Annotated in this window: 53 protein-coding genes and 1 pseudogene (1 of these 54 cut by a window edge); 31 read left to right on the top strand and 23 right to left on the bottom strand. The window is 60.4% G+C overall.

Going from position 1 to position 57,259, the window contains the following annotated elements:
• From AC0L3K_RS00270 to AC0L3K_RS00225, 10 genes are all read left to right on the top strand, one after another.
• Nucleotides 1-554 carry the 3' portion of an ABC transporter permease subunit gene (locus AC0L3K_RS00270; RefSeq protein WP_473365432.1) on the top strand. Its footprint begins 196 nt before the window's first position, so 554 of the gene's 750 nt are visible here — the last part of the coding sequence; its start codon lies off the left edge, out of view; it ends in the stop codon at nt 552-554.
• A complete protein-coding gene (locus AC0L3K_RS00265; protein ID WP_473365324.1) occupies nt 551-1,279 on the top strand; it encodes an ABC transporter ATP-binding protein in 729 nt (242 codons plus the stop codon). Before AC0L3K_RS00270 ends, AC0L3K_RS00265 begins: the two co-directional genes overlap by 4 nt.
• 18 nt (nt 1,280-1,297) lie before the next feature.
• On the top strand, nt 1,298-2,302 hold the full coding sequence (locus tag AC0L3K_RS00260; RefSeq protein ID WP_473365323.1) for an NrtA/SsuA/CpmA family ABC transporter substrate-binding protein: 1,005 nt from the start codon (nt 1,298-1,300) through the stop codon (nt 2,300-2,302).
• 24 nt (nt 2,303-2,326) lie between these two features.
• Nucleotides 2,327-3,559, top strand: coding sequence for an acyl-CoA dehydrogenase family protein (locus AC0L3K_RS00255; protein WP_473365322.1), 1,233 nt, complete (start codon nt 2,327-2,329; stop codon nt 3,557-3,559).
• Between the two features lie 44 nt (nt 3,560-3,603).
• Nucleotides 3,604-4,176, top strand: a complete 573-nt coding sequence (locus AC0L3K_RS00250) for a flavin reductase family protein (RefSeq protein ID WP_473365321.1) — start codon at nt 3,604-3,606, stop codon at nt 4,174-4,176.
• Complete coding sequence (gene epsC / locus AC0L3K_RS00245) at nt 4,166-5,083, top strand: serine O-acetyltransferase EpsC (RefSeq protein ID WP_473365320.1); 918 nt, start codon at nt 4,166-4,168, stop codon at nt 5,081-5,083. The genes AC0L3K_RS00250 and epsC overlap by 11 nt, the downstream gene beginning before the upstream one ends.
• Nucleotides 5,084-5,313: 230 nt before the next feature.
• Complete coding sequence (locus tag AC0L3K_RS00240) at nt 5,314-5,970, top strand: hypothetical protein (protein WP_473365319.1); 657 nt, start codon at nt 5,314-5,316, stop codon at nt 5,968-5,970.
• A gap of 296 nt (nt 5,971-6,266) precedes the next feature.
• On the top strand, nt 6,267-7,778 hold the full coding sequence (locus AC0L3K_RS00235; RefSeq protein ID WP_473365318.1) for a serine hydrolase domain-containing protein: 1,512 nt from the start codon (nt 6,267-6,269) through the stop codon (nt 7,776-7,778).
• A gap of 227 nt (nt 7,779-8,005) precedes the next feature.
• Nucleotides 8,006-8,983 (top strand): alpha/beta hydrolase family protein, encoded by a 978-nt coding sequence (locus tag AC0L3K_RS00230; RefSeq protein WP_473365317.1) that lies wholly within the window; start codon nt 8,006-8,008, stop codon nt 8,981-8,983.
• A 257-nt stretch (nt 8,984-9,240) separates the two neighbouring features.
• On the top strand, nt 9,241-10,500 hold the full coding sequence (locus AC0L3K_RS00225) for a lipoprotein-releasing ABC transporter permease subunit (protein WP_473365316.1): 1,260 nt from the start codon (nt 9,241-9,243) through the stop codon (nt 10,498-10,500).
• 179 nt (nt 10,501-10,679) lie between these two features.
• Here AC0L3K_RS00225 and AC0L3K_RS00220 read toward each other — a convergent pair whose 3' ends face one another.
• Nucleotides 10,680-11,273: a hypothetical protein gene (locus tag AC0L3K_RS00220; RefSeq protein WP_473365315.1), complete on the bottom strand. Its 594-nt coding sequence runs from the start codon at nt 11,271-11,273 to the stop codon at nt 10,680-10,682.
• 408 nt (nt 11,274-11,681) lie between these two features.
• On the opposite strand from AC0L3K_RS00220, the gene AC0L3K_RS00215 reads away from it, so the two are divergent.
• The 9 genes from AC0L3K_RS00215 (at nt 11,682) to AC0L3K_RS00175 (ending at nt 20,626) form a co-directional block, all read left to right on the top strand.
• Nucleotides 11,682-12,428, top strand: coding sequence for a metallophosphoesterase family protein (locus AC0L3K_RS00215; protein WP_473365314.1), 747 nt, complete (start codon nt 11,682-11,684; stop codon nt 12,426-12,428).
• 143 nt (nt 12,429-12,571) lie between these two features.
• On the top strand, nt 12,572-12,877 hold the full coding sequence (locus AC0L3K_RS00210; protein WP_473365313.1) for a hypothetical protein: 306 nt from the start codon (nt 12,572-12,574) through the stop codon (nt 12,875-12,877).
• Nucleotides 12,878-13,092: 215 nt separating this feature from the next.
• Nucleotides 13,093-14,076, top strand: coding sequence for an ABC transporter substrate-binding protein (locus tag AC0L3K_RS00205; protein ID WP_473365312.1), 984 nt, complete (start codon nt 13,093-13,095; stop codon nt 14,074-14,076).
• 822 nt (nt 14,077-14,898) lie between these two features.
• On the top strand, nt 14,899-15,387 hold the full coding sequence (locus tag AC0L3K_RS00200; RefSeq protein ID WP_473365311.1) for a cupin domain-containing protein: 489 nt from the start codon (nt 14,899-14,901) through the stop codon (nt 15,385-15,387).
• Nucleotides 15,388-15,912: 525 nt separating this feature from the next.
• Nucleotides 15,913-16,710 (top strand): alpha/beta fold hydrolase, encoded by a 798-nt coding sequence (locus AC0L3K_RS00195; RefSeq protein WP_473365310.1) that lies wholly within the window; start codon nt 15,913-15,915, stop codon nt 16,708-16,710.
• A 351-nt stretch (nt 16,711-17,061) separates the two neighbouring features.
• On the top strand, nt 17,062-18,804 hold the full coding sequence (locus AC0L3K_RS00190) for a peptidoglycan D,D-transpeptidase FtsI family protein (RefSeq protein WP_473365309.1): 1,743 nt from the start codon (nt 17,062-17,064) through the stop codon (nt 18,802-18,804).
• A gap of 263 nt (nt 18,805-19,067) precedes the next feature.
• Nucleotides 19,068-19,433 (top strand): bleomycin resistance protein, encoded by a 366-nt coding sequence (locus tag AC0L3K_RS00185; protein ID WP_473365431.1) that lies wholly within the window; start codon nt 19,068-19,070, stop codon nt 19,431-19,433.
• 107 nt (nt 19,434-19,540) lie between these two features.
• Nucleotides 19,541-20,020 carry an NUDIX hydrolase gene (locus AC0L3K_RS00180; protein WP_473365308.1) on the top strand — a complete coding sequence of 160 codons (480 nt, stop codon included), beginning with the start codon at nt 19,541-19,543 and terminating at the stop codon, nt 20,018-20,020.
• Between the two features lie 168 nt (nt 20,021-20,188).
• Nucleotides 20,189-20,626, top strand: coding sequence for a GNAT family N-acetyltransferase (locus AC0L3K_RS00175; RefSeq protein ID WP_473365307.1), 438 nt, complete (start codon nt 20,189-20,191; stop codon nt 20,624-20,626).
• Nucleotides 20,627-20,933: 307 nt separating this feature from the next.
• Here AC0L3K_RS00175 and AC0L3K_RS00170 read toward each other — a convergent pair whose 3' ends face one another.
• From AC0L3K_RS00170 to AC0L3K_RS00145, 6 genes are all read right to left on the bottom strand, one after another.
• Nucleotides 20,934-21,836 (bottom strand): DapH/DapD/GlmU-related protein, encoded by a 903-nt coding sequence (locus AC0L3K_RS00170; protein ID WP_473365306.1) that lies wholly within the window; start codon nt 21,834-21,836, stop codon nt 20,934-20,936.
• Between the two features lie 1,038 nt (nt 21,837-22,874).
• The gene (locus AC0L3K_RS00165) at nt 22,875-23,741 is read right to left on the bottom strand and encodes an ABC transporter permease (RefSeq protein WP_473365305.1); all 867 of its coding nucleotides are present in this window, start codon (nt 23,739-23,741) and stop codon (nt 22,875-22,877) included.
• Entirely contained in the window at nt 23,734-24,594 is an 861-nt protein-coding gene (locus AC0L3K_RS00160; protein ID WP_473365304.1) for an ABC transporter ATP-binding protein, read from the bottom strand. Before AC0L3K_RS00160 ends, AC0L3K_RS00165 begins: the two co-directional genes overlap by 8 nt.
• Nucleotides 24,591-25,649: an ABC transporter substrate-binding protein gene (locus AC0L3K_RS00155; protein ID WP_473365303.1), complete on the bottom strand. Its 1,059-nt coding sequence runs from the start codon at nt 25,647-25,649 to the stop codon at nt 24,591-24,593. Before AC0L3K_RS00155 ends, AC0L3K_RS00160 begins: the two co-directional genes overlap by 4 nt.
• Nucleotides 25,650-25,671: 22 nt before the next feature.
• Nucleotides 25,672-26,598, bottom strand: a complete 927-nt coding sequence (locus AC0L3K_RS00150; protein ID WP_473365302.1) for a TauD/TfdA dioxygenase family protein — start codon at nt 26,596-26,598, stop codon at nt 25,672-25,674.
• Nucleotides 26,599-26,895: 297 nt separating this feature from the next.
• Nucleotides 26,896-28,335, bottom strand: a complete 1,440-nt coding sequence (locus AC0L3K_RS00145; RefSeq protein WP_473365301.1) for an FAD-dependent oxidoreductase — start codon at nt 28,333-28,335, stop codon at nt 26,896-26,898.
• 373 nt (nt 28,336-28,708) lie between these two features.
• On the opposite strand from AC0L3K_RS00145, the gene AC0L3K_RS00140 reads away from it, so the two are divergent.
• The 6 genes from AC0L3K_RS00140 to AC0L3K_RS00115 all read left to right on the top strand — a co-directional run bounded on the left by AC0L3K_RS00140 (nt 28,709) and on the right by AC0L3K_RS00115 (nt 33,057).
• The gene (locus AC0L3K_RS00140) at nt 28,709-29,545 is read left to right on the top strand and encodes a class I SAM-dependent methyltransferase (RefSeq protein ID WP_473365300.1); all 837 of its coding nucleotides are present in this window, start codon (nt 28,709-28,711) and stop codon (nt 29,543-29,545) included.
• Between the two features lie 32 nt (nt 29,546-29,577).
• Nucleotides 29,578-30,921, top strand: coding sequence for an LLM class flavin-dependent oxidoreductase (locus AC0L3K_RS00135; protein ID WP_473365299.1), 1,344 nt, complete (start codon nt 29,578-29,580; stop codon nt 30,919-30,921).
• 37 nt (nt 30,922-30,958) lie between these two features.
• Nucleotides 30,959-31,774, top strand: coding sequence for a MetQ/NlpA family ABC transporter substrate-binding protein (locus tag AC0L3K_RS00130; protein WP_473365298.1), 816 nt, complete (start codon nt 30,959-30,961; stop codon nt 31,772-31,774).
• A 138-nt stretch (nt 31,775-31,912) separates the two neighbouring features.
• Nucleotides 31,913-32,140 (top strand): hypothetical protein, encoded by a 228-nt coding sequence (locus tag AC0L3K_RS00125; RefSeq protein ID WP_473365297.1) that lies wholly within the window; start codon nt 31,913-31,915, stop codon nt 32,138-32,140.
• 199 nt (nt 32,141-32,339) lie between these two features.
• Complete coding sequence (locus AC0L3K_RS00120; protein ID WP_473365296.1) at nt 32,340-32,492, top strand: hypothetical protein; 153 nt, start codon at nt 32,340-32,342, stop codon at nt 32,490-32,492.
• Between the two features lie 55 nt (nt 32,493-32,547).
• Nucleotides 32,548-33,057, top strand: coding sequence for an Lrp/AsnC family transcriptional regulator (locus AC0L3K_RS00115; protein WP_473365295.1), 510 nt, complete (start codon nt 32,548-32,550; stop codon nt 33,055-33,057).
• Nucleotides 33,058-33,485: 428 nt separating this feature from the next.
• Here AC0L3K_RS00115 and AC0L3K_RS00110 read toward each other — a convergent pair whose 3' ends face one another.
• The 14 genes from AC0L3K_RS00110 to AC0L3K_RS00045 form a co-directional block, all read right to left on the bottom strand.
• Nucleotides 33,486-34,646 carry an LPD7 domain-containing protein gene (locus tag AC0L3K_RS00110; protein WP_473365294.1) on the bottom strand — a complete coding sequence of 387 codons (1,161 nt, stop codon included), beginning with the start codon at nt 34,644-34,646 and terminating at the stop codon, nt 33,486-33,488.
• Nucleotides 34,630-36,576 (bottom strand): type IV secretory system conjugative DNA transfer family protein, encoded by a 1,947-nt coding sequence (locus AC0L3K_RS00105; RefSeq protein ID WP_473365293.1) that lies wholly within the window; start codon nt 36,574-36,576, stop codon nt 34,630-34,632. Before AC0L3K_RS00105 ends, AC0L3K_RS00110 begins: the two co-directional genes overlap by 17 nt.
• Nucleotides 36,542-37,573, bottom strand: coding sequence for a P-type DNA transfer ATPase VirB11 (gene virB11, locus AC0L3K_RS00100; protein ID WP_473365292.1), 1,032 nt, complete (start codon nt 37,571-37,573; stop codon nt 36,542-36,544). Before virB11 ends, AC0L3K_RS00105 begins: the two co-directional genes overlap by 35 nt.
• Nucleotides 37,570-38,715: a type IV secretion system protein VirB10 gene (virB10, locus tag AC0L3K_RS00095; protein WP_473365291.1), complete on the bottom strand. Its 1,146-nt coding sequence runs from the start codon at nt 38,713-38,715 to the stop codon at nt 37,570-37,572. The genes virB11 and virB10 overlap by 4 nt, the downstream gene beginning before the upstream one ends.
• 11 nt (nt 38,716-38,726) lie before the next feature.
• A complete protein-coding gene (virB9, locus tag AC0L3K_RS00090; protein ID WP_473365290.1) occupies nt 38,727-39,578 on the bottom strand; it encodes a P-type conjugative transfer protein VirB9 in 852 nt (283 codons plus the stop codon).
• Nucleotides 39,575-40,246 (bottom strand): VirB8 family type IV secretion system protein, encoded by a 672-nt coding sequence (locus AC0L3K_RS00085; RefSeq protein WP_279689107.1) that lies wholly within the window; start codon nt 40,244-40,246, stop codon nt 39,575-39,577. The genes virB9 and AC0L3K_RS00085 overlap by 4 nt, the downstream gene beginning before the upstream one ends.
• Before the next feature lie 350 nt (nt 40,247-40,596).
• Nucleotides 40,597-41,583 (bottom strand): TrbL/VirB6 family protein, encoded by a 987-nt coding sequence (locus tag AC0L3K_RS00080; RefSeq protein WP_473365289.1) that lies wholly within the window; start codon nt 41,581-41,583, stop codon nt 40,597-40,599.
• Nucleotides 41,584-41,594: 11 nt separating this feature from the next.
• The gene (locus AC0L3K_RS00075; RefSeq protein WP_473365288.1) at nt 41,595-41,840 is read right to left on the bottom strand and encodes an EexN family lipoprotein; all 246 of its coding nucleotides are present in this window, start codon (nt 41,838-41,840) and stop codon (nt 41,595-41,597) included.
• Nucleotides 41,837-42,475: a TrbJ/VirB5 family protein gene (locus AC0L3K_RS00070; RefSeq protein ID WP_473365287.1), complete on the bottom strand. Its 639-nt coding sequence runs from the start codon at nt 42,473-42,475 to the stop codon at nt 41,837-41,839. Before AC0L3K_RS00070 ends, AC0L3K_RS00075 begins: the two co-directional genes overlap by 4 nt.
• A gap of 80 nt (nt 42,476-42,555) precedes the next feature.
• The gene (locus AC0L3K_RS00065; RefSeq protein WP_473365286.1) at nt 42,556-44,922 is read right to left on the bottom strand and encodes a VirB4 family type IV secretion/conjugal transfer ATPase; all 2,367 of its coding nucleotides are present in this window, start codon (nt 44,920-44,922) and stop codon (nt 42,556-42,558) included.
• Nucleotides 44,915-45,253: a VirB3 family type IV secretion system protein gene (locus tag AC0L3K_RS00060; RefSeq protein WP_473365285.1), complete on the bottom strand. Its 339-nt coding sequence runs from the start codon at nt 45,251-45,253 to the stop codon at nt 44,915-44,917. The genes AC0L3K_RS00065 and AC0L3K_RS00060 overlap by 8 nt, the downstream gene beginning before the upstream one ends.
• Nucleotides 45,253-45,549, bottom strand: coding sequence for a TrbC/VirB2 family protein (locus AC0L3K_RS00055; RefSeq protein WP_473365284.1), 297 nt, complete (start codon nt 45,547-45,549; stop codon nt 45,253-45,255). Before AC0L3K_RS00055 ends, AC0L3K_RS00060 begins: the two co-directional genes overlap by 1 nt.
• Nucleotides 45,550-45,624: 75 nt before the next feature.
• Nucleotides 45,625-46,194 carry a lysozyme family protein gene (locus AC0L3K_RS00050; RefSeq protein ID WP_473365283.1) on the bottom strand — a complete coding sequence of 190 codons (570 nt, stop codon included), beginning with the start codon at nt 46,192-46,194 and terminating at the stop codon, nt 45,625-45,627.
• Nucleotides 46,195-46,231: 37 nt separating this feature from the next.
• Nucleotides 46,232-46,867 carry an acyl-homoserine-lactone synthase gene (locus tag AC0L3K_RS00045; RefSeq protein ID WP_473365282.1) on the bottom strand — a complete coding sequence of 212 codons (636 nt, stop codon included), beginning with the start codon at nt 46,865-46,867 and terminating at the stop codon, nt 46,232-46,234.
• 423 nt (nt 46,868-47,290) lie between these two features.
• On the opposite strand from AC0L3K_RS00045, the gene AC0L3K_RS00040 reads away from it, so the two are divergent.
• Entirely contained in the window at nt 47,291-48,022 is a 732-nt protein-coding gene (locus tag AC0L3K_RS00040) for an autoinducer binding domain-containing protein (protein ID WP_473365281.1), read from the top strand.
• Between the two features lie 80 nt (nt 48,023-48,102).
• On the opposite strand, the gene AC0L3K_RS00035 is transcribed toward AC0L3K_RS00040, so the two are convergent.
• Nucleotides 48,103-48,360: a WGR domain-containing protein gene (locus tag AC0L3K_RS00035; RefSeq protein WP_009859433.1), complete on the bottom strand. Its 258-nt coding sequence runs from the start codon at nt 48,358-48,360 to the stop codon at nt 48,103-48,105.
• A 1,078-nt stretch (nt 48,361-49,438) separates the two neighbouring features.
• Between AC0L3K_RS00035 and AC0L3K_RS00030 the strand changes: the two genes are divergently transcribed.
• From AC0L3K_RS00030 to AC0L3K_RS00020, 3 genes and pseudogenes are all read left to right on the top strand, one after another.
• Complete coding sequence (locus AC0L3K_RS00030; protein WP_473365280.1) at nt 49,439-50,323, top strand: DUF3991 and toprim domain-containing protein; 885 nt, start codon at nt 49,439-49,441, stop codon at nt 50,321-50,323.
• 328 nt (nt 50,324-50,651) lie between these two features.
• Nucleotides 50,652-51,258, top strand: a pseudogene (locus AC0L3K_RS00025) (DUF1419 domain-containing protein).
• Between the two features lie 685 nt (nt 51,259-51,943).
• On the top strand, nt 51,944-53,545 hold the full coding sequence (locus AC0L3K_RS00020) for a recombinase family protein (RefSeq protein ID WP_473365279.1): 1,602 nt from the start codon (nt 51,944-51,946) through the stop codon (nt 53,543-53,545).
• A gap of 225 nt (nt 53,546-53,770) precedes the next feature.
• Here AC0L3K_RS00020 and AC0L3K_RS00015 read toward each other — a convergent pair whose 3' ends face one another.
• Nucleotides 53,771-55,027, bottom strand: coding sequence for a serine hydrolase domain-containing protein (locus tag AC0L3K_RS00015; RefSeq protein WP_473365278.1), 1,257 nt, complete (start codon nt 55,025-55,027; stop codon nt 53,771-53,773).
• Between the two features lie 408 nt (nt 55,028-55,435).
• On the opposite strand from AC0L3K_RS00015, the gene AC0L3K_RS00010 reads away from it, so the two are divergent.
• Nucleotides 55,436-55,945: a GNAT family N-acetyltransferase gene (locus tag AC0L3K_RS00010; protein ID WP_473365277.1), complete on the top strand. Its 510-nt coding sequence runs from the start codon at nt 55,436-55,438 to the stop codon at nt 55,943-55,945.
• Nucleotides 55,946-56,093: 148 nt separating this feature from the next.
• Complete coding sequence (locus AC0L3K_RS00005) at nt 56,094-57,098, top strand: phosphotransferase (RefSeq protein WP_473365276.1); 1,005 nt, start codon at nt 56,094-56,096, stop codon at nt 57,096-57,098.
• Nucleotides 57,099-57,259: the final 161 nt, after the last annotated feature.

Below are 57,259 nucleotides of genomic sequence, written 5' to 3'. Positions count from 1 at the left end.
CGGTGGTTGGCGCTACGCTTGGCATTCTCGTCGGATTCTCGAAGATCGCTGAAGCCGCAATCGACCGCAGCGTGCAGATGATCAGGGCCATCCCTTTCCTCGCGGTCCTGCCCTTGGTCATCGTCTGGCTCGGCGTCGGCGAGACGCAGAAGATCTTCCTTGTTGCGCTCGGCGTCACTTTTCCGATCTACATCAACACCGTGCTTGGCATCCGACAGGTCGATCCCAAACTGCTCGAGCTCGGCCGCGTCCAGGGCTTGGGCCCGATTCAGCTGATCCGCCGGATTATCCTTCCCGGCGCATTGCCGTCAATCCTGACCGGGGTCCGTTATGCCCTGGCGACAGCGTGGCTCGCGCTGGTGGTGGCCGAGACCATCGGCGCGCAGTCTGGCATCGGCTTTCTCGCCATGGACGCGCGTGAATTCCTGCGCACCGATGTGATCGTGCTGACGATCGTGATCTACGCACTGATCGGCGTCGCCGCCGACGGCATCGCACGCTTACTCGAACGGCGCTTGCTCGCCTGGCATCCGAATTACGGGGCAGCACGATGAACGCTCATGTCGCGCCGCTGTCTGCTGCCTCATTCGAAACAGGTCCGGCTGTCGTCGTCAGCAACCTCATGCGCAGCTACGGCAGCCGCGTGGTCATCGAAAAGCTGAGCCTGCGCATTGAGCGGGGCGAGTTTGTTGCCCTGCTGGGCGAGAGCGGCTGCGGCAAGACCACGCTGCTGCGCGCACTCGCCGGGCTGGATTCCGTTCAGGGTGGACGCATCGTGGCGCCGCGCCGCCCGGCCGTGGTGTTCCAGGAACACCGGCTTCTGCCGTGGGACAGCCTCTGGCGCAACGTCTCGCTTGGCCTGCAAGGGCCGGATGCGCGCGAGCGCGCCGCCGAAGCGCTGACCGAGGTCGGTCTCGGCGATCGTCTCGACGACTGGCCGCGCAACCTCTCCGGCGGACAGGCCCAGCGTGTTGCGCTCGCCCGTGCGCTGGTGCAGCAGCCCGAGCTTCTGCTGTTCGACGAGCCCTTTGCCGCGCTCGATGCGCTCACGCGTATCCGCATGCACGAGCTCGTCCGAGAGCTCGTCGCCAATCATCAGCCGGGCGTCCTGCTCGTCACCCACGACGTCGATGAAGCCATCGCGCTTGCCGATCGCATCCTGGTGATGCGTCACGGCGCGATCGCCTACGAGCACCGCGCGGCACGCGACGGCTCTACGCCCATCTCTCGGACCGAACTTCTCGGCGAGCTCGGTGTGATCTCCCATTCGCCTAACTAGTTTATCCGGAAGGCCAATATGTCCGACTCCTCAATCGCCAAACCATCCCGACGCAACTTCCTCGGCTCCGCAGCCTTCGGCATTGGCGCGCTCGCCGGCCTGAACATCAGTGAGTTTGCCGAGGCGGCGCCGAGCCGCACCACGGACACGGTCCGCCTGACCTGGGGCCTGGGCGGCCTCAATCTGATCGCCAAGGAACGCGGCGAATTCGAGAAGCTGCTGGCCAGGGACGGCATCAAGGTCGAGTGGCTCGGCCCGTTTCCGAACCACGCCCCCACCCTGCAGGCCGTTACCGGCGGCAGCGCCGATTTCAGCTTTGGCGGCAGCACAACGCCGGCGCTGGCCGCGATCATCGCCGGCTCGCCCCTGGTGTTCACTCAGTTCGTGGTCTACGAGCCGCGCACCACCGCGATCATTGCCAAGGACGGTTCCGGCATCGACAGGATCGAGGATCTCGTCGGCAAGTCGGTCGCGGTCAATCGCTCGGGCCTCGGCGAATTCCTGCTGGTCGCAGCTCTCGAGAAGCACAAGGTGGACCGCTCCGCGGTAAAGGTCGTCTATCTCAATCCGCCCGATGCCGCGCCGGCGCTTGCTTCGGGCAAGGTCGACGCGTGGTCGATGTGGAGCCCCGGCGTCGACATCGCCCGGCGCGAATACAACGCGCACGACATCTTCCTGGAAGGCCGCGACCTCGAGTTCCAGATCGATTTCACCTCCTATCTCACCACCCGCAAATTCGCGACCGACAATCCCGCGCTGGTGCGCGCCGTGAACGACGCGTTCCGCGCCGAAGGCAAGTGGATTTCGGAGAACAGCAAGGACGCCGAGTACATCGCCCAGAAGGCGGGCAAGTACAGCGACGAAGTCCGTGACCAGTTCATTGCGCTGAAGCGCCAGTACCGCTACTTCGCCGTGAACGACGAGCGATTCATCAGTGAGCTGCAAAAGGCCGCCGACTGGCTCGTCGCCCGCAAGGTTTTGCCCGAGCCGGTCAAGGTGACCGAGCATCTCGCCCAGCTCTAAGAACGCCACCTACAGGCCAAGACAATGAACAAGACCGTATCCACACCCTCCCTGACGCCATCCGAACCGCTCAAGACCGGCTCGCCGGAACTGGAGGCTATGCTCAACCAGATCTCCGAGGGGGCCAGTGACCGCGAGCGCGACCGCGTCCTGCCTTTCGAAGTCATCGATCTCATCCGCCGCGCCCGCCTCGGCGCGCTGCGGTTGCCTGTGAACGCCGGCGGCGCCGGGAGCACGATCCGCGATCTCTTCGCCTTCGTGATCCGGCTCGGCGAGGCCGACGCCAATGTGGCGCATATCCTGCGCAACCATTTCAGCGTGGTCGAGCGCTTGGTTCGTACACCCAAGGACGAGCAGAGCCGGCAATGGCAAAAGGCGGTCGCTGAGGGCGCCATCATTGGACTTGCGACCACCGAGCTCGAAAGCTCGCGGGTCGGCAATGTCACGCCCGGGACGACGTTCACGCCGGACGGCAACGGCGACTACCTGCTGAACGGCACCAAGTATTACAGCACAGGCACTCTGTATTCGGACTACGTCCTTGTACGCGCGGCCGATCCATCCGGCGCGACCGGTGCCACGATCGTGCCGATCAAGCGCGAGGGCATCGAGCTGGTCGACGACTGGGACGGGCTCGGGCAGCGGCTCACGGCGACCGGCACCACGCACTTCCGCAACGTCAACGTCAAGCGAGCGGAGATCGTGTTCGATACCCCGGACGGCGGGTATGGCGTGCCCTATTCCAATACGTTTGCGCAGCTGTTTCTGACTGCGATCGTTGCGGGTATTGCGCGTGCGACGCTGCGGGATGCGACAGCCCTGGTCCGCTCGCGCAAGCGTACGTTCTACTATGCGCCGACCGAGATCCCGACCGACGATCCCCTCCTGCAACAGACGGTCGGCCAGATCGCCGGCGGCGCCTTTGCGGCCGAAACCGTCGTGCTGGCGGCAGCCGAAGCGCTGGACATCGCGACCGACGCATTCGATGCCGGCGCTGCGAACGCGGCAGACGCCGCGCACACGGCCGCCCTGCTCTCGGCCAAGGCAAAGATCATCGCCGATGATTTCGCCATCCGGGGTGGCAGCCTGTTGTTCGATGTCGGCGGCGCATCGGCGACCAAAAAGGTCACCAACTTCGACCGTCACTGGCGCAATGCGCGGACGCTGTCGTCGCACAACCCGACGACCTACAAGGCGCGCTCGATCGGCGAACACGAAATCAACGGCACTCCATTGCCCGCGAAGGGCTTTTTCTAAGAGCGAACAGGCCTATCCACGGCGTCCGATGCGAGGAGCGACAGATGGGAAAGTCCGACATTCATCTGGTCAGCGGCGATGGCGAGGTCGAGAACCAGTTTCGCGCCGTGATGCGGCGCCTGGCCGGCGGCGTCACCATTATCACGGCCGGTCGCGACCAGGACATCACCGGCATGACGGTGTCGTCCCTGACATCACTTAGCGCCAGTCCGCCCCGGCTGCTGGTCAGCGTCAACCGGCAGGCCTCGTCCTTCGCCCGAATCGCCCGTTACAGGGTATTCGGTGTCAACATTCTGGGATCGGACCAGCAGGCTCTCGCCGGGCGTTTCAGCGACGGCAGCTTGAAGGGCCACGAGCGCTTCAATGGCATCCGATGGTCCGCGGGGGCGGCCGCCGTGCCGCTGCTTGGAGACACCCTCGCGACCATCGAATGCAAGGTCGAGGAGATCATTGAACGGCACTCGCACGGCATCATTATCGGCAGCCTGTTGAGCTTCGAACTGTCGCACGAGCTCTCGGGCCTGGTGTACTGGAACGGCCAGTACATCCCGATCACGCACGACTTCGACCTCGACCTCCTCGCCGAGATCAGCATTCCGTTGGCTCATGTCAGGTAACCCGCCGGAATCGCCCAGCGGCGGGCGCTGGCAGCTTGACAGGATCGTCGCCGAGCTTCGCCTCTCGCGCGAGGAAACACACAGCATTAGGCGCGACGGAGAGGCGCGACGCGCCCCCTCCCGCGAGGCGCTTCGGGCCATTCTAGATGGCCTCACCGAGGCGCTGTTTCCCAGGCATTATGGTCAGTTCGATCTCGACGGCGAGAATATCGACTATTTCGTCGGCAATCGCCTGAGCATCGCCCTCGAGGGCCTTTGCGACCAGATCCACCGCGGTGCGCGATTTGTCGGGGACGAGCTGATTCCAGGCTACCGGCGCGAGGACGCGGTCGAGCTGACGCGGCAGTTCGGCGCATGCCTGCCGGCGGTGCGTGGGCTCCTGATCTCCGATCTGAGAGCGGCCTTCGTCGGAGATCCCGCAGCCAGGAATTTTCCGGAGATCCTGATCGGATATCCGGGAATGACGGCGATCATCCATCACCGGCTGGCACATATCCTTGATAAGCTCAATGCGCGCTTGATCGCCCGGCTTGTCGCGGAGATTGCTCATACGAGAACCGGCATCGACATTCACCCCGGCGCCAGCATCGGATCCGGTTTCTTCATTGATCACGGGACCGGCGTGGTGATCGGCGAGACGGCGATCATCGGTGACAATGTCCGTATCTATCAGGCCGTGACGCTCGGCGCGCGCCACTTTCCGACCGACGACGATGGTCAGCTGATCAAGGGCGATGCGCGGCATCCGACCGTTGAGGACGACGTCGTGATCTATTCCGGCGCAACCATCCTGGGGCGGATCACGATCGGCCGGGGCGCGACCATCGGCGGCAACGTCTGGGTTACCCAGGACGTGCCGCCGAACAGCGTCGTGACGCAGGCCACCGCCCGCAACAAGCAGGGTTAGGGCGCGTACCGATAAAAGTCGGCTTACCAATCCAAAGCGGAAGTCTCCCACTTTGCGTGTGATCGGCGGCTTGTGACCCGTACCGGAAGTCGCACCTGCTTCATCCAAAATTGAGCATTTGGCGTGGTAGAGGTTGACGTAGCCAGCTCTTGCAACCTATCGCTCTAATAATCGCAATCGCCAGGTTTGCTCGTTTGAAAAAAAGGTTGTTTATCGCGCTTGGAATACTCGTGGGCTTGGTGATCCTTGTGGTCGCGTTTTTCAGGCTCAATTTTTACGATGTTCATGTGCGCTATCGTCTGACCGTCGAAGTGCAGGATGGCGATCAGGTCAAGACCGGATCGAGCGTCATTGACGTATCTTACAATATTGAGCCGGCTTGGTCTCCGAGCCACTTCAACTCGTTTCCAACACCTGTCGGATATGCGCCGACCGTTGACCTCGGCGAGAAAGGCATGCTCTTCCTGACCTTCTCGAATGCGACGAGAACCCCTGCGCAGCGGATCGAGCGCCACAAGAAGTCTTTTTGCCTCTTTGACGATATCGGGTGTTTGCCTTTTGCGGCCTATCGCAGAGCCGGCGGGGGCGCAGACTTCAATCAGAAGAAAGCCGCGCTTCATGAGTTGCTTCGTCAGAGCGGGCCGCGGGACGTGCCCTTTATTGCTTTGCCTCAACTAATTCGCTTCGTCGATATCGATGATGAGCACCGGTACGTGGAGCTCCCGCCTGATGACTTGGCCATCAGCTTTGGACCGGGCGTCGAACTCAAACGTGTCGTCCTTCAATTGACCGATGATCCGGTTACGCAGCTGCCGGATATTTGGCCGCAATGGCTGAAGGAAAAAGGCCAGATGTCCGCCGTGCTGAAGGGATATCAAAACGACTAACGCAACTATGCCACTGTCAATGCTGCGCCGCGTGAGTCCGGAATTGGCCCAACTCGGAACTTCCGGTCCGCGGCGGAGGCTTCCGCAATCAGTGGGCAACCGGAAGCAAGCTGCCGGTGTACCGAAGGCCGCGTTTGACCCAAGCGCTCATACCAGAGCACGATGACTTGCTCCCACTCGCGGAGATTGATAGCTTACTCTCATTCTCGGAGATCCATCTCTGTTCGCCTGCACTGTCTGGAAAACCTATGCTCCACAAGAGACCTGCTCTTGCCGATCTCGTACGCGGCGCCGTCATGCTGTTGATGGTCGCCTGCTTCGGCGGCAGGGAGTTGCGCGCCGCCGAGGCGCCGGTCTGGCCGATTCCGGACTGGCAAGCGTCGACCCCCGAAGAAGAAGGCATGGATTCCGGCGAGCTCGCAAACATCATCGCCTATGGCAAAACCAAAAGTTTCGACAGCCTTTTGATCACGCGCCATGGGCGCATCGTGCTCGACGCTTACTACGCACCTTACACCGGGGACATCCCCCACAACCTCAACTCTGCCACTAAGTCGGTGGTAAGCAGCCTCGTCGCCATGCTGCGCAAGGACGGCGTGCTCGATAGTTTTGAACACCCGGTGCTCGACCTCTTCGCCGACCGCGATCCGGCCAATGTCGACGAGCGCAAGAAGGCGATCACGGTGCAGCATCTCCTGGACATGACCTCGGGTCTCGAATGGGATGAGGGTTTCGAAGGCGGCCGGGAGCAGTCCATGATCGACATGCGACGCAGCCCCGATTGGGTCAAGTTCATCCTCGATCGTTCGATGTCGTCCCATGCGCCGGGAGAACTGTTCTACTACAACAGCGGCAATTCACACCTGCTCTCGGCGTTAGTAACGAAGCTCTCTGGGACGCCTACGCGTAGTTATGCCAATGCGAAGCTACTGGGTCCCCTCGGCATCGCACCACCGTTCTGGCGAAAGGATCCGCAGGGTATCGCTATCGGAGGCTTCGGCCTGTCGTTGCGGCCGCACGACATGGCGAAGTTGGGGTATCTTTATCTGAGACACGGCGAGTGGGCTGGCCAACAACTCCTCCCCGCGGAATGGGTCGACGCCGTTAATCACGCCACCATCCCCATGAACGCCAGAGTCGATCCGGGCTTGACCTATCATGATCAGTTCTGGGCGCTGCCTGATCGGCATGTCTTCATGGCGGTTGGCTATCACTGCCAAGTGATTATGGTGTTTCCAGATCTCGACGTCGTGGCGGCGATGACGGCTAGGGATTTCTGCTCGTTCCGCAGGATGGCTGAGGGTATCTCCGCCGCGGTCAAGTCTGAAGCGCCACTCCCAACCAACCCCGAAGCCGCGCGCCTGCTTGCCGACGTCGTCAGCGACGTCTCGACCGAGAAGCCGACAGAGGTCGGCCCGGCGCCCCGGATCGCGTCAGTAGTTTCAGGCAAGACCTACCGGTTCGTCGACAACGCGCTCGATATCAGATCTGTCTCTCTGTCGTTCGCCGATAGGCCAGGGTACGACGTGGAGCTGGTTACGCACAATCCCGCTAATCCCGTGATCCGCATGCGCGGACCGATCGGTCTGGACGGCCTCTATCGCAAGAGCGAGCCGACGCCCTTCGGATTGCGCGCGGTAAAGGGAGCTTGGGTGAGCGGCGATACGTTCGATGTTGACGTGCAATATGTCGGCATGGGCGAGCAGCAGAAGTTCTCGCTCTCATTCAGCGAGGACAAAAAGGTCCTGTTGCGCGGGAAGGGCAGGAATGGTCGCGAGGTTGCGGTGACTGGCGAGGGCGGCGGTTGAAAGAAGCTTCGCGCGGTCGCTTCTGCGACGGTGTGCGCACCATTTCACGCCAGCCCGACTGCAAGCCGTGCGTTGAGGTGTCATTCATTTTTGCTTGGGGAATGTCGCCTGTTGGCCGTAGCTGACTTGCCGCCCGCTGCCGGTGGAGGACGCTTGTGACCAAAAGGCGATATAATCCTCGGGTTCGCCTGTTCATTGTGCCGGTCCTCTGACGACAGGAGCCAAGAATGCCTCGTGCTTTTTTGTTGTTTGCTTTCTGCTTCTTTTTTGATCTGAGAGCGGCGAACGCTGCGGGGGTCACAAATTTTGACATTCCTGCTGACGGAGCGGGACCGGGGATTAGGCTGCTGGTTTGGACACCTTGCGCAGAGCCCCCACGAGAAATGGATGCTCGTGGCGCCATTTTCTTTGCAGTGCCCGGATGCGCGGTGACCGGCGAAAAGCTTCCTCTCATCGTGATATCGCACGGGCGACGGGAATGGTTCGGCGGCCACCATGACACTGCGACGGCGCTGGCCGACGGGGGCTTTGTCGTTGCTGCACTCAATCATCCTGGTGACACTTGGCGCGACGCTAGTCGCACCGACAGCCTTTCGGTGCTGGTGGAGCGCCCTGCGGATATTAAGCGGGTGATTGATTACATGCTCGATCGCTGGCCCGACGCGGCGCGCATCGACGGTAGGCGTATTGGTCTCTACGGATTCTCCTTTGGCGGCTATACCGGTCTTGCTGTCATCGGTGGTAATCCCGATTTGCGAAAGGGCCTGGCCAACTGCGCGACGTCCAGCCTGTTAGCCTGTAAGCAGCTTGAAAGCGATGCTGCCCCCAGTCAGTCAGTCACGTCCGATCCGCGCGTGAGGGCCGCTGTCATTGTTGATCCGTATCCGGCATTTGTGTTCCCGGAGAAGAACCTGAAGGAAGTAGCGGTTCCGGTTCAGTTGTGGAGTTCCGATCCTGCACAAAACGCTGATCGACTGTCAGGATGCTGTGCAGCAGCGGTCAAACAAGGGCTTCCCACGCCGGATTATCACTTCGTGTCAGACGCCAAACACTTCTCTTTCCTTGCAACCTGCACCCCGACGGAAGCGCAGGGTAATCCGTCGGCTTGCACCGATGCGCCGGGCTTCGATCGTAACGATTTTCATCGACACCTTCACGCTGAGATGATCGCGTTTCTCCGTAAGCATCTCGCTGAAAGCCAGTAGCATCTGCCCGTGGCTGCGCCGCTGGCAATGTTGCTGATTGGCCATCGCTGTCCTTCGAGAGGCGGATCGTCATGCCGGCTCTCAAGGAGGACCCGGAAGTTTGGCGCCGAGCGCCGGATCGGCACTTCTGAAATTAAGCGGTCATGTGCCATCCGAGACCACCTTTTGACCCAATTGCGACATTGCAAGCACGCCCGGCATAGCCAAGCGGATCACGATAGGACAGAATGGCAGTCCTTTGGGGAATAAGCCGAGTTATGACTGAGCCGCTGACGGCGCCCTTCGCGCCCTTCGAGTGGATGCTGTCGGCGCGCTATTTGCGGGCGCGCCGTAAGGAGGGCTTCATTTCGGTCATCGCCGGGTTCTCCTTCCTCGGCATCATGCTTGGCGTCGCCACGCTGATCATCGTCATGGCCGTGATGAATGGCTTTCGGAAAGATCTGCTCGACAAAATTCTGGGGCTGAACGGCCATATTCTGGTGCAGCCGCTGGAATCGCCGCTGACCGACTGGAAGGACCTGGCCGATCGCATTAGCCAGGTCGAGGGCATCCGGCTCGCCGCGCCTGTCGTCGACGGCACAGCGCTGGCATCGTCCTCCGGCGCTTCCGGCGTTCTGGTGCGCGGCATCCGCTCTGACGACCTCAACAATCTCACCTCGATTGCGAAGAACATCAAGCAGGGCTCGCTCGAAGGCTTTGACGAGAGCCAGGGGGTCGCCATTGGTCAGCGTATGGCCGATCAACTGTCGCTGCACGCCGGTGATGCCATCACGCTCGTCGCGCAGCATGGCGCGGTTACCCCGATGGGCATCATGCCGCGCGTCAAGAAGTACAGGGTCGCAGCCATCTTCGAGATTGGTATGTCTGAATATGATGCGAGCATGGTCTTCATGCCGCTCGTAGAGGCTCAAACCTACTTCAACCGCGACAAGGACGTGACCGCGATCGAAATCTTCACAAACAATCCCGGTCGCATGGACCAATTTCGTAAAGCGGTGATGGAGGCAGCCGGGCGCCCGGTCTTTCTTGTGGACTGGCGGCAGCGCAACTCGACCTTCTTTAGCGCGCTTCAGGTCGAGCGCAATGTGATGTTTCTAATCCTGACAATGATTGTGCTTGTTGCTGCGTTGAACATCGTATCTGGGCTAATCATGTTAGTGAAGGACAAGGGCGGCGATATAGCGATCCTCAGGACCATGGGCGCGTCGCGAGGCTCAATCATGCGGATCTTCCTGATCACAGGTGCTTTCATCGGCGTCGTGGGGACACTGGTCGGCTTCGCCGTCGGGCTCCTCGTCTGCCTTAATATCGCGTCGATCCAGCAATTCCTGTCCTGGCTGACCAGCACTGACTTGTTTCCACGAGAGCTCTATTTTCTATCGAAGCTACCAGCCGAAATCGATGCCGGAGAGACCGCCGCGGTCGTTATCATGGCGCTCACGCTGTCGCTTCTTGCTACCCTCTACCCATCCTGGCGCGCCGCCCGGCTCGATCCCGTCGAAGCGTTGCGGCGATGAACGATAGTTGCCAGCAGTGGCTGGCGCCATACGCTGTCAACCGTTTCATGGGATGTCGCATCTTGGCCCGAAGGCGAAGATCGCCATCCTGTCCGCACGTCGGCAGTCGGGGCCAGAGCGGACGTCGAGAAGACGCTGGCAAGTCGACGCGAATGACCCGAAGGCGACTTCGCCGCGCTTCAATCCTTCCTCATTCGATTGAGAAGAGACAAGGTCTTCTGGTGAATTTCACGCCAGTCACTTAAAAACGGAGAACTGAAACTCACGTTGACCATGAGATCGAGGTATTCGAAATAGTAATTGCAGGAATAGTACAGCTTTGGCGTCGTTACGGTCTGAGGTTGGGTGCAGTGGATCAGATAGTCACGACTACCATCCGGCGACGCAATATATTCCCGAAACTCTTTCGATATGCCGCTTCGCAACTCCCGCAGGCCATACGGAGCGTCGGTAATTTCCGGCGAGTAGTTAAGCTCGTTCAATCTCTCAACGCCTCGGGCAACGGTCATGACCGTCCCCTCAAGCATCGACACGTTGATTTTCCGTCTCGCTCTCTCTTGCGGATCCCTGATCGTAGGCGCAGTAAATTCCGGCCACTGCAACCCGAGGCGTACCACCGGATCACGCGACCAGTTTGGATTTGGATTGGTGACGCCGCTGTAATCCGGCTTGTAAATTATCTCAATCAGGTCGCGAGGAATCACGTACGTGTGCGAAGCAAGCGTCTGAGTTACGAAATTGGGACTATCGTCTGCCTGGAGAGGCGTCGTCATCCCTAGAGCTATGAAACCCGCCCTGAGGCTGCTCCCCCCCACAAGCAGCGCCACGCGAAGCCGTCTGACTCTTCGCTGCCCGGAAGAATTTACATCTCTCGATAATTGCTGAGTCACCCCAAACTCCGGCTCTACCGAAGTATACTTAGTTCGCGATGATTAAACGGTCAATTTCCGGTTGTGGCCCCGTAGCTGACCTGCCGTGCGCAGCTGGTGCAGGACCGCTTGTGACCCAAACCGGACTTCGTCGCCATTGCTTGATTACGCCGTCTTGATTGTGTAATTCTTCTGTCAGCGCCGATTTGATACTCAGCTTGCGGGCGCTTCTAAAAATGCAGCTAAAGAGAACCATTCCCTGCATCGTCCCGCATTGCGCGAATCGTCGGCCATCTCGAATGGGAGGGCGAAATGAAGTTTGCTGCAATCGCGGATGTGCACGGGAATCGTCCCGCGCTCGAAGCCGTACTTGCGGACATTGCCGCGCTCGGCATCAGCGAGATCGTAAACCTCGGTGATCACGTGAGCGGTCCGTTGGAGGCGGCAAGCACTGCGGACCTGCTGATTGAGCGAGGCTTTCCGTCAGTGCAGGGCGATCAGGATCGGATCCTCATCGAACTCTGGCAGACGGGCACCTCGGCTCGCTGCGATTTCCGACAGCTTGAACGCAAGCACTTCGATTGGCTGGCGAGCATGCCATCCACGCTGGTGTACAGGGAACATGTGTTCTTATGCCATGCGTCGCCAAGGAACGACGCTGCCTTTTGGCTGGACTACATAACTAGCGACGGTGATGTGCGCCCCAGTCCAATCGAGGCCATCGAGCCCGAAGCCGAGGGGATCGACTCCCAGGTCATCCTGTGTGGACACACTCACATTCCAAGAGTTGTTAGTCTGAGAGATGGACGACTGGTCGTTAATCCCGGCAGCGTTGGATTGCCTGGTTACGACGGGAGGACCCCCGTTCCTTACGTGGTTGAGGTCGGCACGCCTCATGCGTGCTACGCAATTTTGGAGCGCGCCGGAGGAGGCTGGCTCGCGACCCTCCGGCACGTGCCGTACGACAGCGCTGCTATGGCTGAACTGGCGCGCAGCAAGGGCATGCGCACTTGGGCGGACGCGATTGCAACTGGTTGGGTCCAACGGGAGAACAAGTAGGTCCGCATGTGGCCCTTCGCCGACCTGTAGTGCGCCTCTGGTCAAGGGCTGCTTGTGACCCAAACCGGACGGATGAGCTTACCCGCATTTGGGCCCCATTGTGGGAGTTCACTTGCGCGGTTCTCCTATCAATGGATGCGCAAATGAGAATTGCGGTAACGCTGTTGCTTGCAATCGTGCCTTGGTCGGCTTCGGCAGAGATAGGGCAAAACGAGAAGCTGCGTGAGATCATTACCAATCTCAAAGCTTGTGTCCGAACGCACGCACCTGAGGTTCAGGAGCCCGCCGACAAGGTAAGCGGCAATGCCGTCGACTACTTCATCAAAGTGTGTAGTCCTCCCCTAGCTGATCTTGACCCAGCAAAAGTGGGCGCTGCCCCTCCTGGCGTACTTCGAGTCACGATTACAGAAGAGTGGAACACCATCGCGGGAGAGACACGCACACGCTGAGGGTCAACGGCTTCGCTCTTGAATGTCGCCTTTTGGTCCATAGCCGATCTGTGGCGCGCAGTTGGTCGAGGACCGCTTGTGACCCATAGCTGCCTCGACTTAAGAGCAGCATTGCGCTGCAGCATTTTCGGGCGTGCGACAATCTGCATCGAGCGGGACGAACAGCATACCTGTATTTCATCAGTCGTCTGCTCTCACAATCGTTGAGGGTTCCAATGAAGCGGCGAGATTTGATTGCGCTTTTCATAATCGCAACAATGGTCTCGCCTTGTGCGGCATACGCGGAAACGGGCACGCTTCCAACAATTGGTTATCTCGGCTTCGACTCGGCCGACAAGAGCAAGGAACTGCTCGTCGCCTTTCGGGATGGTCTCCGCGCCCATGGCTTTGTAGAAGGCCAGAACGTCACGATCGAGTACCGCTTCGCTGAGGGAAAGTATGATCGCTTTCCGGAATTGATCGCAGGTCTCATTCGGGATCGCGTTCAAGTAATCGTCGCCGCGACTGGTACAAACGGAGTTTTGGCGACAACGGCAGCGACTAAGACGATTCCGATCGTGTTTGCGATTGCCATGGACCCGGTACATCTTGGCGTTGTTTCCAGTTTGAACAGGCCAGGAGGAAATGCGACTGGCGTGAGCATGTACACCCCGCAACTCACCGCCAAGCGACTTGAGTTATTGGCAGAGTTGACGCCGCCAGGCGCAACAATCGCAATGCTGGTAAATCCAACGAATCCAAATTCGAATGTAGTGGTCTCGGATGCCGAAGCTGCGGCTAAGTCGCTTGACCGAGAAATTCACGTTCTGAAGGCGAGTACGGACGAGCAAATTGCTGCTGCCTTCGGCGAAGTCAGAAACCGGAAGCATTCCGCGCTGCTTGTCAGTCCAGATGCATTTTATATTGCACGTCGAGATCAACTCGCAGCGTTGTGCGAGCAGTACCGGATCCCGGCGACTTATGAATGGTCGTTTTTCGTCAAATCCGGCGGACTTATGAGTTATTCGCCTCGCATTACGGATGTTCAGCGTCAGCTTGCCGACTATACAGGAAAAATTCTAAAGGGCGCTCGCCCCGCCGACCTTCCGGTCGAACAACCGACCAGATTCGAGTTGGCCATCAATCTCAAAACAGCAAAGCGCATCGGCCTCACTATCCCGCCCTATCTCCTCGCTCGCGCCGACGAGGTAATAGAATAGATTAGGGTTGCTGCGATGCATGAGTCCGGAAGTGGCCCAAAGCCGACCTGCCGCGCGCATCCGGTCAAGGACCGCTTGTGACCCGAAGCCGACTTTGCGCTGAAGGTCTCGGTAGCTATGATGCCAACCGGTGAAGATGATATCTGACACGGTAACGAGGGTCTGTCGTCGATGAGGTTAATGTGTGTGCTTCTGTTGCTTGCCTTGATGCAGTCCGCAGGTGCGCAGCAGCAAAGCTCGAAGATGACTTTGCGTTGCCAAGGAACGAGTAGGTTAGCGGTTACATCCGGAGCAGAGTTGGAATTCGCGCCCGTCACCAATCTCAGCATCATTGTGAGCGGGGACGATCAAACGGTGTCGTTCCTCGATAACGTCGTACCCATCACGAAGGTCACCCCCTTGCTAGTCGGATTCAGCAAGCCAGTACGCGAATGGGAGGCCGAACGTTTCCGGCCGATTGAGCGGCTTACCAAGAGCGTCGAAATCGATTGGATTTTGCGAGAACGTCGGCGATAACACCCATTGGGAGCTTACGTGTCGTCCCGCCGGTCCCTTTTCTGATTGGCCCCAACCCCAACTTTGATCGCGCACGTGCGGGATGATGCTCCAACGCAGCGTAAATGCCACCGGCCAAGTCGCCTGTTGGCCCGAAGGTGAAGGTAGCGATCGTGTCCGTGACGCCGGCAGTCGAAGCCAAACCGGACATCGGTAAGGCGCGGGCAAATTGACGCGAATGCCCCGCAGCCGCCCTTGGCCGGCCGTCGCTCGTGGCGCAGCGTTCTGCTATTGTAACGTTTTCATCGTTGGCGAATGGAGCGCGCGATGCCAAACAGCAAGGAGATCGAGGCGAAGTCGCACAAGCCGCCGCGAGGCTATATGCTTGGTGCCGATGAGGGTGAACACCTGATCCATTTTCGCGATGGCGGCAACATCTTCATCAAGCTCGACCCCGTAACGGGATCTCCTAGTCTTGGCCTGGGCACGCAGCAGCTACCCAAGGGCTCGGGCATTCCGGTTCACCGGCACCTCGAAAGGGATGAAGCCTTCTACGTTCTGGAAGGGAGCGGCACGGTCACCCTCAACGAGGTGCGTCATCGTTGCGAAAGAGGCGGAACGATTTTCATACCCAGGGACACGTGGCATGGTTTCAGCAGTCCAGATCAGGAACTGGTTCTGCTGTGGATCATGGTGCCCCCGGGTCTCGACGGTTTCTTCCGCGAAACCTGCAGCCGACCGGGCGAACCTCGAAAGGAATTGACGCGGGAGCAGATCAACGCGATCGGTCTCAAATATGGTGCAGAATACCGATAGGCATGCTCAAGCATTTGCCCGGAGGCTGAGACGCTAGCTCGGGAGATTGGCCGTCGCTCGCCGGGCTACAAAATCGACGGACAACAGCTTTCTACCGCGCGACTCAGAGGCGGCCCGGTCGCCGTCCGTAAGCCGGTGCCGGGCCTAACCAACCGCGGGGAAGTACTTGCGCGGCGGCTAGCCGAAAATATGGTTCGGGTTGGAGGCAGAGAAAAGGTCAAGCCTTCGCTCCCATCCCGCTCGCGCCTGATTACACTGCAGCGACTTCCGCTTCTGACCCTGGCTGACCTGCCGTGCGCAGCCGGTGGAGGACCGCTTTTGACCCGCGGCGGACCTCAACCTTCCGGCATGACGGCCGAAAGAGTGTTTCGCGATGAGCCTGCACGTGTTAGGTGTACGACGACCGCCGCCCTAATTTTCGTAGTCGGCTGGTTCGGACATTGGAATGTTTAGTTTGCTGCGCGTCACGAACTGAACTGACGACGCCCGTTCCACTAGCGAAAATTCATTGCAAGGACGAAGACGATGAAACGTCGAGAATTCTTGGAAGCCGCCGTCGCAAGCATCGCCGTTGTTTCAACGGCCGCGCCGGCCATCGCGCAGACTTCTGGAACAACATTTTTAGTCTGTACGGGTGCGTGGTCTGCGGGATGGTCGTGGAAGAAGATGCACCCGCTAATGGCCTCCGGCGGACATCGCTTGGTCACTCCGACCTATACAGGTCTTGGCGAGAGGGAGCACCTAGCCAGTCCGTCAAACGATCTTGAGACCCATATTCAGGATATTCTGGCGGTCATCAAATACGAAGACTTGCGCGACATTGTGCTAGTCGGCCACAGCTACGGTGGCATGGTCGCGACGGGGGTCGCCGACCGGGCGCGAGACCGTATCACCCGATTGGTTTATCTCGACGCATTTGTGCCAACGGATGGACAATCTCTGGTGGATGCGGGGCCCCCGACGGCACGGCAGCGCATGCAGGATCTCGCAAAGGCGGGCGATGGCTGGCGAGTGCCATCGAACCCCATTCCGCCTGATACTTCGGATGCCGACGTGAAGTGGATTTCTGAACGCCGGCTCCCCCAATCCATCAAGTGCTTCGAGCAGCCGCTGAAGATGCACGGTGGGGATCTGTCCTTGCCGCGTAGCTATATCTATTTGACACGCGTAGCTCCTGCGGACCCTTTCCGACCCTTTGCCGCGCGCGCGAAAAACGACCGTCATTGGCGTTACTACGAACTGGACGCCAGCCATTCAGCGCACATAACCGCGCCTGCAGCTCTTGCTCAGCTGCTGCAAACAATCGTGTCGCAGCCCACGTAAGTTCGCGTGCTGTGAGGCCGTCACGTCGGGAGCCTTCCCGACCTGCTGTGCGCCGCCCGTCGAGGACCGCTGTGACCCACTGCAGACGTTAACGCTGCACTGCCATGGGCGGCCACCTGATGGGGGCGAACCGGAAGTTTGACGCTGAGCGCCAACCCGACGCGATTGACCCATTGCGGACTTCAGCCCGGCTTCCCGGAGGAAGGCGCAAAAGCGAACATCAAAAAAGATGTGCGGCGCAATATTTCTATCAAAGGTTTGTTAATCGTACGTCCATTACTGAGTCAGGCGGCCTCCCCACAGAAGCCTGCGATGCGTGGCAGACCAGCAATTTCCAGCAAGCAAGCGGTAATGAGCGCCATACCCCGGCCAAAGCAACCTGAACGGTGGCGGCACAGTCTCATCCGCAATCTGCTCTACGGACGCAATGTCGATCGCGCCGCGAAGGCACGCGCACGCGTTGGTCTCGCCATGCTCGCCTTCGCCTCAGTCTATGCCCTGATCGGCGTCCGTATCGTGATGTTCGCGATAGGCTCCGATGCCCACAGTGCGCATCGCGCGACCTCGCAGGAAGTGGTTGCGACTGCGCGGCCCGACATCGTCGACTGCAACGGTGAGATCCTCGCCACCGACGTCAAGGCCGCCAGCTTATTCGGCGAGCCGCGCCGCATCATCGATAAGGATGAGGCGATCGAGCTTTTGACCGGCACCGTGCCCGACCTCGACGAAGCCGAGGTGCGCGAGCACCTGTCATCGCGCAAGGGCTTCGTCTGGCTGAAGCGCGAGATCACGGCGAAGCAGCAGCAGGACATCCACAAGCTCGGCATTCCCGGCATCGGCTTCCTGCGCGAGAACAAGCGGGTCTATCCCACCGGCAACGAGGTCGCCCACCTCATCGGTCTGGTCAACATCGACAACCAGGGCATCGCCGGCATGGAGGAGTGGCTCGACAATCAGGGCCTCGCCGATCTCCACCGCGCCGGCTTTGCCACCGACCGGCTGCAGAAGCCGATCGAATTGTCCATCGATCTGCGCGTCGAGCACGCGCTGCGCGACGAGTTGCTCAAAGCCAAGGAGAAGTTTCATACCAAGGCGGCTTCCGGCCTCGTCACCAATGTGAACACCGGCGAGATCATTGCGATGGTCTCGGTGCCGGATTTCGACCCTAACAATCCGAAGGAAGCGCACGATCCCGACCGCATCAATCGCCTGACCACCGGCGTCTACGAGATGGGTTCGACGTTTAAGGCGTTCACTCTCGCGATGGCGCTCGACACCGGCAAATACGGCCTCGACTCGCTGTGGGATGCACGCGGTCCGCTGCACCACGGCAAGTTCGCGATCCATGATGACGAGCCGAAGGGCCGCTTCCTGACCATGAAGGAGGTCTTCACATTCTCCTCCAACGTCGGCGCGGGAAGGATCGCGCTGTCGCAGGGCGTGGAGGCGCACAAGGCGTTCCTGCGCAAGATGGGTCAGCTCGATCGACTGCGTACGGAATTGCCGGAGAGCGCGTCGCCGATCCTGCCGCGACGTTGGAGCGAATTGAACACCATTACCATTGCGTTCGGCCACGGTATGGCGGTGGCGCCGCTACAGGCGGTGATGGGCGTCAGTGCGCTGGCGAACGGCGGCCTTCTGATTCCCCCGACCTTCCTTAAGCGCTCCGAGGAGATGGCGCGCGCGATCGCAAAGCGAGTTATCAAGCCCGAGACCTCGGAAAAGATGCGGTTCCTGATGCGGCTCAACGCAGAGATCGGCACCGCCAAGAGGGCGAATGTTCCCGGCTACTACGTTGGCGGCAAGACCGGTACTGCGGAAAAGGTGGTCAACGGCCGCTATGCCAAGAAGCGGGTGCTGACGGCGTTCACTGCCATCCTGCCGGCAGACAAGCCGAAATATCAACTCCTGATCATGCTCGACGAGCCGCAGCCGCTGAAGGAGACCTACGGCCAGATCGCGTCGGGCTGGAACGCCGTTCCGACCGCGGGCAATGTCATCGCCCGTATCGGACCGCTTCTCGGCATCGAGCCCCGCTACGATTTGCCGCCTGCCGACCGTCTTATTCTTGCAGCTTCAACAGCGCGCCAGTAGGAAAAGAACTCGGCAGCGGCGCATCATTTATGCCTAACCAACACGACACTCGCTTTCAGGCGATCACTAATACTTCGCGTTGCAGAGTGAAGGATTGGACCAAACGGCGACTTCCGCAATTAGCGCGGAGGCTACACGCGCGTGGACGTTACCAACCGACGAAAGTCAAGAGCGGCAAAAACCTCGGACCGAACACGTCCGCCATGGATGGCCAGACCACCGCCAACCCATTGCGACCAGCCGCAGTTCCGATAATGTGCTCAGTGATGGATCACGCAACCCCAAACCTTCCCTCGCGAGACTTCGAAATAACTGCGAAGTTCTACGAGGTGCTCGGCTTCACGGAAGGCTTTCGTGATGAGGGATGGATGATCCTCAAGTGCAACAGCCTTGTTATGGAGTTCTTCCCCGATCCCACCGTCGATCCAGCGAGCAACGGCTTTTGCTGCTGTCTGCGACTCGACGACTTGGATGCATTTTATACAAGCTGTACTGCGGCAGGAATCCCTCAGACCCACACAGGTGCACCACGCCTGCATCGGCCGGTAGTGGAGGATAGTGGCCTCCGGATCGGAGCTCTGATCGATCCGGACGGCACGTTGCTTCGCCTCATCCAGAATCCGAAGTAAACGGCGGATGAGGTCGGCTTGTGGCCCTTAGCTGGGTTGACGCGAGCAGCCGGTCCAGGATCGCTTGTGACCCGTTGCTGACTTCGCAAAAGAAGTTACGATAAGTCATGACCCAATGGCGGCCGCAGTCCATCATTCGAGTTGTCGCCCTTGGCTTGCATTGGCGCGCCGGACGCTTGTTGGCAGCCGAAGTCCGAGATGACGCAGGCCAACTCGAAGGTGTCCGCCCGATCGGCGGAGGGGTGCATTTTGGTGAGCGTTGGCAAGCCGCGCTCGTCCGAGAGTTCGCCGAAGAACTTGGCGTAGGCATCGTTGTTAAGGGCACGCCGTTCGTGATGGAAAATATCTTCATTCACGAGGAAGCGCCCGGTCACGAAGTGGTATTCATCAGTGAGGTCGAGTTTGTCGTCGACGTATATGAGGGAAAGGACACTATTGATTTCCGGGAAGAAAGCGGAGTGCTGGGGGTGGCACGCTGGTTTGACCTCACGGCGCTCGATCTTGATGGCGCCCCCAAGCTCTATCCTTCGGGCCTGAAAGACCTGCTGGTGGAACGCGGAACGGCCAACCCGGTACGAGCATCCTAGTTGGGCCGACACCCGGTTATGGCCCATCAGCGAAGTGGCGGCGGCGTTCCACGAGGTCCGCTCACCGAGGCATGGCGGACCAGATTTGCTCACGTTGAGTTCTTCGCATTGTGACCCACTGCAGTCATAAAGATTGCCGCCACACCAAGGAAATGGCAGTGTTCGCGAGTGACTAAAAAAGGCGAGCACTCAGTGATGCAGGCTATAGAATACAGATCAAGCCGCGACATTTCACTCAACGCTTTACTCTTGCTCTACAAGGCGAACGGTTGGTCCGCCGCTGATAAACCAGATCTGTTGCGCAAGGCCCTCCTCAACTCAGAGACACTAATCTCTGCGTGGGAAGTCGAGACTTTGGTTGGGTTGGGAAATGCCATCTCCGACGGGCACCTGGTCGTCTATTATCCCCATTTGCTAGTCCTGCCAGAGTACCATGGGCGAGGCATCGGTAAAGAAATCATGCAGCGGCTCAAGCAACATTACTCAGGGTTTCACCAGCACATGCTGGTGGCTGAGGCAGCCGCAGTAGAATTCTACGAACGGACGGGGTTCGTCCGAGCAGGGAAGACCGTACCGATGTGGATTTACTCTGGAGATGATCACTGAGCGCCAGACGCGCCAACGTCTGAATCTGGCCCCGTTGCTGACCCCCGCTCGGAGAGCTGCAACATCCGCTTCCGGTAGGTGAGTCGACCAAGGTGAAGCAGTCTGCCAAAAGCAGCTTGTGTGACCCATAGCAGATGGCGGGATCGCCCCTACGGCTTGGCGACAATAGGTGCGGTTTCGGCCGGCCGCTACCGCTGACGACTAGCTGCTCGCGTTCCTCGAAGCGCTCTGATTATGCTGAACAGCATGGCTGAACGGTGCTACCCCAGCACTTCTCTCGCCATCCGGGTAGCTCGTACGATGGATATTAGCAGTTGCCATGCAGTTCGGTGTTGAGGCCGCCCCAGCGTTCGCCGTTTGTGTAGACGCATTCGATGGCGCCGCTCTGGCTATTGCGGCGAAAGAGCAAGCCTGACCGACCTGACAGTTCCTTTGCCTTCACGATCTTGCCCTCGGGGGTACGTACCTTGCTGCCTGCGGTGACATATAGCCCGGCCTCCACGATGCATTCGTCACCCAACGAGATGCCAATCCCAGCATTGGCGCCAATCAGGCTCCTTTCGCCCACCGAGTTGACCTGTTTGCCACCACCAGACAGCGTACCCATAATGGACGCGCCCGCACCTACATCGCTATTGCGGCCGACGATCACGCCTGGTGTGACACGCCCCTCAACCATGGACTCTCCCAGTGTGCCGGCGTTGAAGTTGACGAAGCCCTCATGCATCACTGTGGTGCCAGGCGACAGGTGTGCGCCCAACCTAACCCGGTCGGCATCCGCAATGCGTACGCCCTCGGGAATCACATAGTCGGTCATGCGCGGAAACTTGTCGATGGAAGAAACCTGCAGGTGGTGCGCCTCGCTTTGCAACCTCGCGCGTAGCTCCAGCACGCGCCCAGGCAGCACGGGACCTGCCGAGGTCCAGGCCACATTGTTGAGCAAACCGAAGGCGTGTTCGAGGTTCAGTGTATTCGGCCGGAAGACGAGTTCGGATAGCAGGTGAAGCCGCAGGTACACCTCCTCCGTGCTGGCCGGCGACGCTTCCGGCGGCAACATGGTGATTGTAACGAAATCCCCTTCGATCAGCCCCAGCTTCTCGGCCGGGCAGTGGCGCGCAATGCGCTCACCGTTGCGCGGGTACCAGACGTCTAGCGTCTTGCCCGAAACTGTGTCGCGGTAGCGGTGCCCCGTTCTAGTAAAAATGGTCATGTCACGCTGATCTCGGGAAGTTGGATTTCATCGCTTTTAACAGCTTTGTCTCTGCCACCATGACACGACGTTGGCAATCCAAAGCAGCTTAATGGGTGTCCTCGGCCTGCCCCTGATCGGCAAATCTGACGATGCGGTGCAACACGCTCCGCAGTGCGAGGTCATTCGGATGGGACGCTGCTATCCCTTACCGCACGAGAGTCCGGTTCTGGCCCATCGGCGAAGTGGCGGCACCCCTCCACGAGGTCCGCTCAGCGAGGCATGGCGGACTAAATTTGCTCAGGTTGAGTTCTTCGCCTTGTGACCCTGAACGGACATTTGTGGTCGATTGATCCATCTCGACCTCAACAATAATCCTTAGACATTTACGCCCTAAAGTGGAGCCGCTATATGACGTAAAGCTTTCTGCGAGGTCCGATCATGGCGAGTTGGGTTCGAGCAATGATGCATGCGGCGTGGTCAGCGTCAGCGGCCGGCGCGGCATCGTTCGCTACCCTGTTCACGCTCGCTAACTTGGCGTTTGGGTTATACGAGGTCGGCGAAGGGCACACAAAGGTTGCGGACCTGCCGGGCGTCGTGGTGGGCGGTGCTACGACCTTTGTGCTCGCGCTACTTTTCAGTTTCGCTATTACCGTTCCTGTAAGCTTGGGCATAGGAGCCTGCGCATATCCATTCCGCAGTACAATTCGAGCTATTGATCATCGGGCGTTCGGTGTCGTTGGTTTCGTGGTTGGTACGCTAATCTGGCTCGGGCTGTCGTCGACCGGACCTGCCAGCAACTTGTACTTCGGATCATGGATTTCCGTCTTTGTCATAGGGGGCCTTGCGGGGTGCACCGGCGGGCTTTCATTTTCGCGACAGCTTCGCCGCGGTCAGGCTGAACGAGAGGCGCTTTCTGAGCTTGCTTGATAAGCCAAGCGATTAGTACGACTTCCGCTGTTGGCCCAACTCGGACCTAGGGTGAGGTGCGCAAATACAGCCGGTATCGGCGGCAGAGCGGACCTCACAGAAGTGCAGCGCGAGTTATGAGCAAATGTCCTAAGCGGCCGGCGCCTTCCAGCGCATCAGGCGGCGTTCCAGCGCCTCGAGGACCGCGTTGAAGGCGAGGCCGATCACGGTGATGGCCAGAATTCCAAAATACATCTGTGGGATCAGGAAGCTGTATTGGCTGTTAATGATGAGATAGCCGAGCCCGGATTTCGCGCCGACCATTTCTGACGCCACCAGAACCAGCATCGCGGAGGCACTCGCGAGGCGAATGCCGACGAAGATCGTCGGCAATGATGCCGGCAGAATCACCTTCCTGAATAGCTGGCTCGGCGTCGCCCCCATCGTCCGCGCAGACTTGACCAGCAGCGGATCGACCTGGCGAACGGCGGCGATCGTATTCAGCAGCAGCGGCCAGGCGCAGCTATAGACCACCATGGTGACCTTCGAAAGCTCGCCAATGCCAAGCAGCAGAATGAAAACGGGAAGCAGCGCAAGTGGAGCCGTGTTGCGCGCGATCTCGATGATCTGATTCAAGAAGTTGCCAAGCCTGGCATACCATCCGGTCAGCACACCTAACGGCACGAACAGGACAATGGCGATCAGGAAGCCGCTCAGGGCCCGAAGCAGGCTTGCACCGACGTCGTCATAGAGTTCACCGCTCTGCGCGAGCTGCCAGCCCGCGGCGATCACCTCGGAGAACGGCGGCAGGAACGTCACATCGATCAGTCCGATGCGCGGCGCCGTCTCCCAGACGGCCAGAAACACCAGCAGCAGCAGCGATCGTTGCCCGATGATGCCGAACCATCGCACCAGGCTGTTCCTAGCAGCGGCAACCGCACCGGGCCGTGGTCTGGCCCGGTGTTTCGGGCTGCCCTCGGCCAACTCCAGCAGCGTCAGGGCTTCCAGATTAGACATGAGCCAGCTCCTTCGCCTTGGCGATGCGCTCACCGTCCGATGCAGCCGTTTGGGAGCCCTGCGCCTTCAACACCTCGTCGCGCAGCAAGGACCACACCACGTGCCTGACATGCCCGAACTGGGGCAGCGAACGGATGTCCTCGCTCTCGCTGTGCAGCTCGTCGGGAACATCGATGACCTGCTTGATACGGCCGGGGCGCGAGGTCATCACCGCCACGCGCTGGCCAAGGACGACGGCTTCGTCAATGCCGTGAGTGATGAACAGGATGGTCTTTCCCGTGCTACGCCAGATCCGCAGCAGCTCTCCCTGGAGAGTTTCGCGCGTCTGTGCATCGAGCGCCGCAAACGGCTCGTCCATCAGGAGCACCTCCGGATCGTAGGCGAGGCTCCGAGCGATGGCGACGCGCTGTTTCATGCCACCGGAGAGCTCGTGCGGATAGCGGTCGGCAAAACCGGACAGTCCGACCAGATCGAGATAATGCAGCGCCCTCGCCCGCCGCTCCCTGGCTTTGAGACCGGCAATATCGAGCCCGAACTCGACATTCTGCGCAGCCGTGCGCCAGGGAAACAGCGCATATTGCTGGAACACGATGCCGCGGTCGCGCGCCGGACCTTCGATGACCTTGCCGTCGAGCAGGATACGGCCGCTGCTCGGTGTCGTCAGGCCGCCGAGCAGATCCAGCAAGGTCGACTTGCCGCAGCCGCTCGGTCCGACCAGCGCAAGGAATTCGCCAGCACGAACATCGAGGGTGATGTCGTCCAGTGCCGTAAATTGCTGCGCAGGCCCGCTATCCTTGCCGCGTACAGTGAACTCCTTCCGCACATGCTCGAAGCGGATCTTGGCCATGGTCATTTGGCCTCCGCAGTCTTACCGGGACGGAAATAATTGAACTCGTTCGTGTAGAGATCCGACGGCTTGAGCTGGTCCTGCTTCAACAAACCGTCCTTGACCAGCCAGTCGATCCAGACCTGGAGCTCAGCGTTGCCGATCAGGCCCCCCCTTGTCGCGACACCCGTGCTCTTCCAGTATTTGATCGGTGTCGCGTCCTCGTTGCGCTTGCGTTCGGCGATGATGCGCTCAAAACGAGCCCGAACCTTCTCCGATGGCGTCGTCTGCGCCCATTCGATGGCGCGCGACACGCCTTCAATCAGCTTGCGGGAGGTGTTGGGATTGTCCTTGATGAACTTGTCCCGGAGCACATAAGACCCGCCGGTGAAGTTCCCGAAGATGTCCGTATCCGCAAACAACCTGCGGATGCCACCGCGTTCCAGCGCCTTGTCGCGCAGCACGCCGTTGAGCGTGCTGACCTCGACCTGCCCTTGCCGCAAGGCCTGCTCGCCGGTGACGGGGGGAATCGCGACCAGCGTCACCTGCTTTGCTTCCGCCGGGGTCAGCCCGTTGCGCGCGAGGTACTCGCGCAGCACGAATTCGAGGTGCGCCCCCAACGTGTTGACCGCGACCTTCGTGCCGATCAGATCCCGGGCGGATTTGATCGGGCTGTCCTCCTTCACGTAATAGCCGTTGAAGGTGTTGTCGTCCGAGCCGTAGTAGCCGACAACCGCCTTGATCGGCGCCTTAGCGGCGATCAGCTTGATGATCGCGCCGTAGAACGCGCCACCGATGTCGATATCGCCGGTGACGACGGTCTGGATATCCTGCGGCCCGCTGATGGTGTTGCCGACCCATTTGAGCTTGAGGGGCGCGAGATAGCCGAGATCGTCGGCCAGCTCGATGAAGCTTACCTGCCCGGCCCAGCCCTGGTAGCGGATCTCGGTCTTTTCAAGCTGCGGCTCAGCGATGGCGCTGCCGGCCAGAGTTGTCAGACCGAGACCGGCCAAACCGAGTTGCCGGCCTCTCGCCCGCAGGCCGGCAGCCAGGCGACGCAGCGCAGAGATGGCGACCTTCATTGTGTTCACTCCCTTGCCCATTTTAGGCGGCCTTTGTCTGCGGCTTCGACGCCTTGACGCGGGTTACGCTGTGCCGTCCATCAATGCTCACTGGCACCTCGCCGTCGATTGTGGCGCGCCGGACCACGCGGTGCTGGTCGCCGTAGTCGTTCACGGCGTAGTGCTGGGTCGCTCGATTGTCCCAGATCACCACATCGCCTTGCCGCCAGTTCCACCGCACGGTGTTCTCGGGTGCCGTGATGTGCGATTGAAAGAGGTCGAACAGTTTCTGGCTGTCATATTTCGACAGGCCGACGAAGCGCTGCACGAAATTGCCAAGCACCAGCGTTCGCTCGCCGGTCTCGGGATGGACGCGAACGACAGGATGCTCGGTCTCGTAGACCGTCGCCGTGAAGACTTCCTCGAATTGCTTCCTGTCGGCGTCGCTCGCGCGGGTCTTGACCGCGTAGTCGTAGGCATTGCTATGCACCGCCCAGAGCTCGTCCGCGAGCTTGCGAAGAGGCGCCGGCAGGTCGGTGTAGGACGTCGCCGTGTTCGACCAGATCGTATCACCGCCGAACTCGGGGATCACGACGCCGCGCAGAACCGAGATCTTGGGATAGGCGTCAACGAAGGTCACATCGGTGTGCCACTGGTCGGCGCGGCCACCACCGCGCCCGGAATCGAGCTCCAGGATCGATGCCGTTCCGTTGGTAGCACCCACCGTCGGATGGGGCACCAGCTTGCCTAGCCGGTGGGCAAAGCGCTCCTGCTCGGCATCATCCAGATGGTTCTGGTCTCGGAAGAAGATGACCTTGTGCTCGAGGAGAACCTGGTTGATCGCTGCAATCGTCCGATCCGGCAGATCGCCGGAGAGCTTGATGTTCCTGATTTCGGCGCCGATGCGGGCCGACCGCTTGACGATATCCGAACGCGGAATGACGTTGTCGATGGTGATTCCGTCAGTCATGTCATCTTCCCCGAGACCGCGATCCATTTGGACAAGGCTCCGCCGTTCGCCGATCGCTAATGCGACGGCGGAGTGAATGCAGGTGATGTTGTGATCGATCCTCTTGCCGCATCGCCGTCCGCTCTGACGACGATCGCATCTGACGGGATCTTCCGTGGAGGCGGCATCAACGCAGCCTCCCGGTCAGTCCAACGATGCTAACTCAACGGCTTCGGAAATAGCTTCCAAAGTTGAAGGCAAGCGCGAAACAGATGCTCCCGCGGTTACAGCGTGTCCGGTTGTTATTTGCACATTGCTCTATTCAGCGGCGGCGATGTTTGGGAAACGCCAGACCGCCGACGCGTACAATGCGGGATCGAAATCATCGGCGATTGGTCCGTTGATCCGCGCTTCATGCGCCGGGAGATCGTCGATGAACAGATCCCGGCTGATCCGGGCGACGACGCCGGGGATATCGCGTTTGAAGCTCGGCACATCCCCAATCGGCAGGCCAAAACTGACGAACGCGGACGGATTGAAGACGTGAATGTCGCGGAGATAGGGCGCCCGACCGGGTTGCTTCTCCAGGAACTCGTGACCAGAGCCGAGATAAGGATGGGCACCCAAGCTATCGTCTGTTTGGTCGGCCGGCGGAGAAAAGCGGTCGCGCCACAGCAATATCTCGCCGGAGAAAGCAGCAAGTTCTGGCCGCCTGGCGAGATCGACCTGATAGCCGGTACCGGCGATGATGAAATCGAACGCAATATCGCCCGTCGTCGTGGTCGCGATCAGCCGCCGCCCGAACGGCTTGGCCGAACTCCATGAGGCTCCGAGATGAAGATTAAAGTTCGGGAACTTGACGGCGCGCGCAACCGCATCCGGGGGCGGCGTCGAGCCGGCGCGCCGGAAGCGGATGGCCTGATGCCAGCGAACGGCATCCGGCAGCGATGTGTAATTGTCATAGGCACCCGGATAGCCGCGCGTCCTGATGACCGGCTCCGATGCAAGCCGGTCACGACGCGCGAACAGATGCACTTCCCTCGCTCCGGCCTCGAGCGCTACCGCCGCAGCATCGAATGCCGAAGCGGCGCTGCCGATCACGGCGATCGACTTGTCCCGGAGCTTTTCGAAGTCAATCGCCTCCAGCGTATGGGCGTAAAGTTCCTTTGGCAGGTTTTGCGTGAGCACGTCGGGAATGAACGGACCGCCATTGCTCGGGAAACCGCTGGCAAGAACGACCTTGCGCGCCGTTTCTGTCGTCGGCTTGCCGTCGACATCGAGATGCAGGCGCAAATACTGTCCGACCGGCTCGATGCGGACCAGACGCGTGCGATAGCGCACCTCGATGCCGAGCGTCTTGCGGTACCAATCGAGATAAGCCGCCCATTCGATCCGGGGAATGCGATCCAGCGCGTCATAAGCGGCAGCACCGCGATGCGCTTCATACCAGGCCTGGAAGCTCAGTCCCGGCAAGCCGAGTTCGGGACCGGCGAGCCCTTTCGGCGTCCGCAGCTTGTGCATGCGCGCGCTGGTCAACCAGGGGCCGGACGACGCCGCGTCATTGGCCGCGTCAATCACCGTGACCCTGCCGATGCCGGCACGACGGAGCCCAAAGGCGAAGGCGCTGCCGGATTGCCCTCCACCGATGACGGCGACGTTGTGATCGATCCCCTCCCGATCAGACACCCAATTCTGCGGGTCGGGGCCGATCAGGCGCAGAGTGTCGCGAGCGGGTTGATCGGGATCGGATTGAAACATGCTGCACCTGGATTTGAGCGCGTCAGATGCTGTCAAATCGTAGAAGCGATCCACATTTCGTCAATGAAATGGAATCAGCTTTGTTCGGCCCGCCGCGCAACGAATTCGTTGCGGCGTCGCGTCTCGTCAAAATATTTGCGTTGAGGGCCGGACGTGGACTCGCCGATTCAAGCCGCAACTCGGCTTACGTGGCGGTCGAACGCGCGAACGACCCCTTGCAGCTTCATCTACATTCTGCAGTGCCATCGTTAGATTCATGCTTACATCGTTGCTAACAACGTAAATTCATTTCATCGACATTCGCGACGTCCACGACATAGAGTCTGCCCCGATCGGGCGACACTAACGGTCTGCTTGAAATCCTGGAACGGAAATGTCGGCGCCCGGCGTCATCAGCCTTGAACGAGACACACCCGAGCTTGCTCGCACCTACGAGCAAGCCGGCCTCCTTCAATTTCATCACGGCAAATTCCTCATTGGTCCGCTCGCCGTGAAGTCCGGCGACCGCGTGCTCGATATCGGCGCCGGCACCGGCCGCCTGACCGAGTTCGTCGCGGGACTTGTTGGCCCCGACGGCCGCGTGATCGGCATCGATCCCCTGGAGAACCGGATCGCCATTGCGCGACTGCGCGCATCGCAAACATTGACCTTCGACGTCGGCCGCGCCGAAGACCTTTCGCGCTTTGGACCTGCGGAATTCGATGCCGTCTACCTCAACAGCGTCTTCCACTGGATCGCCGACAAGCGGCAGGCGCTGCGCGAGATCGAACGTGTCCTCAAGCCGGGCGGCCGGATCGGACTGAATGTTCAGGACCCAACCAAGCCTCACGAATCCCGTACCTTGCGTCGGCAGGCGATCGAACAGGCCGGCTTCGCCGAACGGAGTGGCGAGGCGCAACGGGTGCTCGGAGCAACCGAGGATGAACTCAAGGCCCTGTTCACCGAGAGCGGCTTCGTCGATTACCGCAGCGACTTGCGCTCGCTGATCGATTTGCATGCTGACGTGAATTCGGCGATCGGATGGTCCGAAGCGAGCGCCTTCGGCAACTTCCTCGGCGGCTTTTCGCGAGCGGAACGGGCGGCGATCGATGCAGCTTTTGCCGTGCTGGTCGAGGCAAAGCGTACCCCCGAGGGCTTGCGCCTGGAGCGATATCTGCGTTTCGCCTTTGCGCGGAAACCGGCGTCGCAAACCACCCCTTCCGTCTCGTAGCCCCTCCGGCCCTCCCTCTGGATATTCGAGCCATGAGCAACCAACGGCAATTAGTTCTCAATCTCTTCATCTATCCCGGCGGCCACCACGAGGCCGCGTGGCGCTACAAGGGATCTGAACCGGACCGCATTCTGGACATCACGCATTATCAGGAGCTGGCGCAGCGCGCCGAGGCGAGCAAGTTCGACGCCATCTTCTTTGCCGATGGCCCGGCGCTGGCCGACAACGTCCGCTATGCCCAGCGCTTTCGCTTCGAGCCGATCACCTGGCTTGCCGCCATCGCCGCAGTGACGAAACGCATCGGGCTGATCGCAACCGCATCGACGACCTATACCGAGCCGTACAATCTGGCGCGCCTGTTTGCCTCGCTCGATCATCTCAGCCGAGGCCGCGCCGGCTGGAACATCGTCACCACCAGCGCGCCTCAAGCCGCGCAGAATTTTGGGCTACCCGAGCATCCACCTCACCACGAACGCTACGAGCGCGCCCGCGAATATCTCGACGTGATATCGCGGCTCTGGGACAGCTGGGAAGACGACGCGCTCGTCAACGATCCCGCCTCCGGCATCTTCGCCGATACAGCCAAGATCCACACGCTCGACCATGTCGGCAAGCATTTTCGCGTGCGCGGTCCTCTGAACATCTCGCGCACGCCGCAGGGCCGGCCGGTCTATGTGCAGGCCGGTGCCTCCGACGATGGCCGTGCCTTCGCCGCCCGTTATGCAGAGGCGATCTTCACGGCGCATCAGACGCTGGACTCGGCGAAGGCGTTCTATGCCGACATCAAGCGTCAGGCCCGCAGCTTCGAGCGCGGCCCAGACGAGATCAAGATTCTGCCCGGCATCAGCCCCTTCATCGGCAGCAGCCAAGCGGAGGCCGACCGACTTCAGGACGAATTCCACGCGCTGATCCAACCGGAGTATTCCCTGACTCAGCTGCGCCAGATGATCGGCGTCGATCTCACCGGCTACGATCTTGACGGTCCTGTGCCGCGTCACCTCATCGACACCGCTGGCGCGCGCGGCGTCGCCAGCCGGTTCAAGCTCGTCGTCGACATCGTGGACCGCGAGAAGCCGACCATCCGCCAGTTAGTGCAGCGCCTCGCCGGCGCACGTGGCCACTGGGTCATTGCCGGCACGCCGGAAAAGATCGCCGACAACATCCAGACCTGGTTCGAGAGCGGCGCGGCCGATGGCTTCAATGTGATGCCGCCGTGGCTCCCCGGCGGCTTCGATGTCTTCGCCGAGCAGGTCGTTCCGATCCTGCGCAAGCGCGGCCTGTTCCGCGAGGATTACACCGGCACGACGCTGCGCGAGCACTACGGTCTCGCCCGCCCTGCCAGCATCTACTCCAACGCGGTCAAGGCGATCGCCTGACACCGTTTCCGCTCTAAACTGGAAATTGTAAGAAGACATGAAGACAGCGTTGTTTCTGCTCGCCGGCCTTTTGGCTCTTTCCCCTTTCGCCGCCGGCGATTCCCTGGCCCAACAACCCGCAAAGCCCGAGCTGCGGGTCGGCTTCGTGCCGGGCCCCTATATCGACGAATTCAAGATCGGCGTCGAACCCGAGCTGAAGAAGAAAGGCTACAGGATCCGCTATGTCGAGTTCTCGACGGGCCTCGAAGCCAACAACGCGGTGTTCAAGTCCGAGATCGACGCCAATGTGATGCAGCACACGATCTTTCTCGACTCCTACAACGAACGCCAGAAGACCGATCTCGTTGGCATCGTCCACGTTCCGACACCACCGATGGGTCTGTATTCCAAGAAGCACCCGCTGGGTACGCCGATCAAGCCGGGCTCGAGCGTCGCCGTGCCGAACGATCCCGTTAATCTGCAGCGCGCGCTGTGGGTGCTGCGCGACCTCGGCCTGATCGAGATTCGCGACAGCAAACCGGTCGACGTCACCGAGCTCGATGTCATCAAGAACCCCGGCGGCATCAAGATCGTCCCGCTCGAGGCCGCACAGGCGCCGCGGGCGCTCGAGGACGTCGACTTCGCCGCCGTCCAGGGCAATTTCGCGATCTTCAGCGGGTTGAAGCTGACCAACGCGTTCGCGCTGGAGAAGATGACGACGCCCTACATCAACGTGCTCGCGGTGAAGAAGGCCAACGCCAATGCCGAATGGGCCCAGGACATCGTCGCGGGCTACAAGTCTCCGGCGTTCAAGACTGCAATCCAGGCCGATCATTTCTATGACGGCTTCACCTTGCCCGACTACATGAAGTGAACGGTTCGCAAAAACAACAGCGGCAACACACGGCACCGTCATGTTCGAATTTACACTGGAATGGACCGGTCTTCGTTCTCCCGCCGAACGGGCGATCGATGCGGGAGCGGTCACGGATCGCATCGGCAAGCATGAGCATTGATCCTCCCGCTGGTCCTGTTGATCGCGTTCCTGCTCGTGCTTGGCCTCATGACGGGAGCGCTTCTGCATCAGCGCGCTGACCGGGGCCTGCTGTATTCATCGTTCGGCAGCATGGGGCTGCCTATCCTGCCGATGGTGTCGGACTCGTGCCGCCGACCGCTGAACGCCGGTTCCATACCCCGCCTGCGGCATGCCGACGTGCTCGCGCTGCTCGCGAACGACTGATCCAATGCCTCCGCGTCAGGTACACCGCATGAAAATCGTCCCTTGCGAAACGACGCCATGGAAGTTTCTACTTGAACAAATGACAGCTTCAGTACGATCCAACCAAACTGATCGATGCCAGCGTCTGGCGATGTTCAACGTCACGTCGCCCGTGATACCCTTGCCGGGTTCTCGCCCCACAACGTTGTCCGGAGTGAACATGAGCTACATCGTCTCGCTGCATCGCAGCCTTGCCAGCTGGCTCGAACAAGCACGCGGATGGTTCCGGCGTTCGCTGCGGCCGCAGACAGGCTGCAAAAGCGGCGATCGGGACGACCTCTACGAGATCTTCCTGTTCGGGCCCCACGGCTGACAGTTTTGCCGAAGTGCCGGCCGTCGAGCTTCCCCTGATACAAAGGTAATCCGACATGACCGACGCTGCGTTGCAGCTCGCCGAGACGGGCCGCCGCCTCGATGCCATCGACCGCAAGATCCTGACGGTGCTTCAGGAGGACGCCTCACTATCGGTGGCCGAGATCGGCGACCGGGTCGGCCTGTCGTCGACGCCGTGCTGGAAACGCATCCAGCGGCTGGAGGCTGACGGCGTGATCCAGAAGCGCGTCGCGCTGGTCGACCAGAACAAGATCGGCCTCGGTCTCTCCGTGTTTGTCTCTGTGGAAAGCTCCGATCACTCCGACTCCTGGCTGAAGCGCTTCGCAGCTGCCGTCAGCGCTATGCCGGAGGTGATGGAATTTTATCGGATGGCCGGTGACGTCGATTACATGCTGCGCGTCGTCATTCCGGACATGCAGAGCTACGACGTCTTCTACAAGAAGCTGATCCACGCCGTACCGCTCAAGAACGTCACCTCGCGCTTTGCGATGGAGAAGATCAAGTCGATCACGGCCTTGCCGATCCCGCTGGTGGTGGCCGATTAAGAAGCGGGCCTTGCCCCGTGTCTGATTTGTTCGCCGCACTGCGCGGTCCTAGGACAAGGTCGCTGCAGCCCTGCTCGAATGGCGTCCGGGGGGTCTACATTGGGACGAAATGGGGAAGGTAAGCAGTAGCTTAGATGCTGGCTGGGCGGGAGGGATCGAACCTCCGAATGACGGAATCAAAACCTGCTTACTTATATAGTGATTTCAAGGCGCATTTGGAAAAAATCGTCGAAACACGCTCCAGTAATTGTAGCAGGTTGGCTACTGTTTCCAAATTAAAATGGGGCAGCTAGCGATCGATCAATCAACGCAGCTGCCATTCAGAATCGGTCAGGCATGGCACGCGCTATCACGCATGCAAGCGCCTTGGAGTTGAAGATCCCGATGAAGCGGCGATTTAAGAGTCAGCGGCTTCAAATCCTGAAAAGTCAGCGTTCTTGTTCCTTCATTCTTAGCCGCCCTTCATCACGCGTCTCGCTTTTCTGGGGTCCGGGTCGGTGACGGTCCTGAACAGGGTCTAGAACCGTCGCGCGAGTAAACGAATGACCGTTTTCGAGATGGTGCGCGATCCGCTCCTTGGCGAAGGCCATAATGCTCTGGCGAGCATTCTCATCGTTCGGCAGCGCGCGTTCGACAAGCTTATTGATGAGGACAATCTGGGATTGAGCTGCGAGCAGGTCAGAATCACGCGCAGCCGCCGGTCGGTCTGCACGGCCTGCCTCCACCGTCACACTCCACCTGTTGCGCCACATCTGGCGCCGTTCAGTGCTAGCGATTCCTGTAGCGGCGTCTATGAACTTGATCGCCCTGATGACGGGCTCGACGCCTTCCCTGCGCAGAGAGATGCTGTCGCCAGGCCTAGCGCCACTTTTTGCGACGTCCTTTTCGAGGCCGACGCCCCACACCTGATGCCGCCGGCCATCGTCCAGTTCGATGGCTACATAGGTTGATGGCTCCGCGTCGGGGCGGTTGCGGTAGGCGCCATGACCGACCTCCATCAGACGTCCGGAAACACCCTTGTCGTAGTCGAGCCTATCCGCCCGCAGCGGCTTGTCCGGAGCCGAGCGAGCGTCTACCTCGTTGATCCGGGCCTGGGCTCGTTCCCATGCCGCTCGTCGATCGGCGAGCGCCTGGCTATCAAGCTCGGTTGGCTGATACCCCTTCACATCCATGAAGCGCGCGCGTGCCTCGAGCCAGGCCTCGCGTCGGAACTCGACGGAACCATGGACGTGAAGGGCCTCCCACTGGCGATGTTGTGCCACGCTGACCATGTCTCGGATCACTTCGGCGGCAGCTATGCGGGTGACCAGGCGATCGTCAGTCGTCTTGAACGCGAGGTACTCTTTCCGCTCATCGGCATAGAGCCGCGCCTCGCGGTCAGATCCATCCTTTTCGGATTCACTGGCCACCACGTAGTATTTCCGACGGATACGGTCCGGAAACGCACTATCGGTGAGCTCCGCGGATGAAGGCTTGTTGGGGGCTGCTGCTATGGACTCGTCTTCCCTCTTTTCTCGGGCGGAAGCGCGCCCCGCGCGACGTTGCCGCTCCAGGCTGAATTCCAGGCTAGCGTCATGCCTGTCGTTCATGCTGCTCACCCTTCTGCTTGCGGCCGGGCCGCCGCGTCGGCGGAATGACCTGAGCGTCGATGTAGTTCAGGGTCCAAGCTTTCAGGTCGTCTTCGGAGAGGCCTTCAAGGTCGACATCCACGTCCCCGAAATCGAAACTGGCGCCGGCAGGGATCGTCGAGGGATCGGCGACCTCCTCGTCGGTCATCGGTCGCGACCGAAATACCGTGCGGAGTTCAGCGACTTCGGACCGGAGCTCTTTGATTTCCGCCTCAATCAGCGCATTCGAGCGGCCTTTGGGCATCTCCGGGGCGGGCGCCGGCTGCAGACGCTGGAGGAAGGCCTTGTCTTCGTAATACACGATCTTGTCGGCGATAACGGGCGGCAGGCCGGAGGCTAGGATGAAGGCCTTGGATCTCGGCAAGAGTTTCAATTCCTGCGGCAACATCAGGGCGCGACGATGCTCGGAGATGGTCTCGCTGGTCGAGCGCGTCGCAAGCCCTTTTGGTCCGCTCCGGCTGCGCGCCTTCACCGTGTCGTAGCCAATGCGCTCCGACAGCTCATTGGCTACATCCTGTTCCTTTGGCGCAAAAACGACCTCGACGGCGTGGTTGGTCATGAAGTTACGGGCGGCGTCCACCCCGTAAATTGCACGAAGCTGAGCCGGACTCTGGATCACGGTGAGGAGGCGGATGCCGTATCCGGCGATGAACGCCACTGATTTCGCGAGCACATTGACATTGCCAAGCGCCGGAAACTCATCGAGCAGAAGCAGCACCTTGCGATTGAGTTTGGAATTCTGCTCCGGCAGTTCGCGAGTATTGAGATCGACCACCTGCTGGAAAAACAGATTGAGAAGCGGCGCCATGCGGTCGAGATTGTCTGGCGTGACCCCGAGATAGATCGACATCGGCCGTTGCCGCAGCTGCCGCAAATCAAAATCGTTGGTCGAAGTCGCTGCATCGATGCGCGGGTTGAGCCAGAGACCCAGTCTCGCGGTAACGGTTTTGCGCACCGAGTTCATGGTGTTTTCGGAAGCCGCGAGGAAATCGTTCAAGGCGCTGACGCAATGTCGCGATAGTGGCGAAGGGCCGGTTTTGCGAGCGGCAATGAGTTTCTCAAAATGGGCCTTGAGGTCGCTCGCTGCGGAGAGCTGGTGCAGGATTTCGCCGATCGTCAGTGGCAAGCCAGGCGTTTCGGCGACATAGCCTCCGATCGCCACAAAGGCCGAACGTGCCGCCTCGAACCAGAATGGGTCGCCTCGGCTTTCCGCCGGAAACAGCATCACCGCGATGCGCTGCAAATCGTCATAGAGATCGGCGGGGTCGCTGCGGACATAGCCCAGCGGATTATAATGCGCCGTGCGGCCGCTCTCCTCGAGCGGGTCGAACAGATGGACCTCCTGCCCATGCGCTGCGCGAAATCCCGCCGAGCGATCCCAATTCTCCTTCTTCACATCCAGCACGACAACTGAATCTCGCCAATTGAGCAGGTTAGGAACGACATAGCCAACGCCCTTCCCTGCGCGGGTTGGGGCGTAGACCAGCACGTGTTCCGAGCCGCCAAAGCAGAGCAGTTTGCCGTCCTTGCGGCCCAGCAGCACACCCTCCTTGGACCGCAGGCCGGCGGCCTTGATCTCGCGCTCCGAGGCGAAACGGGCGCTGCCATGAAGCGGCAGAGGGCGCTGCCGGAGGATAGCGCCGAGCAGGCCAAAGACGACGATCACCCCCGCCAGAGTTGAGAGCGTCAGCCAGCGGTCAAAGCGTGGGTCAGTGCCGTACCGGGGCCAGCCCGTGGCGATCTCGGACCAATGGATGCCTCCGTCGTGATGCCTGAGCCCGAGCAGCAGAACATTCGAGGCGACCAGCAGAAAGAGCCCGATGGCGCCGACCGCAAGCGCAGTGCCGAGCGCGAACCTAGCGGGCGTGGTCGCGTTTGCGAACGGGGTCATAATAGATTTCCGAGATGCGGTAGCGGCCATCCCGCTTCTGCATCTGGACGACGATATCGACCAGAAGCAGCAGCAGCGAGCGGATATCGTCGCGATGAAGGTCACGGCCTTCCGCACTTTCCTTCACCAACAAGGTCAGTTGCTCGAAGGCGAGCCGGGCGCTATCGGCATGGACCGTCGTGATCGATCCTGGATGTCCGGAGTTCACGTTCCTCAAATAGAAGAACGCGGTCCCATCCCGAAGCTCCTGCAGCAGGATCCGATCTGGTCGCATCCGCAAGCACGACTCGAGGAGTTCGCGCGGCCCAATTCTGGCGATGCCCTGCCCGTCCTTGGCATAGAGCAGCCGCACGCAATTCTGATGGGGGATGACAAGCTCGACTGTATCCTCAATCGTGATGAGCCGCTCGTGCGGCGGGATCGCCGCGATCAGTGCCTTGGACAAGGTGGTCTTGCCGGAGCCGGTTGCGCCAGAAATGAGAATGTTGCGGCGAGTTCGCACGGCCAGATCGAGGAACTCGCGCCATGCGCCGGCTTCCTTCAGGGCGAGCAAGCGATGCTCGTCAGGGCTGAGCTCATGACCGGTGACACGGATCTCATCGAACAGCTTCGCCTGCTCGAAGGCGTCAAGCGTCATGGTCAGGGTCGAGGGCTTGCGGATCGTCAGGCTGATCGTCCCGGGCGGCACAGCCGGCGGGACCACGATCTGACAGCGCTCCTCGCCGATCAAGCTGGTCGAGACGACCGGATGCTCCGGACCGATGTCCTGGCGGGTGTGACCGGCGGCGGCAGTCGCCAGATGCGAGAGGTAGGCATGCGTCAAAGCCGGCGCCTCATGCCGGGTCCAACCGCCGGGCCCTTCCACGAAGATCTCGCCCGGGCGGTTGACGACGATTTCGGTCAGGCTCTTGTCGGCCAGGTATGGCCCCAGCGGCTCCAGATAGCGCTCCAGGACCAGGCGGCCACCATCGCGTTCAATCGACGTCACCTGGCTCATTTCGTCACCACAGCCGGTGCTGCGGCGTTCCCGGGAACGGTGCGGTCGAGAATCTGGGTCCGGCTCTCAATTCGCCGAAGTTGATAGACCGAGGAGAAATCCACGTCGCGCGCGACGAAGATATTGACGAGTTCGCCCTGGTTCTTGTTCAGCGTCGGCGGGATGTTGATCGACTGCTCAACCGCAATAGCGGCGGCGTTGTTGGTGGCGCCCGCGGTGTTGTTGATCTGGATGGAGCCGTCCTGCATCTGTTGACGACCGATCGACGAGGCATCGCTGACGATCGAGAGCAGGAGCGCCGAGCCAAACCGCTCAAAGAAGTGAGTGTCAATGTCGCCGTCGAACCCGGCGCGGCCTAGCGCATCCGTGGCCGGCGAGGACAACGCTGCAATCACCCCAGTTGGCGTCTTGGCGCGGGTCCACAGGACGAACAGGCGCTTTGAACCGCGCCGCACATTGCCGCGATACTCGCCAACCACCTGCGTGCCTTTTTCCATGAGCACAACGTTGCCGGAATCCGACATCACGTCCCGTATGACGACACAGGAGACGAAGCCGGCCACGTCTGACGACATCGCAGTCTCCAGTACGCACGGAATTGAAGTGCCCTGGGTGACCAGCAGATTGCGGTTGGGAAGCCGCGCGGCGCGCACGCCCTCGATCGGAGTGGGCTTCAGCTTGTCGGCAAGATCGTTGTGCGGCTCGCCCCGTCCAAACTCATAGGGCTCGGTGAGGACGCTTCCGGTGGCGCTATCGCGGGCGGGGCGCCCGGAAGAAACCGGCCGATTATAGGCCAGCACTGGGGCGCGCCGGGCGCTCTCCAGGAGCTGGTCGGCGGCGGGCGCCGGCGCCGCTGGCGCAGCTGCGACCGGCGTGGCTGCAATCGAAGCCGTGATGATTGGTGCAGACGGTGGTTCCGGTGCGGGCTCGAACGCCGCCGCCGGCCGGATCATGAGCTTGCGGGCGGAATCGCTCACTGGCTTATCGCTCTTCCAGGTGCTCCAGATGATCAGAAAGGCAAAAGCGGTCAGCGCCAGCGCGCCGAAGCCGCGCTTGAGCATCGCCGCTCGACCATTGTCCCCGCCTCCCACCGGGGTAATGCCGCGGTCGCCGGCAATCGTCTCATCGTGATGATCGGACATGTCGCGCTCGCCTATCGTGACTTCAGGGTTGGAAGTGATTTCTTCGCCCGCCGCTCAACGGACGGGCTCGTGGTATTGGTGCCGGGGTTGATTCCGACCGCGTCGAACGCCTCGTTGAAAATGCAGAGCACGTTGCCTCCTTTGCGCAGACGAAACTCTCGCGCTGTGGCATGAACGACCACGAGTTCGCCGCGGACATCCTTGGGCACCAGGCTTTCTGAACCATCGGAGTTGATCAGGTAGATCGCCGGGATTTCGCGGTTCCCAGCGAAGCGGAAAGTGGTCTCCTTGCCGTCATCGAACACGGCTTCCGGCTCGAGGTCGATCGAGCCCTGGGCCGAAAACCGCCAGTTGCGCGCCCCATAGGCATGATGCAAGTCGAAGGTCTGCTCGACCAGCGCCCCTTCCCGCTCGGCGCCGCGAGCGGCGGCTTCCATGCGACGGCGCTCGATCTCGTCACCGGGATAGGCAAAGCGGACGACGAAATAACTGTCCGCCAGCGTGGTCTCGGCGATCGACAATTCGAACTGGTAGGAGCGCTTGCGGCCGTCGGGACGGGTGGTCACAACCTGCAAATTGGTCGGCGGATGCTTTTCCCGCGGCTTGAGGAACAGGATCGAGCCTGCCGGGGCGACCTCCCACGCCACGGAATCGCCGATCGCGACATGCGCGACCTCCTCGTCATCGGCAAACAGAATCTGGGTTGAAGCCCGGATGACGCCGTTGACCCGGACCACGTTAGCCGGATCGTAAGTGACCGTGCGCACGCGAGCGTCGTGTTGACCAGGTGCGGGCTGCTGCAGCGCCAGCACCGGCCCCGCTAATCCCAGCGCAAAGATCATCAAAAGGACGAAACGTTTCATGGCACGACCTCCGGATCGGCGCGATATTCCGAAACCAGAAAGCCGAGGGGATTAATGAGACGGTCGGCGGAGGACATTGGCGCGCTGGCGTAGGAGAACGTCAGGGTCGAGACCCAATGGGTGATGCGGGTTTCCTCGCCCTTGCGGCTCTCCTTCATGAACCGCACGGATGCGACATTGTCGGCCAGGAGCGAGATCGCCTTGATGCGTACGGTGGCGACCCCGAAACGACCTTGAACGACCTGCGGGCTTTCGGGATTGGAGCCGCGGTACCACGCCGCAAAACGGGCTTGCTCGCCCGCCCCGGACAGCAAGGAAATGGTTCGAAAGTTGGTTTCCGCCTCCGGATAGCTGTAGCCCTCGCGTGCACGTACGTAGCGGCCGAGAAAATACTTGGTCACGGCCTCATCGTAGCGCGCCGGCGTCGATTTGAGCGCGGAGACCGTGTCAACAATGCCGGTGGCATTATCGACCCGGATGACGAACGGCTCCACTGTTTTGAGTGGTGCAAGTGCTGCGACCGCACCGACCGAGGCGGCTGCCAATACGCAGGCACCCGCGGCGATCACCCACGCTGTTCGGCGCGAACGATGGGCCGACAGCAACAGATCCTGTTCCCACCGGCGCGCGTTGTCGAAATAGGTCTTCAGATCATCGTGCCGGACCATCTCACGCCTCCTTGCCGCAGGCGCGGTAAGAGGCTGCAATGTCCAACCGAGAGCTCGAATTGGCGGTATGGCTGGATGGCGCTGACGGTCCGATCTCGCCTTTGCGGATGATGGGTGCTGGCGCCGATGGCGGAATTGACGGCTCGGGTGTCGCCAATGGCGTGCCGTTCTCCCAATCCCAAAGTGAACGATTGAGCGGTCGGCGCGTCAGACCATCACAGGACGGCGGCCCCTTTGACCAGTTCGCGCAGCCCCCAAGCTGCCATGGGATAACGCAAATGATGAATAGTCGACGCCACATCGTTCTGATGCCCCTGTCTTTCCTGTCGCCTGATGCCGGCGATCTTTGCTTACGCTGTCGTCGTGCCCTGGGATCGGACCCGCCGCATACTGCCGCCCTGCCGGCTGCCTCTGACTGCAGCAAGACCCCGGCTTGCCGACCAGCGTGCGCCGGCATAAGCGCCGCCGGCTGCGGCCGTGGCATTGGCAATCAGGGGAGTTGTGACCAGCCGGCTTGCGAGCGAAGCCCCACCCCCGGCAAGACCGCCTGCGATGATCGGCAGTTGCAGCGAGATGTATCCGGACAGACCGAGCACTGCGCTGATCGCGACCGCGGCCACCACCATCTCGCCGGCTGTGCCCGCATTGGCCGCGAACCTGTCGATGAAGCCACTGACGGTTGTTAGCATCAGCCCGACCAACGCGACCACCAGCACCAACAGGATCACGAAATTCGCGACCTGCCGAAGCCAAGCTTCCGTAAACGGCCGTGTGGCCTCGAACAGTCCGAGCGCAATGAAGACTGGACCAAGCGCGATCACAACGCCGAGGCCGACCTTGGCGTAGAGCAGGATGGCAAATTGCAGGAAGGAACCGACTGCCACGAAGACCAGGAGAATGGCGGCGATGAGCGCTGGCGCGATGTTGGTCAAACCGGCTTGTTCGTAAATCCTGTTGGCGACGTCGATCCCTTTAGAGAGAAGTTGATCGAAAGGCGCCCCGGAATTGGTGTTCAGTCCGGATCCCGCCAGGGCATTGCCGATCTCCTTCGGCAGGGAATCAAAGAACAGACCCGTGACGTACTGCTGGAAAGCGCTTGAATTGGTCGCGAGCAGAACCACCACCACGATCCGCATCGCCCGCCAGGCGAATTCCATGATCGGCTCAGAGATCGCGCCGCGCATCACAGCAAAACCGTAGAGGACGACGTAGAGCATCACGGCGACGCGCAGCGGGCCATCGATGTACGACGCGAGATTCGACACCGATGTCGATACGAACGCCGTAATCGGTTGCTGGAACTCCTTCAGAAAACTGTCAAAGACGTTTATAGCCATCGCGGCGGTCCTTATTTCAGGGCGTCTTTCATCTCTTGGATGGTGACTTTGTTACGCGCTTCATTCGCGTTGATGCAGTCGGGCGTGTTCCCACGTTCGCCTGGGTTATTGCGGCACGCCTTGAGCGTTGCCTGAAGCTCGTCCCGATGCTCGAAAAACCAGCTGACGGTCTTCGTCTGCTGGGTCGTATCGGATTCATTACAACCAGTAAGAGCGGCGGCAACAGCGATCAGCAGAATGGATGCTCTCAGTCTCATTGCAGCGCCGCTTTCATTTCATCGACCAGTTGCCGCTGTTTTTCGCGCTCCCGCTGCCCGTCCATGTCCGTGCGGGCCTGCTGGATCATCGCGAGGCCTTGCATCCGGAGCACATCGTTCTGGAGCAGCGCCTGTTCGGCCTGCAGCCGGGCTGACAAATCAAGGGTCTCCTTGACGTCTGTCGCACTGCTGATGCGAGTTCTGAGCTCCTCCAGGGCATCGACGCGCTGCGAGGCAGTGTCGTACACCGCCTGCCCCATGGAGTGCTTGGCGCCGGTCTGCCGCGCGATCCGGTCGAGCTCGCTCTGGTAATACGAATTGCCGCTGTTGCCGGCATATGCGCGGTTCTGCGAGAGATAGTGGTCAATCGCGTCGGCGAAGTTGCCGCCGCCCTGCCCCGCGACGAGACGTTCGATCTCTGAGAACTGCTGGGGCAGAACTTTCCGGAACTGCGGTGTGTTCAAGAGCGACCCGATCTCGTTGGCGTTGGTCCGCTTGTTGAAGCTGTCATAGAGCTGCTTGGCCTGGTTCAATTGATCCTGCGCCACCTTGAGCTGCGACGTCAGGGCATCGACCTGCTTCTTCAGCTCCGTCAGTTGCTCAAACTGCCGCGCGAAGACGTTCGGGTCGAACACAATCTCGGCTGCTGCCGGAGACGCCATCAGAAGGGCCGCGACTGACGCGGAGGCAAACATCGCCGACATGCGCTGAACCATCATCGGACTTTCCTCCGCTCCGCGTGAAATACCGGCAGCCATTGGGCCGGATCGTCGCCGACTTCGCTGCGAATGCGATCGAGCAGTTCGACCGTTTCCGTCCGCCCTGACAGCACGGCAAGGGCGTCGTCGAAACCGCCGAGATCAAGTTCCGCCACCACCGAGTTGTGGCCCTGCTTGACCAGGAACCGCCGGCTCTCGGGCGCGAGCTCCTCCTTGATCAGGCGGAATTCAGTGTCGGTCAGATGGAAGCCGTCGACATAGTCAGATCGCGTTCCCCGCGCGTTCGGGAGGAAGATTTGCGTCGGGCATTGCTCCACAATGGTGTGCGCGATCGGCGAGGCCAGCGCATCGCGTGGCGACTGCGTGCCGAACACCATGACGCCATTCTGCTTGCGGATGGTTTTCAGTTTGTTGTTGGCGAGATCCCGAAATGCCTCGTCGCCGAGCGCCTTCCAGAACTCGTCGATGTCGATGATCAGGCGCCGGCCGTCGATCAGCCGCTCGACTCGATGGAACAGATACATCATCAAGGGCGTGCGAACGGTCGGATGATCCAGGAGGTCGGTCATGTCGAAGCCGATGAACCGGGCCTCTAAGGCGATGGCATCCTGGTCGCCATCGAGCACCCAGCCGAACGGCGCGCCGCGGCACCATCGCTCCAACCGCGCACCAATGCCCTCGCGGTCCTGCTGGCCGAGGAAGGCCCGCAGCGCGCCGAACGAGCGTTCCTCTTGCCGCAGTTGACCAAGAGCGCGTAATCCGGAGTCGATCCGCTCTTCCTCGGTCACGGTCAGCGGCCGGTTTTCCGGTGTGACGAGTTTCCGGATAAGCGCGCCGAGGAAGGACAGGTTCGCTGGCGTCAGCTCCAGCGCCTTCAGCGGCGCGCAGCCGGTTGCAACGCCGTTGTGGAGCGTCAGATAGGTGCCGCCGGCGGCGCGGACGAAAATCTCGGCACCGCGGTCCTTGTCGAAGAAGACATAGGTGGCCCCGAGCCGCTCGGCCTGGGACAACAGGAAATTCTGCACGACGGTCTTGCCGGACCCGGACGGGCCGCAGATGAAAGTGTTGCCGAGGTCGCCATGGTGGAAAGAGAAGTAGTACGGCGAGCCGGAGGCTGTCTTGAGCATCGCAATCGCCGGACCCCAATGGTTGCCGGCAGCCCTCCCCGTCGGATATGTGTGAAACGGGGAGAACGCCGCGAAATTGCGGGAGCTGATCGCCCCAGTTCGTGCCCGATATTTGAACAGCCCGGGGAGCTGCGCCCAATAGGCCGCTTCAAGTCCGAGATCTTCGCGCGCGACCACGCTACCGGCATCCGCCAGTGCTCGCCGCGCTACGCTCATATGTTCCTGTAGCTGGGAGGGCGTCTCCGCGTAAATCAGCAGCGAGAGGTGATGATCGCCGAACGCGAATCTATTGGATTCGAGATCGTCGAGCGCGTCAGCGAGTTCGTCGATTTGCGAGGCCGCCGGATCCTGAGCCGACACCAGCTGGTTCTGCTTGCGGGTCAGAACGGTCTTGGCGTCAGCCTTGGACAAGAACGCAAAGGATTGCGTGAGGATGATCTCGAAGGGCGCGGAAAGCAGCGCGTTCAACAGCCCAGGTCTGGTGGACGCCGGATATTCCTTGATCCCGAACATACCAGCGAAGCGCGATCCGCCGGCACCCCGGATTTCGATGGCTTCGCGGCCGAAGATGACACGGTTCGAATAGAGCGCGGGGCCGATCGGCCCTTGCGGCAATGGGACCGGGAGCCACTGCCCGCTTGTGATGGCGTGGAGCAGTTCCATCGGTTCTGAAAACACGATCCCGTTGCGCTCGACCAATCCAAGGCTGTGGGCACCGTAGCGCTCCAGGGCCGCGACCAAGTCGCGCCTGGCATCCTCGAGCCGCTTCAAGGCGTCGCTGTCGACCTCGAGGGAATGCCCAGCATTTCGGCCAAGTTGCTTGAAGAACGCTGCGGCCACGTCCGTGGTGGCACGACCGGGATGCCAGACCAGCGTCAGATAGAGATCGTTGCGAAAGAGCGCCTCGTTGCGGAGCCGGTTGCGATATTGCGCGTCGAGCGCGGCTGCAAACGTCGAGCGGAATGCACCGGCCGGATAGTCTGACGTGCGGCGGCGCACCAGATGGGTCCATAGCGCCAGCCGTGGATCCGCCACGTTGCGCAGCGTGAGGTTCAGCTTGGCGTGAAGGTCGTTCAGATCCGCCGTCTCGGCGGTTTCGAACGAAGTGCCGTCAAGCCTGATCACCGTGAGCAGCGCTCGGGTCGTGAGACTGATCACCGTATCGGTGACGTGCCGGCCGAACGGCAGGTAGACATCGGGACCGATCTCCCGGGTCTTCAGAGCGGCGCTACGCATAACCAAGGTCTCCTGCTCGATATCGCCGAACGAGCTTGAGCGGCGTGCAGGACGATCCGCCCCAAAATGACGCATTCCGCGTGCGCCCTCGGGTCTCGATCCAGGCAAGCAGAATCCGGAACATGTTGGGGTCGTGCCGGCAGATGATGCGGCAAAGACCATGGATCGGAATTGCGACCAAGCCGTAGAGAATGCTGCCAGCTACCAGAAACAGGATGCAGGAAAACATCACATTGAGCGCCATGGCCTCCATGGTGACGCCAGCAATCATGGCCGGACGCGTGCAGGCCAGGAACAAGGTGTCCTCCGTGAGACGCGGAGCCTCGATCATCAATGCCCCCCGGTCAAGGTCGAGACCACCTCGGAGGCGCCGAACGTGATGGCCACACCGAGCACGACATAGGCGGCCTTGCGCAGATCGAGGTAACCGAACATCCAGGCGATGCCGACGATGATGACGGCCAGCGTCGCCAGCAGGCGGGCGACGTTGCCGGTCAGCATGTTGACGATGTTCTGCAGCACGCCTTCGATGTTCGCGGTCTGCGCAAACGCGGGCTCGACCAACGCGATGCTGAGAACGGCGCCCATGCAAAGGATGGCAGCGGAGTGTTTAAGAGGAGAAGTCATGGCACGGCTCCGATTGGCACTGCAGCCGGACCCCAGCCCGGACCGCGGTTGAGTTGAGATGAAAAACGGCGATCCTCATCGTTCGTAAACAAAGGCTGATGTGCCTATTCCCGAGCGATAAACGTCCCAGGGCCGGCGCTCGCGGGCAGAGGCTGCGGGTGGATTGATTGTCGTATCGCCGGTGGGGCGATCGCGACCGGTGGAAGCCATCGGCTCGATACGAGGCGCCGAGACTTGACCGGAAGCCTTCGGCGCGAAGCTCGCGACAACCTCGGCAATCGCCTGGTCGCGGTCTGCGCGTTTTATGCTCGCCGTTTGCAGTCGCGCATCGAACAGTCTGCCAAGCCCGGCAATGTGCTGGCACGGGTCGAAGGTGGTACTAGCCGTCAGCCCGGCGTTTCGTGTTTCCTCCGCATCAAGTTGACCGAGACCCGTTCGGACCTGCTGGCCGGTCGCGATGGCCTCGGTTGCGAGCTGGATGGCTTCGTCACGGTCGGTTGCCTGAATCGGAATTGGTTTGCGCCCCTGAATCGTGATGAGCAGCGGCTCGAAGGAGCTCGCCTGCCGGACGAGTTCCGTCAGCGGCCGAGCCATCGCCGTGGGGGCGCATCGTTCGACCAGAGCCGCGAATGCAGCTGGATCCATGGTGAAAGCCTTCTTGTCGGGAGCTGAGACGTCGATGCTAGGCCGCGATCGCCAGGCTTGATGGCGCGTCAATTGCACACCCCGAAATCTGCCCGGCCGCTCGGATCGCGCCGAGAGCCTCCTTAGTGATCGGCAACAAACCGGCGACGGCTTTGGTCGAGCCGATTTGACGAGGCATACCGAGGCGATCGAGCTGCCATCCGGCCCGGCGCAGGATGCGTTCCATGCGCAGGTCAGTGACCGTTGCGATGGCCTGAAGATTGTGCTGCTGCCCCCATTCGAGCATGGCTGCAAACAGCAGGAACGTCGCTTTGCGCAGACCATTCTCTGCTGTTGCCGCCGCACTTTTGGTGTCAACGCAGAAGCGCGAGCTCTCCCAAATTCTGGCCGACCTCGGCGCCGCGTTACCATCGAGCAACACCGGGAACGTATCGGCCAGCATGTTTCGTCCGGTGGTGGGCAGCAGGCGAACACAGCCCACAACGTCGTTCTGCTCGAGTGCCAGGAGATAAGTTGGCTTGAAGGTGTCGTACTGATCGATCTCCATTCCGTTGCAGACAGAGACGTCCCAGTCGAGCCGTTCCTTGAACACACGCCCTCGCAGGCGTTGCATTCCCATTGCCAGTTCAGAATCCTGCAGCAGCGCCGCACGGGTGCGAACAATGACCTTCATTCTTAACCTCAAACTTACGAATCACAGCTTCGAGATCAAGAAAGCAGTCGCGGTCACGGCGTTGCGCTGTCAGTTCTGACAGGGCGCTATGGGTTCTGTTGGGTCCCGAACCGCATTCGCAAGGCGCGGTAAACCGCGCGCACTTTGGAACCTGTATAAGTTCCGTGATGCGCAGGTCTGACAGCGCAGGGAATGAAATTCCTTAGCCTCCACCACGTGGAGAAAATCTTTTTGTTGGGTGGCTGCAGTCAGAGGTTGTTCTCCTCCGTCGTATGTTCGCGTTGCTGCTGTAGGTTTGATAGGGCGATTTGCAATTGTTCGTGCCGCAAAGCTGCCGCAACGTCGCAATAAATGCCTGCACGTGGAGCGCGAATCATCAGGATATTCGCGTTGTGGGAACTAAGAAAAGACTGAAGTGACGCAATGAAAGACGTCAAAAGAGCATGCGATGAATTAGTCGATTGTCTGCACGCTGCCCATACGGAAGATGATTTTCGGCGTGTTGCGGAACGAGCTGCGCATGCCCTGGGATTCCGGTGGTTTGCCTATTTTGGTCAGCGCGCCAATGGCCCCATTCTGATCTCATCCTATCCGAAGAGCTGGACCAGCCACTATTTTCGCGAAGGCTATCACAACATCGATCCCGTTCTTCAGGAGCCGCGAAACACGAGCCGTGTGTTCCTGTGGGATGGTCGTGAGGCGCGAAGCGCAAAGTCGGCGAAAGAGCGCCGCCTGTTCGATGATGCGCTCAGCTTCAAGATCAGGACCGGCCTGACCATTCGCATTCCCTCAAGTCAAAACCGGTTTGCGGCGTTCACGCTGGCGGTGGATGAGCGCAGCCTTGGACTCGATCGCTTCGTCGAGAGCTCGCAAGATATGTTGCAAACGGTGGGGCTCACTTACCATGCCCATGTGAGCGCTGCCGGAATTGGACGGACGCCTCGGTACGCCCAGCAGGTCTGCACCTTGACCCAGCGCGAAAGGCAATGTTTGGGTTGGATCTCCGAGGGCAAGACGATGCAGGATATTGCTCAGCTCCTCGGTGTCGGCTCGCGCGGTGTAAAATTTCATTTGGATAATGCCCGGCGGAATCTTGCTGCATTAACCCTCCCGCACGCTGTGGCTCTCGCGCTTCGGCAGGGATTGCTCCCGTAATGCGCAAAACAGCTGTCCGGTTTGCAAGGAGTTGCGAAGATCGACGGTTCAATTGGGGTAGGAGTACTGGGCGGTCGCACTCAGGGCGCGGGATTCTTTGGTACATACCCACGGCGTGATTTGCGGACGAGCCAAGCCTCGAGCGCTTCGACGGCCTGGACCCTCTCGGCAAACAGATCGATCCGCCGGCGGCCACGGTGGCCCAGACGTCCCCATTCGCGCACCAACGCCGTATCACCGAACAGAGTCGGTTCAATCGTGAGGACATAGAACCTGGCCATATTGCGGGCCGGATCGCAACGTTGGAGCGCGAGGTATGGCACCGTGAGTTCGGACATGCGCAAGAATCGCACCTGTCGAAAACGTCGTCCAATTAAGTTATCGAATCGATCAGGCTCATCGATTCAGAATGTTAATACCGGTGATGAAAGCCATTGAGGGTGCTCAACGAGCGGTCTCCGAAACTACAGGGTGTTGTGCGCCTCTGACTGCAAACAAAGTGGGCGTCGCCCTGCGGGCCGGCCTGGAGGCTGCGCTGAAGCCCCGCGAGCGGGTCTTCCCCCTTACGGGCTGCCATCCCTGACGCGAAACGGCCCGAGTCCCCGAATAAGGCAGCTGCTGAGTCATCGGAAGCTCCCGCGTATTCGCGTCGGACCTCATCCCCCTAAATGCAAGCGATGCCTATGGTCTCGAGGACATCGAAGCCCAATTCGCGGAGTAATCGCCTGGCGGGCAAATCGACTGTCGCTCCGGACAAAAGACGGCGGCTGTTCTCGCAGTCAATCAGACCGATACTGCATCCGCGGGCGAACGATGTGCGTTTCGGCTCACATGCTTCCGGTGAAGGACCAACTCCGCTCTCGATCGGGCTTCCTTGGTTCTGGTGCGGCCTTCTACGATCAACCCGCAAGGGGTTCGCTACGCAAGCGTGCGACCTCTTCGGCTTCGCCTCTCGAGGTGACCGCGACCGCCCCCGAACACGTCGGCGCCTGTCGAGCGGGGATGGTCCCCGCCGCAAGACGGGAGCCTTTCAATGTCGCACAATCTCACCCTCGCTCAGAACCACGCCTTCGATCTTGCCCGCACGCTGGTGGTGCCGGTCATCCTTTTCCAGCCTGAGAGGGAATTCGGTGTGATGGTCTCCAGCGAATAGGACGGGAATCAGGATGCGATCGTCCATGAATACGACCCCTGGTGCCCGGCTCATCGAGCCGGGTGACCGGCTGCCGCTGGCGCCTTGCCGGCTGCAAGGGAAGCTTCGCCGCGCCCACCTAGCTGACAAATTCGACAGCTTGTCCGCGCGCCCTTGCCTCCGGCAGGCTTCGCGGCCGGTCGGGGGGACGTGCCGCAAGGCTAGGAACAAGTGAGACCAACAGAAGAGGGCCGGACGTCGCCTGCGCGACCTGGTGCAGATAAATGGACAAGCAAGAAATTGAAGAGCTGCGTAAAAAGGGTGGTTGCGCAGCCCTGCTCGAGAAAGACGGCTGGAAGGTCGACGTCAAGGAAAGCACCCGGCGAGCGATCAAGTATCGCCGCGACACCAACATCATCATCGTCATCCACCAGGGCCGCGGCTGGTTCGATCCATTGTCGCCGGCGAAAGGGGACGTGTTTTCGCTAGCCGAACACCTCGGTGCTGGTGGTTTTGTCGAGGCGTGCGGCCGTGTAGCGGATGTGGTTGGCTTCGTTCCTGCGGCACCAGCGTGGCAGCGCCCGGCAAGGGCCAAGGCCCTTGCGTCGATTGTAGAGCGGTGGGGATATCGTGTCACGCTGCGGCCCGGCTCGCCAGCTTGGCGCTATCTTACCGGCGAGCGCGGACTGCCGGCGGACATCGTGAAGCAGACGGTCGCTAGCGACCTGTTGAGAGAGGGCCCCCTAGGCAGCATGTGGGCGGCGCACAGCAATTCTGCTGGAGCGCTCACAGGTTGGGAGGAGCGTGGACCGTCGTGGCGGGGCTTCGCCACGGACGGCAGCAAGGAGCTCTTTCGCTTCGGGTCGGAGGGGGCCGAGCGGATCTGTATCACCGAGGCCGCCATAGATGCGATGAGCCTCGCCGCAATCGAGGTCCTGCGGCCTGACACCCTTTATGTCAGCACTGGCGGCGGTTGGTCGACCGCGACCGATGACGCCATCCGCGGCTTGGCCAAGCGCGCCAACGCTTGGCTCGTGGCAGCAACCGACAACAATCGGCAAGGCGACATATACGCCGACCGTGTCAGTACCATCGCCGCAGATGCAAGTGCCCGGTATGCCCGTTTGCGGCCGCGCGCCGGCGACTGGAATGAGGATTTGAGCGCCTGACGTCTAACTGATGCGGCTCGCCAGGGTGACGCGCCGGCTGCGTGGGGGCCGCGCCAAGGCCTTCAAATGAGTGGGGTCTCTGACGCCCTGGCGTTGAGCGAAGGAAGAGGGGATCGAACAATGAAGGTGGGAAGATGAAATGGGAATGCAGCGCTGCCGCATGCCCGGCCGGCGCGTCAAGGGTGAAGCTTCGCCCGCGTTCCGCGGCCCTTGACCCGCCGGACCTTCGATTCGGCCGGCGGGGGAGGTGTGATGAAGGACTGAAGTGACGAAGGGATCAGGCGGATCGCTCGCGCTGTCAGTCCGGCCAGGCCAAGAGGAGCCGCCCATGCACACCTCCCCCAGCATCCGCAAAGTCTTCGAAGGCGTTGCGACGCGCCATGAGATGCACCGCTTGTTCAACCGCCATCGTGGTGACCCCGCGATGGCCGAAGGTGAAGGCCAGCATCTCTTCGCCGGCGAGTGGTTTGAGATCAACGAGCGGGAGCACGACTACATGCTCGAGATCCTGCCCCCGCTGTTCATGCGCGCCGACATGTTCGCGATGCGCGAAATTCATGACGGGCAGCATCACCAGCATCTTCTTCACGCTTGCCATCGACGGAAAGCGGCGCTGGTTCCATGGCTATTGCGATCTTTCAGATCGGCTGTCGCCGGAGCGGATGAAGGCGGCGATCATCGAGCGCGAGTCACGGCCCATGCGCGCGATGACGCGCGACGAGCGGCTCGATCACATCTGGTCGGGCACACATGACGATTATCGCGGCTATGCTGGCGAGCGCTGGCCGCAGGCCATGCGCGGCCGCCGCACTGTACTCGTCTATGCCGGCCAGAGCGGCACGGTCCTGAAGCTCCTCGACGACCTCACCGAGGCAGAGATCGCGGCCAAGCTGCCGGTGCAGTTCCGCCATCTGCCGGAGACGGCCGCGGCCTAGCCCGACCTTACCTGCCCGCCCCGCGGCAGCCCGGCCTCGCGCCGGGCGTCGCATTTCAGCACCCGGCCCGGGCGGGCCCACTCATCAACTCTCGCAACTCCGTGCCGTCCGTCGCAGGGAGCGCTGCGGCTTTCTGTAGCGCTGCCGAAGGGAAGGTTTTTTGGTCTAGGTCGGCTCCGGGCCGATATTGTTGCAAAAGTCGATTTTCGCCGATGACCAAAATTCTGCGGGCCGTGCGCGCGACTTTCGCGTACAAGATGCGAGGGACCTCATGGCCTCACGCAAAATTCACAGGCGACTTCGGTAACGCGATTGAGGTCATACGAATCAGCGATCACTCGCTGCTTAGTGTTTTCGCGAAAAATCTTGAGCCCTGCAACTTTCGACTTTTGCAACACAATCGGCCATAAGCGGCCTTTCGGCAGCCCGGCTGCTTACTTCCGTTTGAGTATCGGGAGCGGACATCACCCGCGCTGGTCGGGAGGTCCGAGATGGGCCACAAGCGGTCCTCGACCGGCTGCGCGTCGTGGGTCAGCTAAAGGGGCAGAAGCGGAAGACCTGATCATACGTCAGTTCAGCTGCCCGACTATATGTCGAGCATCCTCCGTTGTGTCGACCGTTCCTGCTATCATGGCTTCGGTGGGAGAAGGCTTCGCGAGACATCCGCTTATGCAGGAGGACTCTCATGGGGAACGCTCTTGTGGTCCGCAAGGACCGACTGCCTCAATCTCAAAAGATGCAACGGGCAGCACAGTATGTCCGCATGTCAACAGACTATCAGCAATACTCTATCGAGAATCAGGCGGCGGCGATCGCAACCTATGCCCAACTTCACCAGCTAACCATTGTTCGCACTTACCGCGATGAGGGCCGGAGCGGGTTGAAGATTAAAAACAGGCAAGGCCTTACCGAGCTCCTCACCGACGTTCGGTCCGGTCGTGTGGACTTCGGACATCTCCTCGTATTTGACGTCAGTCGTTGGGGGCGTTTCCAGGACGTCGATGAGAGTGCGCACTACGAGTTCATCTGTCGTGAGGCAGGCGTGAAAGTTGCGTATTGTGCTGAGCAGTTTGACAATGACAACAGTCTGCTTTCCAGCATCATAAAAAACATCAAAAGGGTTATGGCAGCCGAGTTCAGCCGCGAGCTTTCTGGCAAGGTTCACGCAGCAGCCATGCGTCTCGCGAGACTGGGCTTCAAAATGGGAGGGCCAGCGCCGTTCGGGCTAGAGCGACACGTTTTGGGCAACGGACACAGGCCCGGAGGAAGTTTGCAGGCTGGCGAACGAAAGTACTTGTCCACGGATCGAGTAAAGCTGGCACCTGGAGCGAAGGAGCAGGTCGAAGTCGTCAGGTGGATCTTCCGCGAGTACCTTCGGGGCGCGACTCAAAGAGCGATTGCACGCGAGCTTAACGAGCGCGGAGTTCCCTCCATCGAAGGGCATTCTTGGAGTCGAAGCGGCATAAGCAACCTTCTACGGCAAGAGGCCTACATCGGCACTGCCATCTACAATCGAGGCACAAAGAAGCTTGGCTCCAAGAGAAAGCAGAATCCAAAAGAACTCTGGATCAGAAGCGAAGGCGCTTTTGAATCAATAATCGACAGTGATGTGTTCGTACGCACGAGAAAGGCCTTAGAGGAGCGTTGTGTCCGCATACCGGAAGATGAGATGCTTCTACGTCTTCGAAAAGTCCTAATGAAAAAAGGCAAACTCAGCGCGGACATCATCAAGGAGACCCCCGGGCTCCCATCTATAGCCACCTATCTCAAACACTTTGGCACAGTGCGAGATCTTTACCGGCTGATCGGCTATACTGGAAAACAAGGTTACTGGGACAAGCTCGATGCATACAAGCGTTGGGTCAATTTTCAGCTTGGAAACGCTGCGCGGCTTAAAGAGACATTCGAAAGATCGGGCATGAGCGCCAGCATTGATGCGTCTAATGTGTGCTTGCGCATTGAAGATACCGTGAGCATTTGCTTCCAAATAGCTAGGTGGCGGATGCATGTCGGCAGGCCGATTCGATGGACGATAGCCCGCCGGGCGCGACGGCCCAAGGGGTGGGTTGTCGCTGCTAGATTGGGTGAGAAGAACGCGGCGATCCTCGACTACGTCCTGATGCCGTCAACCTCACTGTCGTTTGAGGGCCAACTGTTTTGGTTTTCCGAGCGCTCGCGTGCATCTCAAAGAATTGAGCGCTTTGACACTTTTGAAGAACTATCTCGGGTTCTCCTCAGAAGGGTCAGTAATACACTCGTCCCACCTCGCACTAAACGCGCAAAGTGAGGAAGTGAGCCTGTTTGCACTGCCGGTGGATGTCCGCTCCGGGTCAAAGGCGATCCTCCACCGGCTGCGCGCGGGAGGTCAGCTAGGGGCCACAAGCGGTCCTCGACGGGCTGCGCGAGGCAAGTCAGCTAGGGCGCCAGAAGCAGACCTCGCAGCTCATTCGGCTTTTCTATTCCGACGTCGAGAGCGGAGTGGACCTCTCTTCCCCTGGGAGAAAAGGTGGCGTCACCCGAACTGCGCGACCACGGCCGACCACAGACGCCAGATTTCGGGGGACTTTTCATCGACGGCGGTCTGCACCATGACCAGCTTCGAGGGCGGATCAACGAGGATGCGCTGCCCGAGGTGCCCCAAGAGCGCGAATTGCCGTCTGCTGCCGGGAAACAGGTAGACCTGATAGCCGTACCCGAACCCTCCCTCGGCTTTTGCCAGATACGTCTCGGAGGCAAGCACCGTGGTCGCATCAATCACCCACTGTGCAGGTATTATCTGTTTGCCTTCCCACGCTCCGTCGTGGGCCAGCAAACGGGCGAGCCGCGCGTAATCGCGCAGTACCGCATTGAAGAACCCGTGCGCTACCTCACGGCCTTCCGCATCAATTAGCCATTTGGCATCCGCTTCCGTGCCGATCGGCTGCCAAACTTTTTCCTGGAGATAGCCGCACATTGATTGACCGGTCGCGTAATGCAGCACGAGACCAAGCACGTCCGTCTCGATACTGGCGTAATGGAATCGCGTCCCCGGCGGCGCGATCCGTTGGTTGAATTGCGCGATGCTGGCAACGGTGCCTTTTTGGGAAAACCAGTGTTTGCGCACCGTGTCGCCCCACAGGCGATCGAGGTCGTCTCCGCTGCCTTTCGCTTCATCGTTCTCTTCACCGAACTTTACGCCAGACGACATGTGCAGCAGCGCGCGGATCGGCGTTGCACCGTATTCCGTGCCTTTCAAGCCGGGAACATAGGTCTCCGCAGCATCGTCGATCGACTTGATCGCGCCTTCCGCGGTCGCGATCCCTATCAGCATGCCAGTGATAGATTTTGCCATTGACTGCGATATCAGCCGATCTCGATCAGTGCGGCCGTACTGATAGCACTCAACCAGAATCCGGTCGTCCTTAGCGATCAACAGGCCCGTCACCGGATTGCGCGACAGATAATCCGCAAGCGAAGCGCGGTTTCCCTTGTACTGGTAGCTGACATCCGCCGGCGTTCGCTTGAATGGCCAGGATGTGGCCGCGCGATCGACCTGGCGTGTCGGGAATATCTCATCGTAATGACTGAATGCGCCGACGCGGTATTTTGGCGAGGCCGGATTGCCGGGCTGGAAGATCCTCCACCGGTCCTTGATCGGGTAGTTCTCGGCCGCGCCGTAAAGTTCGGCGTCCGGGCCATCGGCGAAAAAGGACGGACCACCACCGATTTCAGCAGCCCAACTCCATTTCGCCGACGCCGCAACCCAGGTTGCCGCAAGTCCGGTCAGCACAGAGCGTCGCGAGAGTACTTTCCCGGCGCTGGTATGGGAGCTACCGCTGCGCCGCTTGCAAGAGTGATAAAATCGCGGTTCGCAAACCTGGCCCATCCGACCTCGAAATCGCTGGAGAGGGCCAACTGCTCCTCACCACGAATGCTACGGTGAGTAACATTTAGCTAAGCAGCGTGCTGTGTCAATGGCCTACAGCTTTTGAGCGAGGTCAGCTTTGAGTCACGGCTGCCTTCCCAAATTCCGAGAGGCATGACGGCAGTAACCCCCAATGCGGACGTTAGCGGCCGCGCTGTGGACGGCAGCGATGGGCCAAAATCAGAAGTCGAGCTTGTCTGGATTTGAGGCGTCGGAGAAGCTATCTTGTGCAACTCACTGGGAATATTTCCTGCCTGCTGGTGAAGACGAAGGATGACCGACGACGACATTGAGATACGTCGCCTCGCACCGCAGGACGCACTCCTCTATCGAGACATTCGACTAGAGGCTCTCCAAGCCAACCCGGAATCGTTCGGTAGCACGTTCGAGGTTGAAGATGCTCAGCCGCTGGGTTTGTTCTCGGATCGGCTCAGTAGCTCTACAGTGCTCGGCGCGTTCCGCGACAAAGAGCTCGTCGGCATTGTCGGCTTTGCTGTCCAACAGGGCCGGAAAGAAGCTCACAAAGGTGCGCTTTGGGGAATGTACGTTCGCCCCGCCGCAAGGAATGCCAAAATCGGTCGGCGGTTGGGCGAAGCGGTATGCAATCACGCTCGTCAGCAGGTTGAGCTGATCCAACTCAGCGTGGTGGTCGACAATGAACAGGCGCGGAGCCTTTATGCGAGTTTGGGCTTCCTGGAGTACGGCCTCGAGAAGAACGCGCTGAAGCAAGCTGGGCGCTACTACGACTTGGTTCTTATGGCGAAGGATCTCTCGCGGGCCTGAATTATTTTGCGTCCCTGACATCGACCGCTCACCAGCAGGCACGATTTCTGCTCTGGGCCACAACCGGACAACCGATAGAAGCGGACAAAGGCTTTACCTAATGCGAAGTCGCTTGTAGGTTGTGCGCCCCCGGAACTGGACGCGATAGATGGCAAACCCCTTCGCCGCGCTTTCGGCTACACAGCGGCATGCAGCACTGCAAGCGACGACGAGCGTACTGGGGGCTAATGCAATGCCGAGCATCCGAGCTTTGACCGGTGGAGTCTCGGGAGCATTTGTTTTTCTGATTGAGACGAATGGCCGGCGCTTCGTGCTGCGAATAGAAGGTCCGGAGAGCCCCTTGCGCAATCCCCACCAATATCACTCGATGCGCATCGCCGCCCAGGAGGGAATTGCGCCCCGGCTTCATTATCTGGACGCCCCCAATCGTGTGGCGATGATGGATTTTATCGAAGATAGACCACTTGAAGGCTATCCGGATGGCAGTTCAGGACTAGCCCGGGCGATCGGGGCGATGCTTAAGAAGCAACAGAGTGCGCCCTTGTTTCCATACTTCCTGGATTACCCAGAGATTGTGAACAGGCTCTGGACCCATGTTTGTAAGACTGGTCTTTTTGTTGACGGTCTCTTGGACGAAGCTTCAAGCCGGCTAACCGAGATCCGCGGGACCTATGGTCTTAGAGCGGAGCATTTTGTTTCAAGCCACAATGATGTACTCCCCAGAAATGTGTTGTTCGACGGCGAGCGGCTATGGCTGATCGATTGGGAGACCGCCTATTGCAACGATCCGCTGGTAGATGTGGCAACCGCGCTCGACAATTTCGCACAGTCCCCGGAATTGGAAGAAATGCTGTTGCTCGCTTGGCTTGGCCGTGAGCCAGATCGGCCTCTGCGCGACCGACTGACACAAGTTCGCGCCCTCACGCGGCTCCATTATGCAGGAGTGCTGTTCAGCGCTTCGGCACTTGGGCCACGCGACAGGCCCGATGACAACCTTTCGTCGCTCAGCTCCGCGCAATTCGAGAGGGCGATTCGCGAGAAGCGGCTTGTACCTGGGACTGCGGAGACCAGTCATGCGCTGGGCAAGATGTTTCTCACCTCATTTCTGACTGGCTCGATACCGCCCGGACTGCCGCCCATGTATATGCGATAGGTTGAAGGACGTTCTCGCAGCAAGGAATTTAGCAGGCAAGCTGCCCTGAGGAGATCGATGCCGATGTCCGCTAGACTGTATGTCCCCCCACAAAATGAGGCGACTCACCCTCGATGTTGCGACGAGGGTTGCCCGGATGGACCGGGTAGAGCCTCAAACAA

The sequence above is a fragment of the Bradyrhizobium sp. MI1.10 genome, assembly GCF_055811035.1.
The sequence above is the reverse complement of the archived record's forward strand: the minus strand, read 5'-3'. Positions and strand labels throughout refer to the sequence as shown.

Bases quoted from the DNA above. Each gene is read 5' to 3' on its own strand.
- AC0L3K_RS00155 (WP_473365303.1), bottom strand. From the start codon at position 25,649: ATGAAGGTCGCCATCTCTGCGCTGCGTCGCCTGGCTGCCGGCCTGCGG.
- AC0L3K_RS00105 (WP_473365293.1), bottom strand. From the start codon at position 36,576: ATGACCCCGTTCGCAAACGCGACCACGCCCGCTAGGTTCGCGCTCGGC.
- AC0L3K_RS00005 (WP_473365276.1), top strand. From the start codon at position 56,094: ATGGCAAACCCCTTCGCCGCGCTTTCGGCTACACAGCGGCATGCAGCA.
- virB10 (WP_473365291.1), bottom strand. From the start codon at position 38,715: ATGTCCGATCATCACGATGAGACGATTGCCGGCGACCGCGGCATTACC.
- AC0L3K_RS00030 (WP_473365280.1), top strand. From the start codon at position 49,439: ATGGACAAGCAAGAAATTGAAGAGCTGCGTAAAAAGGGTGGTTGCGCA.
- AC0L3K_RS00195 (WP_473365310.1), top strand. From the start codon at position 15,913: ATGAAACGTCGAGAATTCTTGGAAGCCGCCGTCGCAAGCATCGCCGTT.
- AC0L3K_RS00080 (WP_473365289.1), bottom strand. From the start codon at position 41,583: ATGGCTATAAACGTCTTTGACAGTTTTCTGAAGGAGTTCCAGCAACCG.
- AC0L3K_RS00225 (WP_473365316.1), top strand. From the start codon at position 9,241: ATGACTGAGCCGCTGACGGCGCCCTTCGCGCCCTTCGAGTGGATGCTG.
- AC0L3K_RS00150 (WP_473365302.1), bottom strand. From the start codon at position 26,598: ATGACTGACGGAATCACCATCGACAACGTCATTCCGCGTTCGGATATC.
- AC0L3K_RS00165 (WP_473365305.1), bottom strand. From the start codon at position 23,741: ATGTCTAATCTGGAAGCCCTGACGCTGCTGGAGTTGGCCGAGGGCAGC.
- AC0L3K_RS00160 (WP_473365304.1), bottom strand. From the start codon at position 24,594: ATGACCATGGCCAAGATCCGCTTCGAGCATGTGCGGAAGGAGTTCACT.
- AC0L3K_RS00200 (WP_473365311.1), top strand. From the start codon at position 14,899: ATGCCAAACAGCAAGGAGATCGAGGCGAAGTCGCACAAGCCGCCGCGA.
- AC0L3K_RS00060 (WP_473365285.1), bottom strand. From the start codon at position 45,253: ATGATCGAGGCTCCGCGTCTCACGGAGGACACCTTGTTCCTGGCCTGC.
- AC0L3K_RS00115 (WP_473365295.1), top strand. From the start codon at position 32,548: ATGACCGACGCTGCGTTGCAGCTCGCCGAGACGGGCCGCCGCCTCGAT.
- AC0L3K_RS00170 (WP_473365306.1), bottom strand. From the start codon at position 21,836: ATGACCATTTTTACTAGAACGGGGCACCGCTACCGCGACACAGTTTCG.
- AC0L3K_RS00145 (WP_473365301.1), bottom strand. From the start codon at position 28,335: ATGTTTCAATCCGATCCCGATCAACCCGCTCGCGACACTCTGCGCCTG.
- AC0L3K_RS00130 (WP_473365298.1), top strand. From the start codon at position 30,959: ATGAAGACAGCGTTGTTTCTGCTCGCCGGCCTTTTGGCTCTTTCCCCT.
- AC0L3K_RS00190 (WP_473365309.1), top strand. From the start codon at position 17,062: ATGAGCGCCATACCCCGGCCAAAGCAACCTGAACGGTGGCGGCACAGT.
- AC0L3K_RS00265 (WP_473365324.1), top strand. From the start codon at position 551: ATGAACGCTCATGTCGCGCCGCTGTCTGCTGCCTCATTCGAAACAGGT.
- AC0L3K_RS00055 (WP_473365284.1), bottom strand. From the start codon at position 45,549: ATGACTTCTCCTCTTAAACACTCCGCTGCCATCCTTTGCATGGGCGCC.
- AC0L3K_RS00085 (WP_279689107.1), bottom strand. From the start codon at position 40,246: ATGGTCCGGCACGATGATCTGAAGACCTATTTCGACAACGCGCGCCGG.
- AC0L3K_RS00220 (WP_473365315.1), bottom strand. From the start codon at position 11,273: ATGACGACGCCTCTCCAGGCAGACGATAGTCCCAATTTCGTAACTCAG.
- AC0L3K_RS00010 (WP_473365277.1), top strand. From the start codon at position 55,436: ATGACCGACGACGACATTGAGATACGTCGCCTCGCACCGCAGGACGCA.
- epsC (WP_473365320.1), top strand. From the start codon at position 4,166: ATGTCAGGTAACCCGCCGGAATCGCCCAGCGGCGGGCGCTGGCAGCTT.
- AC0L3K_RS00260 (WP_473365323.1), top strand. From the start codon at position 1,298: ATGTCCGACTCCTCAATCGCCAAACCATCCCGACGCAACTTCCTCGGC.
- AC0L3K_RS00035 (WP_009859433.1), bottom strand. From the start codon at position 48,360: ATGTCCGAACTCACGGTGCCATACCTCGCGCTCCAACGTTGCGATCCG.
- AC0L3K_RS00215 (WP_473365314.1), top strand. From the start codon at position 11,682: ATGAAGTTTGCTGCAATCGCGGATGTGCACGGGAATCGTCCCGCGCTC.
- virB9 (WP_473365290.1), bottom strand. From the start codon at position 39,578: ATGAAACGTTTCGTCCTTTTGATGATCTTTGCGCTGGGATTAGCGGGG.
- AC0L3K_RS00045 (WP_473365282.1), bottom strand. From the start codon at position 46,867: ATGAAGGTCATTGTTCGCACCCGTGCGGCGCTGCTGCAGGATTCTGAA.
- AC0L3K_RS00210 (WP_473365313.1), top strand. From the start codon at position 12,572: ATGAGAATTGCGGTAACGCTGTTGCTTGCAATCGTGCCTTGGTCGGCT.
- AC0L3K_RS00020 (WP_473365279.1), top strand. From the start codon at position 51,944: ATGGGGAACGCTCTTGTGGTCCGCAAGGACCGACTGCCTCAATCTCAA.
- AC0L3K_RS00110 (WP_473365294.1), bottom strand. From the start codon at position 34,646: ATGAACGACAGGCATGACGCTAGCCTGGAATTCAGCCTGGAGCGGCAA.
- AC0L3K_RS00205 (WP_473365312.1), top strand. From the start codon at position 13,093: ATGAAGCGGCGAGATTTGATTGCGCTTTTCATAATCGCAACAATGGTC.
- virB11 (WP_473365292.1), bottom strand. From the start codon at position 37,573: ATGAGCCAGGTGACGTCGATTGAACGCGATGGTGGCCGCCTGGTCCTG.
- AC0L3K_RS00230 (WP_473365317.1), top strand. From the start codon at position 8,006: ATGCCTCGTGCTTTTTTGTTGTTTGCTTTCTGCTTCTTTTTTGATCTG.
- AC0L3K_RS00180 (WP_473365308.1), top strand. From the start codon at position 19,541: ATGACCCAATGGCGGCCGCAGTCCATCATTCGAGTTGTCGCCCTTGGC.
- AC0L3K_RS00040 (WP_473365281.1), top strand. From the start codon at position 47,291: ATGAAAGACGTCAAAAGAGCATGCGATGAATTAGTCGATTGTCTGCAC.
- AC0L3K_RS00255 (WP_473365322.1), top strand. From the start codon at position 2,327: ATGAACAAGACCGTATCCACACCCTCCCTGACGCCATCCGAACCGCTC.
- AC0L3K_RS00120 (WP_473365296.1), top strand. From the start codon at position 32,340: ATGAGCTACATCGTCTCGCTGCATCGCAGCCTTGCCAGCTGGCTCGAA.
- AC0L3K_RS00075 (WP_473365288.1), bottom strand. From the start codon at position 41,840: ATGAGACTGAGAGCATCCATTCTGCTGATCGCTGTTGCCGCCGCTCTT.
- AC0L3K_RS00135 (WP_473365299.1), top strand. From the start codon at position 29,578: ATGAGCAACCAACGGCAATTAGTTCTCAATCTCTTCATCTATCCCGGC.
- AC0L3K_RS00140 (WP_473365300.1), top strand. From the start codon at position 28,709: ATGTCGGCGCCCGGCGTCATCAGCCTTGAACGAGACACACCCGAGCTT.
- AC0L3K_RS00235 (WP_473365318.1), top strand. From the start codon at position 6,267: ATGCTGTTGATGGTCGCCTGCTTCGGCGGCAGGGAGTTGCGCGCCGCC.
- AC0L3K_RS00050 (WP_473365283.1), bottom strand. From the start codon at position 46,194: ATGGATCCAGCTGCATTCGCGGCTCTGGTCGAACGATGCGCCCCCACG.
- AC0L3K_RS00065 (WP_473365286.1), bottom strand. From the start codon at position 44,922: ATGCGTAGCGCCGCTCTGAAGACCCGGGAGATCGGTCCCGATGTCTAC.
- AC0L3K_RS00250 (WP_473365321.1), top strand. From the start codon at position 3,604: ATGGGAAAGTCCGACATTCATCTGGTCAGCGGCGATGGCGAGGTCGAG.